We start from the raw sequence: 55,951 nt of genomic DNA on the forward strand, positions 1-55,951 counted from the left end.
ATGCCGTCGAAGGTGCGGGCGGCCTCCTCGGCGGCGGCCAGCAGGTCGCGGCCGTAGCCCTTGCCCTGGTGCCGGGGGTGCACCATCACCGTGTACAGCCACACCCAGTGCGTCATCAGCCGGTGCGTGTTGAACGTGAAGAAGGCCGTCGTGACCACGTCCCCCGCCTCGTCGTGCCCGACCAGCAGTCGGCTGCGCCCCTCGGCCATCGCCGCGAAGTGCCGCACCAGCTCCGGCCGGACCACCTCCCGGGTCACGGGCGGCACGAAGCCGACGGCTCCGCCCGCGTTGGAGACGTCGGTCCACAGGTCGAGGATGCCGTCGCGCAGGGCGGGGGTGACGGCGGGATCGAGGGTGAAAGTAAGGGACACCTGGCCATAGTAGCCATTACGCCAGCGCCCGCGCCGCCACCTTCAGATCGGCGACCAGCCCCTCGTACGCCGCCTCCCGGTCCGCGTCGTCGCGCGCCCGCAGCACCGAGGACGGATGCACCGTCGCCACCAGTCTCTCCTGCCGGCCGTGGACCTCCCGCTCCAGCACCGCCCCGCGCATCTCCCCGACCCGGAACGACGACCCCAGCAGCGCCTTCCCCGCGCTCGCGCCCAGCAGCACGATCAGCTCGGGCTTCACGACGGCCACCTCGGCGGCCAGCCAGGGACCGCACGCCGCCATCTCCCGGAGGGTCGGCGCCTTGTGGATACGGCGTTTACGGGGTTCGGCCCGGGTGAACTTGAAGTGCTTGACGGCGTTGGTGACGTAGGCGTCCGCCGGGTCGATGCCGGCCTCCGCGAGAGCCCGGTCCAGCAGCTTCCCCGCGGGGCCGACGAACGGTTTGCCCTGGCGGTCCTCCTGGTCGCCGGGCTGTTCGCCCACGAGCATGACGCGGGCGTCGGCGGTGCCCTCGCCGAACACGGTCCGGGTCGCGTCCCGGTGCAGGGGGCAGCCACGGCAGTCGGCGGCGGCGCGACGCAGGGAGGGCAGTCCGGCACGAGAAGGGACGAAGGGTTCCGCGGTGTAGGCGTCCTCGGGCGCTCGGGTGGTCACCATGGGGGCCGAGTACCCACCGTGGGCGCGGAGCCCCGGTCCCCATGCCGTCCTATGCGGTATCGCCCCGCGCCCTCAGGCGGCCGATGTGCTCACACGCGCATGGGCTGCGGGGACTCCCGACGCAGCGGGTCCGGGCCGTCGTAGTCCCGGATCACCTCGTACCGCGTGTTGCGCTCCACCGGCCGGAACCCGGCGTCCCGGATCAGGTCCAGCAGGTCCTCGCGGGTCAGCTTGTTCGGGGTGCCGTAGTTGTCCGCGTCGTGGGTGATCTTGTACTCGACGACCGAGCCGTCCATGTCGTCGGCGCCGTGCTGAAGGGCCAGCTGGGCGGTCTGGACGCCGTGCATGACCCAGAAGACCTTGACGTGCGGGACGTTGTCGAAGAGCAGACGGGAGACCGCGAAGGTCTTCAGGGCCTCGGCGCCGGTGGCCATCTGGGTACGGCCCTGGAGGCGGTTGCGTACCTTGCCGTCCTTCATGTCGACGAAGTCGTGCTGGTAGCGCAGCGGGATGAAGACCTGGAAGCCGCCGGTCTCGTCCTGGAGTTCACGCAGGCGCAGGACGTGGTCGACGCGGTGGCGCGGCTCCTCGATGTGGCCGTACAGCATGGTGCACGGGGTCTTCAGACCCTTCTCGTGCGCCAGGCGGTGGATCCGGGACCAGTCCTCCCAGTGGGTGCGGTGGTCCACGATGTGCTGACGGACCTCCCAGTCGAAGATCTCCGCGCCGCCGCCGGTCAGCGACTCCAGGCCCGCGTCGATCAGCTCGTCGAGGATCTCCGAGGCCGACAGCCCGGAGATCGTCTCGAAGTGGTGGATCTCCGTGGCCGTGAAGGCCTTCAGCGACACGTTCGGCAGGGCGGCCTTCAGCTCCCGCAGCGAGCGCGGGTAGTAGCGCCACGGGAGGTTCGGGTGCAGGCCGTTGACGATGTGGAGCTCGGTGAGGTTCTCGCCCTCCATCGCCTTGGCGAGCTTCACCGCCTCCTCGATGCGCATCGTGTACGCGTCCTTCTCGCCCGGCTTGCGCTGGAAGGAGCAGTACGCGCACGAGGCCGTGCACACGTTGGTCATGTTGAGGTGGCGGTTGACGTTGAAGTGGACCACGTCGCCGTTCTTGCGCGTACGCACCTCGTGCGCGAGGCCGCCCAGCCACGCCAGGTCGTCCGACTCGTACAGCGCGATGCCGTCCTCACGGGTCAGCCGCTCACCGGCCCTGACCTTCTCCTCCAGCTCGCGCTTGAGCCCGACGTCCATGCCCTCAACCTTTCTCCGACAGCCCTGCCAACCGTACTCCCCCACCCTTCGGGCGGGCGGTGCCCCCAGACGGCCCTGAAAGGGGCCTACGCCCTTACACCTCTTCGGGCAGCTCACCCACCCGGTTCTCCCACTTCGTGGAGAGCACGATCGTCGTACGGGTCCGGGACACGCCCTTCGTCCCGCTGAGTCGCCGGATGATCTTCTCCAGGCCGTCCACGTCCGCCGCCCGCACCTTGAGCATGTACGAGTCGTCGCCGGCGATGAACCAGCAGTCCTCGATCTCGGGCAGGTCCTTCAGCCGGCGGGCCACGTCCTCGTGGTCGACCGCGTCGGAGAGCGAGATTCCGATGAGCGCGGTGACGCCGAGGCCGAGCGAGGCGGCGTCGACGGTGGCGCGGTAACCGGTGATGACACCGGCCGCCTCCAGCCGGTTGATGCGGTCGGTGACGCTGGGTCCCGACAGGCCGACAAGGCGTCCCAGCTCCGCGTAGGAGGCCCGGCCGTTCTCCCTCAGGGCCTGGATGAGCTGCCTGTCCACCGCGTCCATGCGATTCGAAGCCTTCCGCTGAAGAGTTCCCGAAGTGAATGAGAGGTACTGCGACTTGCTCAGTTGGCGTTCATGTCGTGCGGGTTCCGCCGCCGAGTTCGCCCTTCCAGCGGCGGTAGAGTCGGTGTTCGACGCCCGCCGCGTCCAGTACGCGTCCGGCGACGAAGTCGACCAGGTCCTGGATGTGGGTGGCGCCCGCGTAGAAGGCGGGCGAGGCCGGTACGACGGTCGCTCCCGCGTCGTCCAGTGTCACGAGGTGGCGCAGCGTCTGCCCGCCCAGGGGGGTCTCCCGTACGGCGACGACGAGCTGCCGTCCCTCTTTCAGTGTCACGCTCGCCGCCCGCTGGAGCAGGTCCTTGGACAGCCCGAGGGCGACACCGGCGACGCAGGCGGTGGAGGCGGGCACGATCAGCATGCCCTTCGCGGGGTACGACCCGGAGGACGGCCCGGCGGCGAGGTCACCGGCCGCCCAGTACCGCACACCGCTGACGTCGGCGTCGAAGGTCCCGGGCTTGCCGTCGGCGCCCCGCGCGAGCCACTCCCGCAGGTCGTCCTGCCAGTGCGCGTCCCGGAACGGGATGCCCGTCTCGTCGAGCAGGGTGAGCCGCGAGGCCCGGCTGACGACCAGGTCGACGGTCTCCCCGGCGGCAAGGAGCGCGCGCAGCACGGCGGCGGCGTATGGAGTGCCGGAAGCGCCGGACACCCCTACGATCCAAGGCGTACGCGCCGTCTCTCCTGGCTTGGCTGGGTTCACGACTCCGAGCCTATCCGGCGTCGCGGGGTGGGAACCGACCAAGGGGGGCCAGGCGTTCCCGTTTGGGGATGAGTTGGACGGTGGGGTTGCCATGCGGGGTCTACGGGGTGCGGAGCGCGAAGGGTCGCGGGGTGAGCTTGCGCTGACGGCGGCCAAGCTGATGCTGGGCTGGGTGGCGCTGCTGTGGCTGCTGGAAGTGGCGGATGTGATCAGCGGGCACGCGCTGGACGGCTTCGGGATCGTCCCGCGCACCCCGTCCGAGCTGGTGGACGTGGTCCCGGCCGCCTTCATCCACTTCGGCTTCGCCCACGTGGCCGCGAACAGCGTGCCGCTGCTGGTCCTCGGCTTCCTGGCGGCGCTCGGCGGCATACGCCGGTTCGCCCTGGTCTGCGCCCTGATCGTCGTCGCCGACGGCCTGGGCGTGTGGCTGATGTCCCCGTCCGGCACCAACACCGCGGGCGCCTCCGGCCTGATCTTCGGCCTGTTCGGCTTCCTCCTGGTCACCGGCTTCGTGGAGCGCCGCCCGCTCGGCGTCCTGGTCGGCCTCCTGGTCGCCGCGATCTGGGGCGGCACCATGCTGGCAGGCCTAGCCCCGACCCAGTCCGGCATCAGCTGGCAGGGGCATCTGGTGGGGCTGGTGGCGGGGGTGACGGCGGCGTTCGTGTTCCGCCGCCGCGGGGCCGCGCCGGGTCAGGAGCTCATCGCCTAGCGGCCCGCGCCGTACCCGCCAGACCGTTCCGTACCCGTCAGAAGACCGTTCCGTACCCGTCAGACCGTCAGCCCGCGCACCAGCAGATCGAGCAGTGCGCACACGAACAGGGCGATCCCGATGAACCCGTTGACGCTGAAGAACGCCCTGTTCACACGGGACAGATCGTGCGGGCGGACGATCGAGTGCTCGTACACGAACGCGGCGGCCACGATCAGCAGGCCCAGCCAGAAGAAGGCGCCCGCGTCCGTGGCCAGGGCGTACCAGACGAACAGGGCCGTCGTGACCGTGTGGCAGACCCGCGCGCCCCAGATCGCCGCCGGGATGCCGAAGCGGGCCGGGACCGACATGACGCCGATCTCGCGGTCGGTGTCCACGTCCTGGCAGGCGTAGATCAGGTCGAAGCCGCCGATCCAGATGCCGACGGCGAGGCCGAGGATCACCGCGTCCCAGGACCAGGTGCCGGTGACGGCCAGCCAGCCGCCGACCGGGCCCATCGCCTGGGCGAGGCCCAGGATGGCCTGGGGGAAGTTCGTGAACCGTTTGCCGTAGGGGTAGACCACCATCGGGATCACGGCGATGGGGGCGAGGGCCAGGCACAGGGGGTTCAGCAGGGCCGCCGAGCCCAGGAAGATCACCAGGGCGATCAGGGCGCCCGTCCAGGCGTGCCGGACCGACATCGCGCCGGTGACCAGCTCGCGGTGCGCGGTCCGGGGGTTCCGTGCGTCGATCTCACGGTCGATGATCCGGTTGACCGCCATCGCGAAGGTGCGCAGGCCGACCATGCAGATCGTCACCAGCAGCAGCCGGCCCCAGTGGATGTTCCTGTCCCACTGGAACATCGCGGAGAGCGCGGCGATGTACGCGAAGGGCAGCGCGAACACCGAGTGCTCGATCATGACCAGGCGGAGGAACGCCTTCGTGCGTCCTGGCTGCGGAATCGCCGCGGAGGCGCTGCTCACAGGCCGTACTCCTTCCAGCGGCGGTCGACCTTCGCCGCCGTCTCGGGGTCGGACTCCACCATGTCGGGCCAGCCGCCGTCGCGGGTGTAGCCCTCCTCGGGCCACTTCTTCGTCGCGTCGATCCCGGCCTTGCCGCCCCAGAACTGCTGGTAGGAGGCGTGGTCGAGATGGTCGACGGGGCCTTCGACGACCGTGAGGTCACGGGCGTAGTCCGTGTTGCCCAGCGCCCGCCAGGAGACCTCGTGCAGATCGTGGACGTCGCAGTCGGAGTCGACGACCACGATCAGCTTGGTCAGGGACATCATGTGCGCGCCCCAGATCGCGTGCATCGTCTTCTGGGCGTGCTTGGGGTACTTCTTGTCGATCGAGACGATCGCGCAGTTGTGGAAACCGCCGGATTCCGGCAGGTGGTAGTCCACGATGTCCGGGACGATGATCTTCAGCAGGGGGAGGAAGAAGCGTTCCGTCGCACGACCCAGCGGCCCGTCCTCCGTCGGAGGCCGGCCTACGACGATCGACTGCAGCAGGGGTCGGCGGCGCATCGTCACGCAGTCGATCTTCAGCGCCGGGAACGGCTCCTGCGGCGTGTAGAAGCCGGTGTGGTCGCCGAACGGGCCCTCCGGCAGCATCTCGCCGGGCTCCAGCCAGCCCTCCAGCACGACCTCCGCCTGCGCCGGGACCTGAAGCGGAACGGTCTTGCAGTCGACCATCTCGATCCGCTTGCCCGCGACGAAGCCCGCGAACAGGTACTCGTCGATGTCACCGGGGAGCGGGGCGGTGGAGGCGTACGTCACGGCGGGCGGGCACCCGAAGGCGATCGCGACCGGCAGCCGCTCGCCCCTCCTCGCCGCCACCTGGTAGTGGTTCCGGCTGTCCTTGTGGATCTGCCAGTGCATGCCGATGGTGCGCTTGTCGTGCCGCTGGAGGCGGTACAGGCCCAGATTGCGTACGCCGCTCTCCGGGTCCTTGGTGTGGGTGAGCCCCAGGTTGAAGAAGGAGCCGCCGTCCTTGGGCCAGGTGAACAGGGCCGGCAGCCGGTCGAGGTCGACCTCGTCGCCCTGCAGCACGACCTCCTGCACCGGCGCGCTGTCCGACTTCACCTTCTTCGGCGGCACGTGCGTCATCGCGCCGAGCTTCCCGAAGGCCTCGCGGACACCGACGAAGCCGTGCGGCAGCTCGGGCCTGAGCAGCCCGCCGATCTTGTCGGAGATGTCGCCGTAGGACTTCAGGCCGAGGGCTTTCAGCAGCCGTCGGTCGGTCCCGAAGACGTTCATCGCGAGGGGCATCGAGGAGCCCTTCACGTTCTCGAAGAGCAGTGCCGGGCCGCCGGACTTCTGTACCCGGTCGACGATCTCCCCGACCTCCAGATACGGATCGACCTCAGCCTTGACGCGCTTGAGGTCGCCCTCGCGCTCCAGTGCCCTGAGCAGGGAACGAAGATCGTCGTAAGCCATGGGGTCAAGTATCCCCGAGCGGTTACCCTGGCCCTGAACCCGGGGGCCGTGCCCCCGGCACCGACGACCGTTTCGCTGGAGAGGGCCCATGCTCCGGGTGCTGATGTTCCTCGTGCCACTGGCGCTGAGCGTGTACGCGTTCATCGACTGCATCAGCACGAAGGAAGAGGACATCCGCCACATGCCCAAGCCGCTGTGGGCGATCCTCGTGCTGGTGTTCCCGCTCGTCGGCTCGATCTCCTGGCTGATCGCCGGCAAGAAGCGCAGCCCGGCCGCCGAGGGCTGGTCCGGCATACGGGACCGCCGGACCGACCGTCAGCAGTGGGTGGCCCCCGACGACAACCCCGACTTCCTGAAGTCGCTGGACGAGGACGACGACAAGAAGGACGACGGCAAGAAGTAGGGCCCGCCCCGGCTCCCCTCCTCCATCGGTCCTCAATCCGCCATCGCCCCTCCCCCACCGGCTCTCATCCCGTCGGCGGCCCCTCCGCCACCAGCTTCCCTCCCCCCGCTCCGCCCTCCGGCCCCAGGTCGATCAGCCAGTCCGAGGCGTGGGCGATGTCGAGGTTGTGTTCGATGGTGATGACCGAGTGGCCGGTGTCGACAAGGCGTTGGAGTACGGCGAGGAGGCGTGCGGTGTCGGCCGAGTGGAGGCCGGTGGTGGGCTCGTCCAGAAGGTAGAGGGTGCTGCCCGCGGCCTTGCGGCCCAGTTCCTTCGCCAGTTTCAGGCGTTGGGCCTCGCCGCCGGAGAGGGTCGGGGCCGGCTGGCCCAGCGGGAGGTAGCCGAGGCCGACGTCGGACAGGCGGCGCAGCCGGGCCGTGATCGACGGGACGCCGGTGAACATCGCCAGGGCCTCGTCCACCGTCGCGTCCAGCACCTCGGCGATGTCGTGCCCGTCGTGCCGCACCGCCAGCACCTCCGGCCTGAAGCGCCGGCCGCGGCAGCCCGGGCACCTCACCTCCACCGGAGGCAGGAAGTGCATGTGGACCGACAGCACACCGGCGCCCTCGCAGCGCTCGCAGCGGCCGCCGGGGACGTTGAAGGAGAAGGCGCCGGGAGTCAGCCGCCCTTTGGAACGGGCCGCGAACGCCTCCCTGATCGGCGTGAACACATCCGAGTAGGTCGCCGCGTTCGAGCGCGGCAGCCGGCTGATCGGCTCCTGGTCGATGGCCACCACCTTGCCCAGGTGCTCCCAGCCGTCGATCCCGTCGTGCTCGCCGGGCCGCTCCCCCGCACCGTGGAAGCGCCTGCGCGCGGCCCGGCCCAGGATGTCCAGGAGCAGGGTCGACTTGCCCGATCCGGACGGTCCGGTGACGGTGACCAGGCGGCCGAGCGGTATCCGTACGGTGAGGTCCTTGAGGTTGTGCTCGCGCGCCCCGCGGATCACCAGCGCCCGGTCGGCGTTCCCTCGCCGCTTCGACTCCGGCGCCGACAGCCGGCCCGACAGATACGCCCCCGTCACCGAGCCCACGGCACCCGTGACCGGCTCCGCGGCCCCCGCCCGCGCCACCTCCTCCGGCGTCCCCTGGGCCACGATCCGCCCGCCGGCCCGGCCCGCGCCCGGACCGACGTCCACCACATGGTCCGCCGCTCGCAGCACATCCAGGTCGTGCTCGATCACCAGCACCGTGTTGCCCAGGTCCCGCAGCCTGCGCAGCACGTCGACCAGGCGGGCGGTGTCGGTGGGGTGGAGCCCCATGGTCGGCTCGTCCAGGACGTACAGCACTCCTGTGAGGCCGGAGCCCAGCAGCGCGGCCAGCCGCAGCCGTTGCGACTCGCCCGCGGAGAGGCTCGGTGTGGGCTGGTCCAGGGTCAGATAGCCGACGCCGACGTCGACCAGCCGCCGTACCCGCTCCACCAGGTCGGCGACGACCGGCTCCACGAACGGCCACTCGTCCGGGGAGACCCGCTCGCGCAACCCGCCCAGCCAGGCGGCGAGTTCGTCGAGGGAGGTGTGGGCCGCCTCGACGATGGTCAGGCCGTGCACGGTGACCGCCCGGCTCTCCGCCCGCAGCCGGGCGCCCCCGCACTCCCCGCAGACCTCCTTCACCAGCGCCTGCTTCTCCGTGCGCTCCCGGTACTCGGTGTCCTCGATGCGCTCGGCGTAGCGCCGCAGCACCGCGGTGGCGACGCCCTCGAAGCGTCCGGCGGTGACGGTGGCGGGCGGCTCGGTGTCCGGGAAGTGGCGGCGGAACTCGGGGCTTTCGACGCCGTGGAGGAGCAAGTCTCGTTCCGGCGAGGTGAGTTGGTCCAGCGGGCGGTCCGTGTCGAAGGTGAAGCCGTAGTGCCGGGCCGCCGCCGCCAGCAACTGCACACTGCGTTCGACGGCCCTGGGGTGCCAGCCGAGTACGGCACCCTGCGCGACCGAGCGCGTTCCGTCGACCAGGCGGCTCACGTCCGCCTGGATCACCTCGCCCAGGCCGGTGCAGGCCGGGCAGGCACCGGCGGGCTTGTTGAAGGAGAAGGAGCCCATCACCAGCTCGGGGACGGGGGTGCCGCAGTGCGGGCAGGGGGCCTGTTCGCCCTCGGAGGCCTCGTCGTCATAGCCGTACTCGTACGTGTGGGACGGCGGGACGTCCTTCCCGCAGCCGGGACACTGCCGTACGCCGATCCTCGACCACAGCAGCCGCAGATAGGTGAAGACCTCGGTGACCGTGCCGACTGTGGAGCGGGGGCTGCGGTTGGTGAGGTGCTGGTCGACGCTGATGGACGGGGACAGACCGGTGATGGAGTCCACGGAGGGGCGGCTGACCAGGCCGGTGACCATGCCCAGCGACTCCATGTACTGCCGCTGGCCCTCCCGGTGGAGGGTGTCGAAGGCGAGGGTGGACTTGCCGGAACCGGAGAGGCCGGTCATGACGACCAGCTTGTTCTTGGGGATCGCGAGGGTGACGTTGTCGAGATTGTGCAGACGGGCGCCGGTGATGCGGATGAAGTCCTCCATGCCTTCAAGTTTTCCATTGAAGTCCTTATTGGGACTTTGGCTGCACTCTCCCCAGGTGACGTGAGAGCAGACACCGCGTAACCTTCAAGTCCCGTGAGGAACGACGACGAACGGCTGCGCCCCGTCGACCTGGCCCGCCTGGCCGGGATCTCGACGCAGCAGGTCCGCAACTACGAGGAGGCGGGCGTCCTGCCGCCGGCCGCGCGCACCGCCTCCGGGTACCGGGCCTTCACGGCCGTGCACCGGCGGGCGCTGCTGGCGTACCGCGCGCTGCTGCGCGGCTTCGGGCCGGTCACCGCGACCGGGGTCATGCGGGCCGTGCACGCCGGTGACGTCCCGGCCGCGCTCGCCCTCGTCGACGCCGCGCACGCCGCGCTGCACGAGGAGCGGACGGCGCTGGGTGCGACCAGCAAGGCCCTGGAGACGCTGACCGAGACGCCGCCGGACGAGTTGCCGCGCTCCGGGCTGCGGATCGGCGAGGTGGCGGCCCTGCTCGGGGTACGGACGTCGGCGCTGCGGGTCTGGGAGGCGGCCGGGCTGATCGCGCCGGAGCGGGAGCGCGTCACGGGGTACCGCGTGTACCGGCCCGTCGACGTCCGTGACGCGCGTCTGATCCACACCCTGCGCCGCAGCCACTACCTCCTGGACCAGATCCGCCCCGTCCTGGACGGGTTGCGCCGGGAGGGCAGCACCGAGGCCCTGCGGGCGGCGATCGTGGCACGTGGCGAGATGCTGACGGCCCGCAGCCGGGCGATGCTGTCCGGCGCGGGTCGCCTGGACGACTACCTGGAGTGCACCGGAGAGTGAGAGGCATGGAGCTCTTGGATCAGGAGACCGCGCGTGCCTGGCTCGGCACCGCCGTCGCCGAGGCACGGGCCGGGCTCGGCGAGGGCGGCATCCCGATCGGCGCCGCGCTGTACGGCCCCGACGGGACCCTCCTCGGCCGCGGGCACAACCGGCGCGTCCAGGACGGCGACCCGTCGACGCACGCGGAGACGGCGGCCTTCCGGGCGGCCGGGCGGCAGCGGTCGTACCGGGGTACGACCATGGTGACCACGCTCTCGCCGTGCTGGTACTGCTCCGGTCTGGTCCGGCAGTTCGGGATCTCCCGGGTGGTGATCGGGGAGGCGGTCACCTTTCACGGCGGGCACGACTGGCTGGCCGAACACGGTGTGCAGATCGTGCTCCTGGACGATCCCGAGTGCGTCGGGATGATGCGCGACTTCATCGAGAACAATCCGGCACTGTGGAACGAGGACATCGGTGAGTAAGCCACGAACGCCCCGCGGCCCCCGCGTCCCGACGATCGACCTGCGCCCCTGGCTCGACGGCGACGCCGAGGCCCGCCGGGCCATCGCCCGCACCGTCGACGAGGCGCTTCAGACCGCCGGATTCCTCCTGGTCACCGGGCACGGCGTGGACCCGTCCCTGCGGGCCCGCATCCGTACGGCCGCCCGCGCCTTCTTCCTGCTCCCCGTCGAGGTCAAGCAGGCGTACGAGGCGAAGGTCGGCGGTCGCGGCTGGCTCGGCCCCGGCGCCGAGGCCAACGGGTACGCGGAGGGCACCGAGACCCCGCCGGACCTGAAGGAGTCGCTGACCTTCGCGACACACGAGCCGTTCGAGGACCCGGCGATCAACGCCGAGTGGTACGCGCCGAACGTCTGGCCGGCGGAGACACCCGGACTCCGACCGCTGTGCGAGGAGTACCTCGCGCGGATGGGTGAGCTGGAGAACCTGCTGCTCTCCCTGCTCGGCGAGGCCCTCGGCCTCGAACCCGACTTCTTCTCACGGCACATGGACCATCCGACGTACGGCTTCAACATCAACTGGTATCCGGGGGCGGAGCTGATCGGCGAGCCGGAACCCGGGCAGTTCCGCATCGGTCCGCACACCGACTTCGGCACGGTGACGATCCTCGACCGGCAGGCGGGCAAGGGCGGGCTGCAGGTCTACACGGACGAGGGCGGGTGGGAGGACGCGCCCTTCGATCCGGCGGCGTTCACCATCAACATCGGGGATCTGATGGCCCGTTGGACGGGTGACCGGTGGCGGTCGGGGCGGCACCGGGTGCTGCCGCCGCCCGCGGACGCGCCGGCCGAGGAGCTGATGTCCCTCGTCTACTTCGGGGAGTGCACACCCGGCACGCGCGTGGAGTCCGTGCCGGCTCCGGTGGGGCGGGTGGCGTACGAGCCGGTCGACTCGCATGTGTATCTGCGTCAGAAGCTGGACTCGATCACCGTCGACTGACCGCCGTCGACGGTTCACCGTCACCCGGGCGCGGTCGGCCGCGCCCGGCGAACCGTTTCTGAGTAAGGGTTGCCTCGTTGGGCGGGATACCACCCGTTCGGGTGTGTCCCCCGCCGAATGGAGCCGCCCGTGCGAATCACCGACATCCAGCGCTGCGACGTCCGGCCCGGACGCCTCGTCGAGTGGACGCTCAGCCCGGCGACCGTCGCGACGGCAGCCGGCCTGCCGGAGGACTCCCGGCCGCCGGCGTACAACCAGGAGTCGCATTTCAGGACCGCCCGGTCCATGCGTGAGGACGGCGTGTCCGCACCGACCTGGATCGGCACCGCCTTCGACATCCCGGGCCGGGCCGACCTCGACGCGCTGGAGGAGGCGTTGCGCGGCTGGACGCTGCGGCACGAGACGCTGCGCAGCGGATTCCGCTGGTCCGGCGAGCCGGGCGACGAAATGCGCCGGTTCACGCTCGACCCCGACGCCGTGTCCCTGCATCGCGTCGAGGTCGGCGACTTCACCGACCGGGCGGACCTGGTCCGGCACCTCCAGGACCGCTTCGACACCACGGCGGACGCCCTGCGCTGGCCCAACCTCATCTACACGGCCGTCGTCCGTGACGACTCGACCAGCGTGTACCTGGCCTTCGACCACAGCAACGTCGACGCCCACTCCATCTACCGCATCCCCGCCGAGATCCACGAGCTCTACGCGGCGGGTGTCGCGGGCCGGACCATGGAGCTCACGCCGACCGGAAGTTACGTCGACTTCTGTGAGATCGAGCGGACGGACGCCGACCGGATCGACGAGAGCCACGACATCGTCGCCCACTGGCGGGAGTTCATCCGCCGCTGCGACGGCAGGATGCCGGCCTTCCCTCTCGACCTCGGCCTGGATCCCGACGGCCCGCTGCCCACCCAGAAGCTCATGCGCGAGCAACTCACGGCCCCGGACACCGCCGCCGCGTTCGAGACGTACTGCCGTCCCTACGGCGGCAGCGCGGTCGGCGTCCTGGCCGCAACCGCCCTCATCGTCCACGAGATCGGCGGAGCGCCCGTCTACCGCACCGTCGTGCCCCTCCACACCCGGGTGAAGTCCCGCTGGTCGGACTCCGTGGGCTGGTACGTGGGCGGTGCCCCCGTCGAGATCCCCATGACCGAGGTCCACGACCTCCCCAGCGCCCTGCGCACGGTGCGCGCCGCGCTGCACGCCAACCGGCACATGGCCCGCATGCCGCTTCCCCGGGTGCTCCGCCTGCTCGGCGCGGACTTCCGCCCGACGTCACCCGACCTGTACTCGACCGTCTCGTATGTCGACACCCGGAGCGTCCCCGGCTCCGAGCACTGGGCCGAGCAGAAGGCGTACGGACTGATCAGAGTGTCGTACGGCGACCAGGTGTGCGCCTGGGTCACCCGGCTCCACGAGGGCCTGTGGTTCGCGGGCCGCTACCCGGACACCGACGTCGCGTACAAGAACATGCGGCTGTACGTCGAACGGCTGCGGGACATCATCGTCTCGACCGTTTCGTAGAGCACCAACCGTGTCGTAAGAGCACCGACCGTTTCGTAAGCACACCGACAGTTTCGTAACCCAACGGACACCACGCGATCTAGTCCGAACCAAGTCCCCCTCCTTACCCTTGAGTTGAGAGCCTGTTGAGAGCCTTTGGGGGGAGGTGCGGGTGGGCACACGGTTGCACGGGCGTGGAGCCCTCTTCGACGCGGACCCCGCCGGCCTCGCCCCACGGCTCGTGGGACTGCGTCCGCACCAGCACCGGACCGCCAAGGTCGAGCATCCGCAGGAACTGCCCCTCGTCGTGCTGACCGGCGCGCGCGGACTCGGCAAGTCGGCGGTGCTGCGGGAGCTGCGGGACGCCTACAAGGGGCACACCCCGGTCGCGCTGATCGACTGTGAGCAGGGCGAGTTCGCGGCCCCGCCGTCCGGGCGGCCCGCCGAGGCATGGTCGCCGGTGTCACAGGCGCTGCTGGTGATCGCCGAGCAGCTCGCCGAGCCGGTGACCGGGGCCGGGCGGATCCAGTTCCCGAGGCTGATGTCGGGGCTGGTCGCGGTGGCCGCGGGCGGCTGGCGGGACGCCGACTCCGAGCGCATACGGCGTGAGGTGGAGCGGATCCTGCTGCTGAACGAGAGCGGGTCGTGGGTCACCGGGTTCGCGGGGCGGTGGGCCGGGCGGGTCGCCGCCAAGGTGGCCGCGGCGGCGACCGGCGGCGGGCCCCTGCTGTCGTCCGCCGTGGAGGCCACGCTGGAGGCGATCTCCGACAGCGTGGTGCACCGGCGCCGGCAGCGGGCGTCCACCTGGTACCGCGACTACCCGAACGCGGGCGGCAACGCGCGGCGCGGACTGATGCTGCTGTCCGACCACTTCCGGGCCGGCGGCACCTCCCGCGAGCACGCCGAGCGGTATCTCGTACGGGCCCTGCTGGCCGACCTCGGCGAGGCGTACGCCGGGATGCTGCCGCGGATGCAGCGGATCGGGCGGCCGCTCGTCCTGCTGGACAACGCGCAGTCCCCGCCCGGCCCTGGGCTCGTCGAGGCCGTGCTGCGGGACCGCGCCGAGGGCCTCGGTGACCAGGTCGTCCTCATCGGCGGCCTGCGCGGTGACCGCCGCCCCGCGCTGCGCAACGCCGTCCACCGCGCCCTGCCCGAGGTCGCCCGGCGCAGCGACTGGACGCCGGATCCGGCCGCCCCCTCCTCGCGGGCGCTGCTCGTCTCGCTGCCGCCGCTCAGCCCCGACGACACCCTGCACATCATCGGCGCGGTATGCGCCGAGGTCGCGGTGCCGCCCCAACTCCCGCACGCCACACACCGGTTGACCGGCGGCAACCCGCTTGGTATCGCCCTGCTCGCCGAGTCCGCCGCCCAGCACCTGCCCGCCGTGGCCTCCCTGGGCGAGCTGCTCACCGCACCCGTACGGCTGCACGAGGACCACGACGGCGAGCCGGCGTACCTCGCGCTCCTGGACCGGCTCGTCCCGGCCGACCGCCTCGACGAGCTGACCGTGCTGGCCGCCGCGCACGACCACGACTCGGCCTGCGCCCTCGCCGACGAGCTCCTGCCGGACGACTTCGGCCCGGCGGACGTACGCGCGCTGCAGACCCGGCTCGTGACGGAGGGGCTGCCCGAGGTGCCTGGGCAGTTCGTCGGGGACCTGTTCGTGCGGACGCTGCTGCTGCTCCGGCTGCATCACGGCGACGCTGACCACGGGCAGTGGCGCAAGGCGCACGAGACGCTGATCGCGTACTACGCCGACGACGGCGACGGCGGTGGCCCCGAGGCCGCGGCCCGCCGGGTCCCGTACCGGCTGCATCATGAACTCGCCCTGGGGGCGGGTGAGCCGGCGGTCGCGTATCTGCGGGACGCCTTCCACACGCAGGACACCCGCGCGTGGCTGCGCTCGCTGCGCTTCATCGCCTCCGCGCCCTACTTCCACGCCCATGACGCCGAAGGCCACGACGCCGACGGCCACGGCTTCACCGGCCACGACGACCGGCGCACCGCGGTCGCCCTCGGCCGCACCGACGCCGGCCACGAGCCGCCCCGGGGCGTGGACGCCGCGCTGCACCTTCGGATACGGCGGCTGCTGCACGCCGTATGGCAGCTGACCGATCCGCTGACGCTGCCCGACGCGAAGGTGTGCGACCGGCTGCGGTTCGAGCTGGAGCAGCTGTCCAATCTGCGGCCCGCGGGCAACGCGCTGCTGTGGCGGGCCTCGCGGGACTGGCCGGAGGACGCGCTCGCCGGGCGGCCCCTGCGGGTGCCGGACGACGACGAGGACGGGGAGGCGTGATGGCCGCAGGTGTCGGGGCGTGGCTGCGGGAGCACGTCTGGGAGATCCCGCTGCGCCGGTACGTCGCCCTGCTGGTCGGCGCCGCGCTGGTGACCGGGTGCGTCCTCGGCGCACGGGTGCTGCTGCACGACGACCGCTCGTGCGCGCCCGGGGTGGTCATGCCCGAGGACGACGACGAGTGCGTGGGCGTGTCGACGTCCGACTACCACTTCGACCGGGACCGGTTCCGCGACACCGTGCGGGCGATCGACCGGGAGAACCGCTCCATCAAGGGCGCCTACGTCACCGTCGCCCTGTTCGAACCCTTCACCGCGTCCGACCCCGACAACCTCAACGACACCCTGCACGAGCTCCAGGGCGCCTACCTCGCGCAGTACCAGGCCAACCACGGCTCCAACGGCGAGTCCCCGGCGATCCGGCTGGTGCTCGCCAACCCGGGCGCGACCGGGAAGCACTGGAAGTACACCGTCGAGGCTCTGGAGCGGATGGCCAAGGGACCGGACCGGCTGCGGGCGGTCACCGGGATAGGGCTGTCCACCGCGAACAACAAGCGGGCCGTCGAGGAGCTGACGCGGCGTGGGATCCCGGTGGTCGGCACCTCCATCACCGCCGACAACCTCGCCAACGGACAGGACGGCGAGGACCCCTACCCCGGGCTCGCCCGCGTCGCCCCCACCAACACCGACGAGGCCCGCGCGCTCACCTTCTTCGCCAAGGTGCGGGCGGGTGAGGCGGTGCTGGTGTACGACAAGCCGGGCGACCCGTACACGACGACGCTGCAGAAGTCGTTCGAGAAGCTGCTGAAGGGGTCGCCGTACCAGCCGTGGGCGTTCACGCCGCCCGCCGACCGCAGCGAGGAGGGCTCCACCGCGAACGACTTCCGGCAGATCACCCACCTCGTCTGCGACACGGCCGAGGAGACCGACACGATCCTGTTCGCCGGACGCCACACCCAGCTGCGCCAGTTCATCAACGCGCTCGGCGAACGCGGCTGCCAGGACCGGGCGTTCACCCTGCTCACCGGCGACGAGGGCTCGTATCTCACCGGCGACAAGGACCTCGACCGGGACGCCCTGAAGCACCAGCTGTCCGTCCGCTACACCGCCCTCGCCCATCCGGACGCCTGGCTGACGAAGAACCCGCCCGCGACCGGCGGCTCCACCGAGGACGCGCGCGTGCTGGCCGAGCTGGTGCGCACGGCGCAGGAGAAGCCGGCGCGGGGCTCGGCGGCGCAGGGCGCGCGGCGGGCCGGGCCCATCGGTCCGGCCGCCCTGGAGGACGGCCAGCTGATCATCGCCTACGACGCCATGACGCTGACCTACCAGGGCATCCGCGAGGCCAAGCCGGACGGCGAGGACGCCCCGACCCTCGCCGACGTCCACGACCAGTGGGAGCTGATGACGGGCTCGCAGCGGGTGAACGGCGCGAGCGGCTGGATCTGCCTGGACAAGCACGGCAACCCCTACGACAAGGCCGTACCGATCGTCGAGGTCACCGCCGAGGGCCGCGCCCGGTTCGTCACCCTGGCGTGGCCGACGGGGAAGCCGCCGGCCAAGGAGTGCCTGCCGCCGGCGTCGTCGTAGCGGTCGCGGGCGGGCTACGGGCGGGCGTCGACCGTCTCGACGAGCTTCTCGAACCGGGCCCGCCAGCGCTGCTCGGAGTGCGCCTCTCCCCGGTACTCGTGGGTGAAGCGCAGAGCGCTGCCCCGGTCCCCGTCCCGCTCCAGATGGAACCGGATCCGGCCGGCGCCCTCCAGCGTGTACTCGGCGACCCGCTCCACGTCCCACGCGGTGACCCGCCCCGCTCCGACATCACGCAGCGTGACCGCACCGCCGAGTCGGGGCTCCAGCACATCGGCGACGGTGAACCAGCCCGCGAGCCCCTCCGGGGTGCTGAACGCCGGCCAGACCGACTCCATCACCCCGGGAAGCCGCACCAGAAAATGCAGGATGTGCGTGTTCCCATGGGTCTGGCTGGCGCCCTGCTCGACGGAACCGGTCATGACACCAGCGTGACCCCGCCGGGGGTGAAACGCACCCCTTGCCTACACCCCGGCGTACGAGTGCTTGCCGGAGACGAAGATGTTGACGCCGTAGTAGTTGAAGAGCCAGCAGCCGAAGGCGATGAGGGCCAGGTAGGCGGCCTTGCGGCCCTTCCAGCCGGCCGTGGCGCGGGCGTGCAGGTAGCAGGCGTAGGCGACCCAGGTGATGAAGGACCAGGTCTCCTTGGGGTCCCAGCCCCAGTAGCGGCCCCAGGCGTCGCCCGCCCAGATGGCGCCCGCGATGATCGTGAAGGTCCACAGCGGGAAGACGGCGGCGTTGACCCGGTAGGAGAACTTGTCGAGGGACGCCGATGCGGGCAGCCGGTCCAGGACGGAGTTCGCGAAACGGCCGGGGGTGCCGCCGTTCGCCAGCTTGTTCTCGTACGAGTCCTTGAACAGGTAGAGCAGCGTGGAGACGGCGCCGACGTAGAACACCGCGCCGCAGAAGATCGCGGTGGAGACGTGGATGTACAGCCAGTACGAGTGAAGGGCGGGAACCAACTGGTCACTGGCGGTGTACAAGACAGTGACGGCGAGGCCGAGATCGAGGAGGACCGTGGTGATCAGGAACAGCCCGAGCCAGCGCACGTTCTTCTTCAGCGCCAGCAGCGCCAGGTACACACCGACGGCGACCGTGGAGAAGGTGATGTTGAACTCGTACATGTTTCCCCACGGCGCCCGCTGCACCGACAGGGCCCGCGTGAGCACACCGCCGAACTCGACCAGGAAGGCGAGGACGGTGAGGGAGATGGCGATACGCCCGTAGAGGTCGCCCTGCTCGTCCCCACCGTGCGCCCCGGGCCCGTCCGGCACGTCCCGCTGCCCGGCCGTGGCCCGCACGACGACCTTCGGCCGCTCCAGTACGGCGGTGGAGCCGCCCTTCTTCACGGTGACGGCGGGCGCCGCGGCCTTGGCTGCCTTCGCCGGGGTGAGCGCGGCGGCCGTGCGGCCGACCTTGCTGCGGCTGCCGAGGAGCCATTCGGCGATGTACGCGAAGAAGGCCAGGGTGTAGACGGCCATCGACGAGTAGATCAGCGTGTTGCTGATGCTCGCGAGGTTTTCGTTGGTGGCGGCGGCCAGCTCGGTCGCGGCGGCGAGAGTCACTTGGTGTCAGCCCCTTCGGCGGGTGCGACTTGGGGGTCGGGGGAAGCTTCGGAATCTGCGGGGTCGTCGTCGGCGTCGGGCGCGCCGGGCGCCTGGTCGTAGAGGATTCCGGCGAGGTCACCCAGTTCCTCGGGCACCTTGGCGGACTCGCTGCGGCCGAGGCCGGCCATCTCGACGACCGTGACACCGTCGTCGCCCTTGACCGCCCGCACCCAGACGCGGCGGCGCTGGATGAACAGGGAGGCGGCAAGGCCGAAGATCGCGGTGAGGGAGCCGGCGAGGGCCCAGCCGCTGGCGGGCTGGCGGGCGACCTGGAAGCCGGCCCACTCCTTGATCTCCTTCTCGAAGGTGACCGTGCCCGCGCCGTTGGGGAGCTTCATGGTCTCGCCGGGCTTCAGGTTCTCCCTGAGCTGCGCGCCCTTGGCGTCCTTGAACCCCTTCAGGTTCTTCTTGTTCAGCTGGTACACGCTCTGCGGGATGCCCGCGTTGACACCGAGTTCGCCGTGGTACGCCTCCAGGTTCAGCACCGGGTTCAGCAGCGCCGGGAACTGCGAAGCGAGCTCGTTGCCCTTGACGTAGGAGGGCAGGAAGAAGGCCTGGAAACCGAGCTGATCCCACTTGCCCTTGGCGTCGCGGTAGCCGTCCATGACCTTGATCGCGCCGGTGGAGGTGACGTTGCCGTCGAGCGGAAGGAGGGGCACGGCGTCCCGGAAGACGACCTCGCCCCTGCCGTCGCGAACCGTGATGACGGGGGCGTAGCCGTGGCTGACGAGGTAGACCTTCGAGCCGCCGATCTCCAGCGGCTCGTTGACCTTGACGGTGGTCTTCTTGTCCTTGCCGTCGGCTCCCACGCTGTAGGTGAGGTCGGCCTCATAGGTGCGCGGGGTGCCCCGGTTGGGACCGCTGACCTCGTAGGTGCCCCTGAAGTTCTTCAGGTTGAAGCTGAACGGGTCCAGGTCGTCCTGGGTGAAGAGGCTGCCGGACTTGAAGTCGTCGTACTGGGTGAGGGTGTTGGAGAACCCGTCGCCCTCGACGACCAGCTTGTTGCCCTCGGATTTGAACAGCTGGCCCCAGGCGAAGGCGACCAGCATCACGATCAGCGCGATGTGGAAGGCGAGGTTGCCGACCTCGCGCAGATACCCCTTCTCGGCGGCGACGGCGTCACCGGAGAGATGGGCGCGGAAGCGGCGCTTCGTCAGCAGGGTGAGCGCGGCCTCGCGGACCTGCTCGGGCTCGGCCTCGGTGCGCCAGGTGGTGTAGGCGGGCAGCCGGGTCAGTCGCCTCGGGGCGCCCGGCGGACGGCCGCGCAGCTGGCCGACGAACTGCCAGGTGCGCGGGACGATGCAGCCGATGAGGGAGACGAACAGCAGGATGTAGATCGCGGAGAACCACACCGAGCTGTAGACGTTGAAGAGGCCGAGCTTGTCGTAGATCGGCGCGAGGGTCTCGTGCGTCTTGCGGAAGTCGGCGACCTTGGTCTCGTCGATGCCGGTCTGCGGGATGAGCGAGCCGGGGATCGCGCCGAGCGACAGCAGCAGGAGCAGCAGCAGCGCGACCCGCATCGAGGTGAGCTGCCGCCAGAACCAGCGGGCCCAGCCGATGACGCCGAGGGACGGCAGGTTGGCGATCTCCTCGGCGGGGGCGGTGGAGAGCTGGGAGCCGGCGGCGTCCAGTTCCTCCTCACCGGTGGCCGGGGCGGCCTTGTCGGTCGTGTTGCTCATCGATCAGATCCCCACAGTGAAGCCGTTGGACCAGACCTGCATCTCCTGCACGATGCGGTCCCAGGCGCCGGTGAGCAGCAGCACACCGGTCGCGATCATCATCGTGCCGCCGATGCGCATCACCCAGACGTAGTGGCGCTTGACCCAGGCGAAGGCGCCGAGGGCCTTGCGGAAGGCTACGGCAGCGAGCACGAAGGGGACGCCGAGGCCCAGGCAGTAGGCGACGGTGAGTATGGCGCCGCGGCCCGCGCTCGCCTCGTTGTAGGACAGCGCGATCACCGAGGTCAGCGTCGGGCCGAGGCAGGGCGTCCAGCCGATGCCGAACAGCGCGCCGAGGAAGGGCGCGCCGATCAGCCCGGTCACGGGCCGCTTGTGGAAGCGGAACTCGCGCTGGGTCATCCAGGGCATCAGGCCCATGAAGAAGACGCCCATGAGGATCATGAGGACGCCCAGCACCTTGGACAGGACGTCCTTGTGGTCCTGCAGCGAGTCGCCGAAGTAGCCGAACAGCGCTCCGCTGGAGACGAACACCGCGGTGAAGCCGAGCACGAACAGGGAGGCACCCGCGACCATCCGTCCGCGCCGGGCCTCGGCCAGATCCGTACCGGTGACCCCGGTGACGTAGGAGAGATAGCCGGGGACCAGCGGCAGTACGCAGGGGGAGAAGAAGGAGACGAGGCCGCCGAGCAGCGCGATGGGCAGGGCGAGCAGCAGAGCGCCGCTCATCACCGTCTGGTTGGGGCCGGCGGCCTCGGCCAGCGTGGACAGTGCGCTCACGTCACTTCTCCGCGAGGACGGGCTTGATCATGCTGCGCAGTGTCTCCTCGCTGAGGGGCGCCAGCGCACGCGCGGCGATCTTTCCCTTCCGGTCGATGACCAGCGTGGAGGGGATCGCCTGCGGGTTGAGCGTGCCCTTGCCGAAGCGGAGCATCTGCTTGCCCGTGGGGTCGTACAGGCTCGGGTAGGTGACCCCGAACTCCTTCTCGAAGGCCTTCGCGGGGGTGGTGCTGGTGTCCCGGGTGTTGATGCCGACGAACTCGACACCCTGGCCCTTGACGTCGTCGTAGACGGTCTGGAAGTTCTTCGCCTCGGCCCGGCACGGTGGGCACCAGGATCCCCATACGTTGATGACGAGGATCTTGCCCTTGTAGTCGGCGGTGTCGAGCTGCTTGCCGTCGATGGTCTCGCCGGACAGGGCCGGCGCCACGGAGCGCTTGCCCTGGGCCGCGGTGTCGATGCCGTTGCTGCCGGGGACGAAGTTGGTGTCGCCGCCACCGCCCGACATACCGCCGGAACTGCACGCGGAGAGGGTCAGCGCGGCGACGGCGGCGCTGGTGATGGCCAGGACGGCGACACGACTTCGGACGCTACGGGCACTCATGTGAAAAGTTTCGCATGCCCGTTCTGGGGATCTTGCCCACCCCCCTCGCGGACGTGAACCCGCATTTCAGGCGGCGTTCTGCGTACCCATGGAGGAGCCGCTGGAGGAACCGGTGGAGGTGCTCGCGGAGCCGCCCTTCATGAACGTCTTCCAGCCGCCGGCCGGCTGCTGCCCGACCTCCAGGGTCCGCAGCTTGGCGAGCACCTCGGGCTTCTGTACGTCCATCCAGTCAACGAACTGCCGGAAGGAGACGAGCCGGATGTCGGCCCCCTTCTCCTTCTCCTGCGCGATGTGCTTGAGGGCGGCCTCGACGGCGTCCATGTAGATGCCGCCGTTCCACTGCTCGAAGTGGTTGCCTATGAAGAAGGGTGCGCGGTTTGTCTCGTATGCCCGCTTGAATCCCTGGATGTACGCCTGCGACGACTGCTCACGCCAGCCCGGGTAGTTGTGGGCGGGCGCCTTCGTCGAGTTGATCGACTGGTTGGCCAGCATGTTGTAGTCCATGGAGAGGACCTCGAAGGAGCGCCCGGGGAAAGGTATCTGCTGCAACGGCAGATCCCACAGCCCCTGCTTCTTCTGCGGCCACACCTGACGGCCGCCGGGCGAGGAGGCGTCGTAACGCCAGCCGAGCTCCTTGGCGGTGGGCAGCAGGTTGTCCTGGCCGAGGAGGCAGGGCGTGCGGCCGCCGACGAGCTCCTTGTCGTAGTCGAAGGGCAGGGACGGCAGGTCGGTCCAGCCGGTGTTGGTCCGCCACTTCTTCACGAAGTCCTTGGCCTGCTGGATCTCGCTGCGCCACTGCTTGGGCGTCCAGTTGCCGACGGTGCCGTTGCCGCCGCAGAAGTGGCCGTTGAAGTGGGTGCCTATCTCGTGCCCTTCGAGCCAGGCGCGCCGGACGTTCGTCAGTGTCGCCTTGACGTGCTCGTCGGTGAGGTAGCCGATGTCGGAGGCGCCGACCGGGTTGTTCGGCGGGTTGTAGAGCCGCTTCTTCGACTCGGGGAGCAGATACAGCCCCGAGAGGAAGAAGGTCATGTGCGCGTCGTTCTCCTTGGCGAGGTCGAGGAAGCGCGGGAAGAGGCCGTTGCCCACCTCACCGGCGCCGTCCCACGAGAAGACCACGAACTGCGGCGGCTCCTGACCGGGCTCCAGAGGCTGGGGCTTGGCCGGCTGCCTGGGCTGCTTGCCGGTGTAGGAGGTGGAGCCGTCACCGATGGGGCGGGCGCGGTTGGTCTGGGTCCCGGGCTTGTTGCCTTCGCCGCCTTCGGAACCTTCGGACCCCTTCGACCCCTCTGACGAGGTGAGGGTTCCGCAGCCGGCCAGCCCGACGGCGGCGGCCGTGCCGACACCGAGTCCTATAAGTCCCCTCCGGGTGACATTGCGCATTCCTGCCCCATCCGTCGTGCTCTCTCGTGGTCACCCAGTCAGAGGGCACGACGAACAGGGAGGTTCCTCCGGATCTCGGAGGATTCGAAACAAATGTCACAAACGCGTCTTAAAAGCCCATGTGGGGCAACCCGCCCAGGACAACGGGATCAGGCACCGCCATAACGGGATCAGGCACTGCCATCAGGCACCGTCACGAGACCCTGCCATCAGGCGCCGAAGGCCTTGTCCTTCCCCTTCACCGGCTTGGCACCGGCGCGGAGATGGGCGGGCACCAGATCGATGGCGGGCTCGGTGTACCCGACGGAAACGATCCTGTCGCCCTGGAACGTGAAGGTCGTCAGGGACGCGAGCGTGCACTGCCGCTTGCGCGGGTCGTGCCACAGCCGCCGCTTCTCGACGTAGCTGCGCACGATCCAGATCGGCAGCTGATGACTGACCAGCACGGCCTCGTGCCCACGCGCGGCGTCCTTGGCGGCACTCAGCGCACCCATCATCCGGATGACCTGGTCGACGTACGGCTCGCCCCAGGACGGCTTGAAGGGGTTGACGAGATGCTTCCAGTTCTCCGGCTTCTTCAGCGCCCCGTCGCCCACGCCGAAGGTCTTGCCCTGGAAGACGTTGTCGGCCTCGATGAGCCGCCCGTCGGTCGCGAGGTCCAGCCCGTGCGCCTTGGCGATCGGGGTCGCGGTCTCCTGCGCACGCTCCAGCGGGGAGGCGCAGACGTGGGTGACATCGCGGGAGGCGAGGTGCTCGGCGACCCGGTCGGCCATCTGCCGCCCGAGCTCGGAGAGGTGGTAGCCGGCGAGACGGCCGTAGAGGATCCCGTCCGGGTTGGCGACCTCGCCGTGCCGCATGAGGTGGACGACGGTGATGTCGCTGTCGCTCGTGTGGATGTCGCCGTGGATGTCGCTGTGGATGTCGTTGCTCATGCCGCCGTGGCCTCCGCCGCCGCTCGGGCCGCCGCCGGGAGGGCGTCGGCGATCCGCTGGACGGCCTGCTCGTCGTGTGCCGTGGAAACGAACCAGGACTCGAAGGACGAGGGCGGCAGATAGACGCCCTGCGCCAGCATCGAGTGGAAGAAGGCGGTGAAGCGGAAGGAATCCTGCCGCTTGGCGTCCTCGTAGTTGCGGACCTCACGGTCCGTGAAGAACACGGAGAACATGTTGGAGGCGTTCTGCAGCCGGTGCGCGACGCCTTCCTTGGTGAGGGCCTCGGTGACGAGGGACTGGATCTGCGCGGAGACGGCGTCGACGGCGTCGTACGCGGCCTCGTCGAGGAGCCGCAGCTGAGCGAGGCCGGCCGCGGTGGCGACCGGGTTCCCGGAGAGGGTGCCGGCCTGGTAGACGGGCCCGGCGGGTGCGAGGTGGGCCATCACATCGGCGCGCCCACCGAAGGCGGCGGCGGGGAACCCGCCCCCCATGACCTTGCCGAAGGTCATGAGGTCGGGCTTGACTCCGTCGACCCCGTACCACCCGGCACGGCTGGTACGGAACCCGGTCATGACCTCGTCGGAGATGAAGAGGGCGCCGTTCTTGCGGCAGGCGTCCTTCAGTCCCTCGTTGAAACCGGGCTGCGGCGGGACGACGCCCATGTTGCCGGGCGAGGCCTCGGTGATCACGCAGGCGATCTCACCGGGGTAGCGGTGGAAGGCCTCGTGCACGGACTCCAGGTCGTTGTAGGGCAGGACGATGGTGTCGCCGGCCTGGGCACCGGTGACGCCCGGGGTGTCGGGCAGCGCGAAGGTGGCGACGCCGGACCCGGCCGCGGCGAGCAGCGAGTCGACATGCCCGTGATAGCACCCGGCGAACTTGATCACCTTGGACCGCCGGGTGAACCCGCGGGCGAGCCGGATGGCGGACATGGTGGCCTCGGTGCCGCTGGAGACGAGCCGCACCTGGTCGACGGGCTCGATCCGGCCGACGATCTCCTCGGCGAGTGCGACCTCGCCCTCCCCCGGCGTACCGAAGGAAGTGCCGCGGGAGACGGCGTCCTGGACGGCGGCGATGACCTCGGGGTGGGAGTGCCCGAGGATCATGGGTCCCCAGGAGCAGACGAGGTCGACGTACTCGCGCCCGTCGGCGTCGGTCAGGTACGGACCGGTGCCGGACACCATGAACCGGGGCGTCCCGCCCACGGCCCGGAAGGCGCGCACCGGGGAGTTCACGCCGCCGGGCGTGACGGCGGCCGCACGGTCGAACAGAGCCTGCGAGGCAGGCGCATCGTATGGATAGGGCGTTCCTGAAGAGGGCGCTTCACTCATGACCTGCGACTACTCCGACCTTCTCTGACCTTCTCCGATGATCTCGGACTCCGGTTCCCAGTGACCTCCTCAGGGTAGGCCAGGGGGCGGCGGGGGCAGGGGGCGGCGGGGGTGCGCCGGGCAGGGCCGAGGGGGACTGACGGCTGACCGCTGACCGCTGACGGCTGACCGCTGACCGCTGACCGCTGACCGCTGACCGCTGACGGCTGACGGCTGACGGCTGACGGCTGACGGCTGACGGCTGACGGCTGACGGCTGACGGCTGACGAGAGTATGTGCCCGGCCGGGCCGGCGGCCGGCCGGTGCTGATCGGGGCCGGGCCTCCCGAGCGCCCCGCTCCCCCGCCCGCCCCGTCCGTCCTACCGTGCGCCACCCTCCTCCCTCCCCTCGCCCGCGCCCCCCACTCCCCTTCGCCCCCGTTCCCTGCCGGGGATCTGCGAGACTGGACGTGATACACACAGCTCATGCGGGGTGTGTTGGTCAGGGACTGAAAAGATCCCGCGGACAGGTGTTTCAGCGCACGTTTCGGCGGGCGGCCGCGGGGGAGGTCACTGACACGATGATCGGGTTGCGCGGCGGGGGCCACGCGTCCTAGAAAAGCAGTCGGGTGGAGATATGCATCGCGGTGGCGGACTGGGCGAGGGGACTGATGACCTGGGTCCTCGACGTGCCCGGCGGGGAAGGCACCGGCGAGACGCGGAGGATTCGAACGAAGCACGGCAGGGACACGTAGTACCGGATATGCCGGGTGTACCGAATGAGTCAGAGCGGGCGGCCGATCGACGTGTCGATCGGCTGAGGTCGAGCAGGAATGGTGGTCGGGTGGGGGTGACGTACAAGTACTTCGGCGCGCCCGACGGCGCAACCGCGGCCCGCGTCCCGATCTCGATGCGCCCCGAAGAACTCGGCGGCGACGAGCTCGGCATGAACGGCATGTTCACCAAGATCAAGCCGGAGACGATGGCCGCGATGGTCCTCACCGGCATCGAGGGCGTCCCCCTGCACAAGGTCCCCCCGCTGGAACTGGTCGTCCTTCACCCCGACTACGCGGTGGTCAAGCTGCCGATGACGGTGGTGGACCCGCTGCGGGGCATAGGAGAGGAAGCGGTGGGCGCGGCCGCTTTCATCTGGTCGACGGTGCCGGACCGGGGTGGGCCCCGGGATGCGTTCAACGTGTACCAGTTGCTGCACGAGTGGCAGGACTTCAGCCACCGCCTTCATGAGGCGGGGCATCAGCCGTATTGCCTTGTGTGGCCCTGATTCGAGGTTTCGCCGGTAGCGGTCGCAGGCCGTTCAGCCGGTAGCGGGCGGGGGTTTTCGGGCCCCGCCCTTGTCATGTGTCGAGGGCTGACAGTGGCTGTCTCAAGCGCAATTACGAGACAAGGCGGCTGTCGAACCCTGCCCGCACAAGTCGCTCGTAGGCGCCGTACACGACCGCCGGCACCTCCTGCTCGACGGCGAAGCCAAGCCTCGGGTACTCGATCACCCGTTGCAGATCGCCCACGAGCATGTCCACGACGAGCCGCTCGTCACCGATGGACCTGATGTACGCGTCCAACTCCAGCGGCTCGGAGGCACAGACGACCTCCACCTCGGGCCACAACCGGCGGCAGGTCGCGTACGAGCGGCGCTCCATGTACGGCTTCGAGACCAGCAGCAGCGACTCGACCGCGATGCCGGCCTCGGCCAGCAGCTCGCGGGAGAACGTGATGTTCTGGCCGGTGTTGGCCGCCTTCGGCTCGACCAGGATCGCCTCGTCCGGCACCCCCAGGCTCAGGGCGTGCTCGCGGTAGTGCACGGCCTCGCCGCGCGGGAAGCGGGCAAGCGTAGTGGGGCTGTTGCCGCCGCTGAAGACCATGACCGGGAAAAGGCCCTCGCGGTACAGGTCTGCGGCCGTGGTGGCCACTCCCAGGTCGTGGCTGCCCAGTCCGATCGCCGCCGAGCAGGGCCGCTGTTCGTGGTCCATCTGGTGGTAGTTCCAGATCAGCGTCGCGTCGTGGAACTGCTCGTCGGTCATGGGACGCTGCTCGTAGTGCGGCACTGACACTCCCTGGCTGATCCCTGCCGGCCCTTTCGGATGCCCTCGATGCTGCGCGGCCGGTGGCTCGGCCCGTGCTGCCGGGCCACCTGTGCCGCCTGGCCGAGGACGAGCAGCCCATCATTCCGGGTCGCCGTATCGAACGCGGCGAGTGGCGTCTGCCCCGTCGGCTACCGTCCCCCCATGGCTGACGTGCGGTTGACGACCTCCTCCTATCTCGTGCTCGGGATCATCGACAAGCTGGGCGAGGCGAGTGCGTACGACGTGAAGGTGGAGGCGGCTCGGACGGTGGCGCCCTTCTGGTCGGTGCCGCACGCGCAGGTGTACGCGCAGTGCGACCGGCTGCTGGACGGGGGGCTGTTGGCGCAGGTGCGGCGGGAGAGCGGGCGTAATCGGAGAGTGCTGGCGCTCACGGAGCGGGGGCGGGACGCCCTGCACGAGTGGCTCAGCGACCCGGCGTTCGTGCCGGTGGAGGCCAGGGAGCGCGGCATCCTCAAGCTGTGGTTCGGGGGGCGGCCGGAGGTGCTGGCCCCGGTGCAGGTGGACGAGCACCGGCAGACGCTGCGGTCGTACGAGGAACTCGCCGAGGAGGTCGGGGAGTTGCTGACGTCCGGGCAGCGCGAGGCGCTGGAGTTCGGGATCCGTTACGAGCGGATGATGGTCGATTTCTGGGACTGGGTGCGGCACCGGGAGGAACGCACGACCACCGATTCCTGACGACCCCCGACCAGACCGCTTCCCTGACGACCCCCGACAAGACCGCTTCCCTGACGATCCCCGACCACACCGGTTCCCGACCACGACCGCACCGATTCCCGACCACACAGATTCCTGACGAATCCCGACCGCGATGAACCGTTGACCTCTGCGGCGACCCTCTCTACCGTCTCGATAGTCCAGTCTGGACTATCGGTCGGCCGTGCAGCGGCCAGGAGCAGGAGGTCGCCGTGCGTCGTCCGACGAGCAGCGCCTGGCGCCGTGGCGCGGCGATCGCGGTGACCGTGATGTGCGTCGCCTACGCGCCGGTCGCGATGACCGAGCTGTGGCCGTACGCCAGCCCGGGCGCCCCGGCGTTCGGCGAGTGGCTGCTGGCCCGCACCGTCTCGCCGCGCTATGTCGCCGACGCCCTGGCCACCCGCGTCGAGCCCTACCGGAACAGCCTGCTGCCGATGATCGTGCACTCGGTGCTCGGCGGGCTGCTCATGCTGCTCGGCCCCGCGCAGCTGCTGACGGCGGCGCGGCGGCGTACGCGGCTGCATCGCGTGCTCGGTGTGGTCTTCGCCGTCACCGTGTACGCCTCGATGGCGGGCGCCGGACTCTATCTCGCCCGTACCGCTCCCGAGGACGCCTTCAGCGGGGCGGCCTTCTGGATCGTGCTCGCCACGATCCTGGTCGGCACCGTGCTGAGCGTGACCTTCGGAATCCTCGCCGCCGTCGGCGGGTTCCCGGACCTGCACCAGCGGTGGATGCTGCTCTGCTACGGCTTTCTGCTGACCGCGCCCCTGCTGCGCCTGGAGTGGGGCGGGCTGCCGTTGCTGCTGCCGGGGCTGTCCATGGCCGAGATCAACCAGGTGGCGATCATGCACCTGGGGTCGGTGGTGGCGTTCGGCGCGCTCATCGCCTCGCGCACCCTCGACCGGCGTACGGCGGTCGACGGGGTGTCCGGGTCCTGGGCGCCGCTGCCGGTGCTGGCCGCGGCCCACCTCGCCGGCGCCGCCGCACTGGCCTGGATCGTGCGTTCGTACCTGGACTTCGGGCCGGTGGGGCGGCGACTGCTGGTGGCCTACCTGGTGCCGTACGCCGTCACCTACGCCGTCATGGCCGTCGGCGCCCGGCGTGCGGGACGGCAGGGCCGCACCTGGGCCCGGGAGGAGTGGCGGCTGCATCTGACGGCACTGTGCCTGGCCCCGGTGCTGTCGGTCGGAGCGGTCCCGGTCTTCGAGCGCACTCTTCACCTCGACCACCACACGGCACTGTCCGCCGGCCTCGCCATCGGCTGCGGCATCCTCGCCACCGCGGCGACATCAGTGGTGAGCCTGCGCGTCATGTACGCCCGTGAGCTGCGCAAACGGACCGCCTCAGCCCCTGCTGTCGCCCCGCCGTCCCCTGTCTCTTCCGTCTCTTCCGTCTCCTCCCCTGTCCAGTGACCTCGGCCGCGAACGGAGACCTCATGACCCGGGCATTCGACGCCCCCACTCGCACAGCCTCTGGCGGGCGCCCGTTGACCGCGGGCGTGGCCATGCTGGCCACCGCGGTGGCGGTGACCGGTCTGCTCGTCGGCGGGCTCCTGACGGCCGTCGGTCTCACCGGCCATGTCTTCGGCCCCTGGCCGTCACCCGAGTCGCTGAACCCGGGCCTGGTCGGCGCCGCCATGCTGGGCACCTCGCCGGGCCTGTTCGCCGTCGGCAGGGCCAAGCACTGGGAGGAGGCGCGCACGCTGCTCCATCCCTTGGCGGTGGTCCTCCTCGGACTGTTCACCGTGACCCTGCTGAACGCCCGCCATCTGTACGTCGCCGAGGGCGGACCCGTCCTCTCCGTACTGTTCAGCCTGGGCTGGATCTTCGTGCTGGGGCTGCTGTGCGTATGGGCGGTGATCGCGCTGTCGCTTCAACACCTCGTGCGCGCCGAGCCGTTCACCGCATCCACCGAGCCCGAGCCCGCGTCCGCGTGCGTTCCCGCATCCGCCGGGCCCAAGCCCACGCCCGCGGCCATTCCCGAGCCCTCGTCCATTCCCGAGCCCGCGTCCATTCCCGAGCCCTCGTCCGCGCCCCTGCCCGGCTGGTCCAAACCGCCCCTGGCCGTCCTCGGCTCCTCCTGGCTGGGCATCGGTACCGGCCTGCTGATCCGCCCGGACTTCTGGGCCGACTTCGTCCCCTGGCACACCGGCCGCCTCGACGCGCAGGCACTCGGCGTATGGGCCCTCGCGCTCGGCGTCGGCGTCCTCGGCGCGCTCGCCGAGGACGACCTGACCCGAACCCGCCCGGCCCTGCTCGCCCTGCCCGGCACCGCGGCCGCGATGACCGTCGTGCTCGCCTGCCGCGCCGCCCACGTCGAGTGGAGCTCCGGCCCGGCGCTCAGCCTCATCGCCATGGTGGCGGGCCTGCTGTGCGCGGGCGCCGGTGGACGGGTCCTGCTGACGAGGTTCCCGGCACCGCACAACTGACGGGGCGGAAGCGGCAGTTCGAAGCGGGTCAGGCCAGTTTCTTGAGCATCTCGGCCGCGGCCGGTCCGGCGGAGGCGGGGTTCTGCCCGGTGATCAGGTTGCGGTCGACCACCACGTGCGGGGCCCACGCCTCACCCTCGTCGTAGTCCGCGCCGATCTCGACCAGCCGGTCCTGCAGCAGCCACTTGGCGCCCGCCGCGAAGCCCGCCTGGGTCTCCTCGGCGTTGCTGAAGCCGGTGAGCCGGTAACCGGCGAAGGCGTTGCCGCCGTCGGCCAGGGTGGCGGCCAGCAGCGCGGCCGGGGCGTGGCAGACCACGCCGAGCGGCCGCCCGGAGGCGAGGGCGTCGACGAGGAGCTTGCCGGACGTGGCGTCCACGGCCAGGTCCTCCATCGGGCCATGGCCACCGGGGTAGTAGACGGCCGCGTAGTCGGCGAGGTCGATGTCCTCCAGGCTGATGGGCCGCTGGAACTCGGCGATCGAGGCGACGGCGTCCGCCATCCTCTTCGCGCCCTCCTCACCGCCGTTGAACTGCGGCGCCAGACTGCCCTGGTCCAGCGGCGGTACGACACCGCCCGGCGTCGCGACGACGACCTCGTGGCCGGCCGCCGTGAACGCCTCGTACGGGACGACGGCCTCCTCGGCCCAGAAGCCGGTCGGGTGCTTGGTGCCGTCGGCCAGGGTCCAGTGGTCGGCGCCGGTCAGCACGAAAAGGATCTTCGACATGGTGGGGGTCTCCTAGAGAAAGCAGGGGTTGGTCGGGCGGCGCCCCGCAGAAACGGCGCCAGATTTCCGTACCGGTCGTGGAATCGGATGGAACGGCCGTGCTCCCGCTCTCGAACCTAGTGCCGGTGGCGCAGCCACGCCAATGAAGCCCCCGATACCAGGTATCGGTGAACCGATGCCCCCGTCGTGGGCGGTCGGCGCACACAGGCCGCCCCGCGCACCTCGTAGGCTCGAAGCCGTGAGCGATCAGGACACCCATGGGTTCGGACCAGTCGACCTGAACCTGCTGCGCACCTTCCTCGCCGTGCACCGCCTGGGCTCCTTCACCGCCGCCGCGCGTCGGCTGAGCCTGTCGCAGTCCACCGTCACCACACAGATCCGGGCGCTGGAGAAGCGTCTGGGCCGCGAACTGTTCGAGCGCCGGGCGCACGGCGTCGCGCCGCTGCCCCCTGCGGACGAACTCGCCACGCAGCTGTCGGCGCCCCTCGACCGGTTGGCCGCCATCACCGGCGAGGAGCCGAGCGACACGGTGGCGCCGGTGTATCTGGCGGGGCCCGCGGAGTTCCTGAGCGAGGTCGGCCTCAAGGTGCTGGCCCCGCTGGTCGAGCAGGGCGTCCGGCTGCGGGTGGCCGTGGGACTGACCGAACCGCTGCTGGAGGAGCTGCGGGCCGGGCGCCACGACCTCGTCGTCGCCACCCGGCGGCCGCGTGGCCGGACGCTGCACGCGGAGCTCCTCGGGGACGAGGAGTTCGTCCTGGTCGCCGCACCTGTGTGGGCCGAACGGCTCAAGGGGCAGGAACTGCACACCACGCTGGAGGGCCTCCCGCTGATCACCTACGCCGAGGACCTGCCCATCGTCCGCCGCTACTGGCGCCATGTCTTCGACCGCCGACTGCACGCCGAGGCCGCGATCACCTTCCCCGACCTGCGCGGTGTCCTCACGGCGGTGCTCGCGGGGGCCGGCTGGAGCGTCCTGCCCAGCTATCTGTGCCGCACCGCCCTCGCCTCCGGCGCGCTCCGGCTGCTGCACCGGCCCGAGGACCCGCCGATCAACCCCTCCTTCCTCGTCCAGCGCCCGGGCAGCTCCCTCAACCCGCACGTGACGATCGTCCGTGAGCGTCTGCTGGCCGCCGCGAAGAACTGGTGAGCCGGCCCGCCTCGGGTTCCGCGCCGAGACGCGGGGCGGCACGGGGCGCCCGCCACGGAGTCAGTCGGTGATGACCGGGCTGCGGTGGATCCACTCGCCGCCGTGCGCCGCCCGGTGCATGAAGGCGGCGACGTCCGCCCGGCTGATCGACGGGTTGCCCTTCATCGGCAGCCGGTCGTCCGCGAGGAAGGCGCCATTGGCGGGGCCGTGCGTCAGCTTGGTCGGCAGGACCACGGTCCAGTCCAGCCCGCTGACGCGGATGCGCTCGTCCGCGATCGCCTTGTCGGCGTAGAGCGACCGGAGCAGGGTGCTGTAGATCAGCTTCTGGGCGGTGCTGGACCACTCGAAGGTGTGCCCGACACCGAACGACGACAGCCACACGAGGCGCGATACGCCGGTGTCGCGCGCCGCACCGATCACCGCCTCCGAGGCTCGTGTGAAGAGGCCGTCGGCACGGATCGAGTTGCCCCGGCCCAGCGCGGAGACGATCACGTCGTGTCCGGCAGCGGCGGCGGAGACGTCGCGGGGCGAGGTGGCGTCACCGGTGACGGCCGTGACCCGGTCGGCGAGGTCGCCCAGACCGGCCGGATTGCGTACCAGGGCCGTGACGGAGTCACCGGATCGCACGGCCAGGTCGACGAGGTGGCGACCGGTGGGACCGGTCGCGCCGAGGACGAGGAGTTTCATGGCGGGGACCTCCGAAACGGGGTGGGGTGGGGGGGCGAGCAAGCTAAACGGACAACTGTCCATTACGAGAGCAACGTAACGGACAGCTGTCCGCTTAGCAACCGCCCCAGCCCTGTAGGGCCCGGGCAACCGCCCCGGCCCTGAAGGGCCCGACTCACAAGGGCCGGCCGTCGGGCCCCGGCCCGGAAGGCCCCGTCACGCCCGCCCGGGAGCCCCCGCACGCAAGCCGTCCATGACGATGTCCAACAACCTGGTCGACTGCGTCCGCCAGTCCCCCTCGGGGTCGATCTGCCAGATGCCGGCGATGGCGAGGATGAAGTCGTCGGCGGTGACGCCGGGCCGGATGGTGCCGGCCTCGTGGTTGGCGTCCAGCAGGGTTCCGATCGCGGCGACGACCAGCGAATAGCCCGGCCGTGCCGGACCACCCGTCGCACTCGTCGCCTGCCGCAGGGCTTCGGCAAGACCGGACTTGGCCATGGCGAAGTACGCGAGGCCGTCCATCCACTCGCGCAGCGCCCGATCGGGCTCCCGCGTCCGCACCAATTCCTCGGCGCTGTCGGTGAGTTGCCGCACCTCATGTCGATGAACCTCAAGGACGAGCGCCTCACGGTTGGGGAAGTTGCGATAGAACGTGCCCTGCCCGACCCCGGCCTTCTTGGCGATCACGCTCAACGGAACGTCCGGGGAGTGCGACAACTCGGCCAGCGCGACCTCCAGAATGCGCTCGCGATTGCGCTGCGCGTCCGAGCGCTGAGGGGCGTCACTCCTGGATCCCACCGGCACTCCTCCCCCATTCCGCCTAGGCACTCTCCAGTACCGGACTACTGTCCGCTTGAGTCCACCATAGCGACGATCCCGAGCGTTCGGCCGTCACGCCCTGGTCGCACGACAGCCGTAACCTGCGGCAGACTCAGCGCCCCGCCGGCCAGTCGGCCAGTCGGCCAGTCGGACCATGCGCCAGGGGCCGTCCTCGCAGCGGGCGCGGATCGTCACCGCGTTTCCGCTGCGGCCGGTCCGCACCGTCACCTTGCGCCTGCCACTCGGGAACGGTCCGTGTGCCCTTCCCGCCCCCCGGAGTTCAGATGTCCCGGCCACCATCGCCCGGCGGGGCGGGCGGCGGGGCCGTGGTCTCTCGTGGGATCAGGTGGGTGGGCAGGACGACGTGCCGGACGTGATCCTCGTCGGAGTCGTGGATGAGGGCGAGGGCGAGTTCGCCGGCCTCGCGGCCGATGTCCGCGGGCGACTGGGCCACGGTGGACAGGTCGAACCAGTCGGCGAGGGGCTGGTCGTCGAAGCCGAGGACAGAGATGTGTCCGGGCACCGGGATCTGCGTCCTGCGCAGGGTCCAGACGGCGGCGACGGCGACCTCGTCCTGTTCGGCGAAGACGGCGGTGGGCGGCTCGCGCAGGCTCAGCAGCTTGCCCACCGCCTCGGCGGTACCGCGCTTGTCGCCGACCTCGGTGGTGACCACCAGGTCGTCGTCGAGGGGAAGCCCCGCCTCGGTGAGCGCCTGCTGGTAGCCGAGCAGCCGTTCCTGGGAGCTGAAGGAGAAGCCGCTGGCGCCGATCGTCTGGAGGAAGGCGATCCGCCGGTGGCCGAGGTTGAGCAGGTGCCGGGTGCCGTGCACGGCGGCGGCCACGTCGTCGACGTAGACGCTCGGCCGTCCCTCGACGTGCTGGCTGACGTAGATGACCGGCATGCCGAGGTTGTCCAGGCTCGCGGTCTCCTCGTCGTTGAGGTCGAAGCAGAACACCAGCAGCGCGTCGGCGTTGCGCCGGGCCGGCAGGTGCTCGAAGAACGAGGTGCGCGCGGCCATGTCGGGGATCACGTAGACGTTCAGTTCCAGGCCCGCGGCCCGCAGCAGCGGGGCGAGGCTGGACAGGGCGGCGCCCATGAACCACGACTGGAGGGTGGGCACCATCACGGCCACGTTCCCGGTCCTGCCCGTGACAAGGCTTGCAGCCTGTCTGGACACGGCGAAGTTCAGCTCGCGCGCGGCCTGCTCGACCCGGGCACGGACCTCCGGGGAGACGGTGGACATGCCGCGCAGAGTGCGCGAGACGGTCGATGTGGAGACCCCGGCCCGTTCGGCTACGTCAGCCATCGTGGGGTGCCGCTGAGCTGGTGGCATGAGCGGACGGTAGCACAGGCGGCACGTTCCGCGGGGTGTTTGGTGACAGCGCTTTCATGCACTGGAAACCATCTCTGCCATCTCATTACCGCGTAGTAACGCATTGACTTCCGGCAAATGAGCCCCCTAGCTTGCAAGCGTTGTCACAGCAGGTGCATACATCCCCCCGCCGAACCGCTCATGAGTGAGTTGACCTGCAATTTTGATCTCATGAAAGCCGTGACAACGCAGTCTGACAACAGGGACAGATGGCCACGTACGACCAGGAGACACCGTGAACACCACAACCACCAGAGCGTTTCAGTCCGTGGGCATACTCGCCGCCGGCGCGCTCCTCCTCAGCGCCTGCGGCTCGTCCGACGGCGACGGCTCCGGGCAGGCCGCCGGGGCGACGACGTTCGAGGGCCGCGGCCCCATCACGTACGTGGCGGGCAAGGACACCACCGGCTCTGTGCAGCCGATGCTCGACCGCTGGAACAAGCTGCACCCGAAGGAGAAGGTCACCTTCATCCAGCTGCCGACGGACGCGGACGCGCAGCGCCAGCAGATGATCCAGAACGCGGAGACGAAGTCCGACGCCTATACGGTGCTCTCGCTCGACGTCGTGTGGACGTCGGAGTTCGCCGCCCACCAGTGGATCGACAGGCTGCCCGAGAAGCAGTTCCCGCTCGGCAAAATGCTGAAGCCGGTCGTGGAGACGGCCAAGTACCGCGACGGCCTGTACGCGGTCCCGGCCAGTTCCGACGGCGGCATGCTGTACTACCGCACCGACCTGCTGAAGAAGGCGGGCATCGCCCAACCCCCCACCACCTGGGCCGAGTTGAAGGCCGCCTGCGCCAAGGTGAAGAAGCTGCCCGAGGGCAAGGGCATGTCGTGCTACGGCGGGCAGTTCCAGAAGTACGAGGGCCTGACCGTCAACTTCTCCGAGGCCGTGAACTCCGCGGGCGGCGTCGTCACCGACGCAGGCGGCAAGCCGAACGTCGACACCGCGGAGGCGAGGAAGGGCCTGGACTTCCTCGTCGACTCCTTCAAGGACGGGACGATCCCCAAGGAGGGCATCACCTACCTGGAGGAGGACGGCCGCCAGGCGTTCCAGTCCGGCAAGCTGCTCTTCCTGCGCAACTGGCCGTACGTGTACTCCCTGGCCGGCAAGAGCGACATCAAGGGCGAGTACGCCGTCGCCCCGCTGCCCGGTCTGGACGGCCCCGGCTCCTCCAGCCTCGGCGGCCACAACCTGGCCCTGTCGTCCACCGCGAAGAACAAGGCCACGGCCCTGGACTTCATGAAGTTCTTCAGCAACGAGGAGAACACGGCCACGTTCCTCAAGGAGGCTTCCCTGGCCCCGCCGTACGCCTCCCTGTACGACGACAAGGCGCTGGTCGGGCAGTACCCGTATCTGCCGGTGCTCAAGGAGTCCATCCTGCGCGCCGTGCCCCGCCCGCGCGTCGTGCAGTACGGCGACGTGACCTCGGCGGTCCAGCAGGAGGCGTACGCCGCGCTGACCGGGAGCAAGAGCAGCGCGCAGGCGCTGAAGGACCTGCAGGGGGCGCTGCAGAAGTCCACCGGGCAGTGAGGGGCAGGTCCATGGCCGACACCAAGACTCCGCCCGAAGCCGCCGCCGATGACGACCACGCGGTTCCCGTCCCCTCCGGGCCGGTGAAGCACCCGCGGAAGCAGACCCGCGCGACCGCCGGCTCGGCGCGCATGGCCGCGCTGCTGGTCTCCCCGACGCTGCTGGTGCTGACGATCGTCGTGCTCTACCCGACCCTGATGGCGCTCAACGAGTCGCTGTACGGGGCGAAGGGCCTGGACCCGGCGACGGGGTTCATCAGCGCGACCGAGCCGTTCGTCGGGCTGCGCAACTACGCCGACATCTTCGGCGAGGCCGGGGAGCGGTTCTGGAACGCCTTCTGGAACACCACCTTCTTCACCGTCGTCACGGTCGCCCTGGAGACGCTGGTCGGGGTGGCGATGGCCCTGATCATGCACAAGGCGTTCCGGGGCCGCGGTCTGATCCGGGCGGGCATCCTCATCCCCTGGGCGGTGCCCACCGCGATCTCCGGCCTGCTGTGGCGGTGGATCTTCAACAGCGACGGCATCGCCAACGCGCTGATCGGCCATCAGGTCCTGTGGACCACCGAGGGCTTCCACGCCAAGGTCGCCGTCATCGTCGCCGAGGTGTGGAAGACGGCGCCCTTCATCGGGCTGCTGGTACTGGCCGGGCTCCAGGTCATCCCCAAGGAGGTCTACGAGGCCGCCCGCATGGACGGGGCGAGCCCGCCGCGCCAGTTCTGGCACATCACGCTGCCCCTGGTGAAACCGGCGCTGCTGGTGGCGATGCTGTTCCGCTGCATGGACGCGCTGCGCATGTTCGACCTGCCGTACATCCTGGTCGGCGCCCAGAAGCGCTCGGTGGAGACCCTGTCGATGCTCGCGCAGAACGAGGCGTCCAACGTCCGCTTCGGACCGGCGTCCGCGTACTCCGTGCTCCTCTTCCTCTACGTCTTCCTGGTCGCGCTGGCCTTCGTACGGCTGCTCGGCGCCGACCTGATCGGCGACGTGGGCGACGGCACCCGCGGACGGAAGGGCAGGCGCCCGCGCATCCCGGCACTGCGCCGCCGTACGGAGGTGACGGCATGACGACCACCCTCACGGCGAAGTGGCGCACCGGGCTGCTGTACGCCGGTGTCATCGGGGTCGTGGCCTACTGTCTGGCGCCCTTCTACTGGATGCTGGTCTCCAGCCTGCGCCGCACGACGGACATCTTCGACACCTCGCTCCTGCCCACCACGCTCTCCTTCGAGAACTACCGTGCGGTGTTCGACCCCGCGCAGGGCTTCGGCCGCGCGCTGCTCAACAGCCTGGTCGTGGCGGGCATCACGACCGTCCTGGCCCTGCTGCTCGCGACGTTCACGGCGTACGCGATGGCCCGGCTCGACTTCCGTTTCAAGCGGCTGATCCTGACCCTGATCATCGCCACCTCGATGTTCCCGGTGGTGTCGATCGTGGTGCCGCTGCTGAAGCTGTTCACGGACATGGGCTGGATCAACACCTACCAGGCCATGATCGTGCCGAGCATGTCCTTCGCGCTGCCGCTGGCGGTGTGGAACCTGACCACGTTCTTCCGGCAGATGCCGGACGAGCTGGAGCACGCCGCCATGGTCGACGGCTGCACCCGCGGCCAGGCGTTCCGCAAGGTCATCATCCCGCTCGCGGCGCCGGGCATCTTCACCACCGCGATCATCACGTTCATCGCGGCCTGGAACGAGTTCCTCATCGCCCTGTCGATGACCAACAAGCCCGGCATGCAGACCGCACCGGTCGCCATCTCGAAGTTCACCGGCGCGACGACGTACGAGACCCCGTTCGGCAGCCAGATGGCGGCCGGCGTCCTCGTCACGGTCCCGCTGGTGGTCATGGTGCTGGTCTTCCAGCGCCGTATCGTCGCCGGGCTCACGGCCGGCGCGGCGAAGTAGACACGCCTCCCTTCAACCACTGAGGAGCACCACACCTGTGTCCCCCACCGCACCCTGGTGGCGCAGCGCCGTCATCTACCAGGTCTACATCCGCAGTTTCGCCGACGGCAACGGCGACGGTGTCGGCGACATCGCCGGCCTGCGCTCCCGGCTGCCGTATCTCAAGTCCCTCGGCGTGGACGCCATCTGGATCAACCCCTGGTACAAGTCACCGATGGCCGACCACGGTTACGACGTGGCCGACTTCCGCGAGATCGACCCGCTGTTCGGCTCGGTGGCCGAGGCGGAGCGGCTCATCGAGGAGGCGCACGAGCACGGGATCCGCGTCATCCCCGACATCGTGCCCAACCACACCTCCGACCGGCACGCCTGGTTCCGGGCGGCGCTGGCGGCGGGCCCCGGCAGCCCGGAGCGCGAGCGCTACGTCTTCCGCCCCGGCCGCGGCCCGGACGGCGCCGAGCCGCCCAACGACTGGGTCTCCTGCTTCGGCGGTCCCGCCTGGACCCGGCTGCCCGACGGCGACTGGTACCTGCACCTGTTCGCCCCCGAGCAGCCCGACCTCAACTGGCAGCACCCGGACGTCGGCGCGGAGTTCGAGTCGGTCCTGCGCTTCTGGTTCGGCCGGGGCGTGGACGGCTTCCGGATCGATGTCGCCCACGGCCTGATCAAGCACCCGGAACTCCCCGACCTGCCGCCCCGCCGGGCGCCGGAGGACGGGCAGCCGGTCCGGCACACCGACCATCCGCACTGGGACCGCGACGAGGTCCACGCCGTCTACCGGGCCTGGCGCAAGGTTGCCGACGAGTTCCCCGGCGACCGCTGCTTCGTGGCCGAGGCATGGGCGGACACCCCCGAGCGTCTGGCCGCGTACGTCCGCCGGGACGGCCTGCACACCGCGTTCAACTTCGACTTCCTGATGGCCACCTGGGACCCCAAGGACCTGCGCACGGTCATCGACGACTCGCTCGCCATGCTCGGCTCGGTGGGCGCCCCGGCCACCTGGGTCCTGTCCAACCACGACGTCGTACGCCACCCCAGCCGCTACGGCCGTCCGAGCCCCACCCGGCGCTGGGTGGCCAACGAGACGTACCGCCCCGAGGGCCCCCTGGACCTCGCCCTGGGCACCCGCCGAGCCCGCGCCGCGGCCCTGCTGATGCTGGCCCTGCCCGGTGGCGCCTACGTCTACCAGGGCGAGGAACTCGGCCTGCCCGAGGTCGAGGACCTGCCCGAGTCGGTCCTCCAGGACCCCGTCTGGGAACGCTCCGGCCACACCGAGCGCGGCCGCGACGGCTGCCGGGTCCCGATCCCGTGGTCCGGACGCAGTGCGCCGTATGGCTTCAGCCCCGACGGCACGAACGCCGAACCGTGGCTGCCCCAGCCGTCCCGCTGGGCCGAGTACAGCGTGGCCGCCCAGAGCGGCGACCCGGCGTCGATGCTGGAGCTGTACCGCGCCGCGCTGCGCCTGCGCCGTGCGCACCCGGCTCTCGGCGACGGGACTCTGACCTGGCTGGACGCCCCCGAGAGGGTGCTTGCCTTCCGCCGCGAGCCCGGCTTCGTGTGCGTGGTGAATCTGTCGCCGGAGGCGTGTGCGCTGCCGGATCACACGGCCGTTCTGCTGGCCAGTGGGCCCGTCGAGGGCGGGACGCTGGCGCCGGATCAGGCGGTGTGGCTGGCGGTCTAGCGAGCACACGTCCCCTTCGGTCCACCAGGGCCTGTCCGGTGTTCACTCCCCGCCGACCGGACAGGCCCTGGTTCAGGTGCGGGACCGCATGTCAGCTGCGGGCCGCCCTCAGGACCGTTTCACCGGCCCGGCCGCCAGCAGGCCGTTGACCACCAGTGCCGCCAATGTCTCGGCCGTGGCCGTGAGTTGTTGCGGCGACTCGGGCGCGGGCCGGCCCAGGCGGCGGGCCAGCGGTACCTCCACCATTCCCGAGACCGGCGGGACGACGGCGAAGAACAGCACGTCCATCGGGACGGGCGCCATGCGTCCGGCCGCCACGAGCCGCTCGATGCTGGGCATGAAGGTCTGCAGGGTCGGCGCGATGTAGTGCTCGTACAGATAGTCCAGCCGCTCGGTGTCCCGGTTCATCTCCTCGACGAAGAGCCGTCCGACCAGGGGTGAGTCCACCGCAGTGCGGTAGAAGCCGGTGATCAGCAGCCGCAGCCGCTCGGCGTCGTCGACCGAGGGGTCCACCTCGGGCATGCGGGCCAGCTGCCCGCCCATCGCGAAGTCGACCACCGCGCGCCAGAAGTCCGCCTTGGACCCGTAGCGATCGTTGATGAAGTTGTGGCTGACGCCCAGGCGACGGGCCAGCTCGCGGGCGGAGGCATGGTCGTATCCCAGCTCCGCGAACGCTTCGAGCCCGCGCTGCAGGATGCTCTGCTCGTCCGGCACCGCGGGGGTCCCCGCGCCCGGACGCCCCGGCCTCCGTGCGGATTCCGCTCGTGCACCCACCTTTACCTCCTTCGCTGCCCGGCCCTCCGCCAGAAGTTTACTTGACACCTGTCAGACGGAAGCTAATCTGACACTCGTCAGGCAAATCTGACAGCCGTCAGGACCAGCCGGCCCAAGCCCCCCCCGAACGCCCCGCCGATCACCTCACCCGGAGTCCCGTCATGCCCCAGACCTCCACCGACACCCCCGTCGACAAGTCCTCTCCCTCCCCCGCCCCCGCCCGACCGCCCGCCGAGGCGCCACCCCGACATCGCTGGTGGATCCTCACGGTCGTCGGTCTGGCCCAGCTGATGGTCGTGCTGGACGGCACGATCGTGAACATCGCCCTGCCGTCGGCGCAGCAGGACCTGGGCTTCTCCGACGGGGACCGGCAATGGGTCGTCACCGCCTACGCGCTCGCCTTCGGCAGTCTGCTGCTGCTCGGCGGCCGGACAGCGGACCTGTTCGGCCGGAAGATGACCTTCCTGGTCGGCCTGGTCGGCTTCGCCGGGGCCTCCGCCATCGGTGGCGCCGCCGGAAGCTTCGAGATGCTCATCGCCGCGCGGGCCGCGCAGGGCGTGTTCGGTGCGCTGCTGGCCCCCGCCGCGTTGTCGTTGCTGACGACGACGTTCACCGACGCCAAGGAACGCGCCAAGGCGTTCGGCGTCTACGGCGCGATCGCCGGCGCCGGCGGTGCTGTGGGCCTCCTCCTCGGCGGCGTCCTGACCGAACACCTCGACTGGCGCTGGACCCTCTACGTCAACCTGGCCTTCGCCGCGGTCGCCTTCGTCGGCGGCGTGATCCTGCTCCGGCGCACCACCCGCGACAAGTCCGCCACGATCGACGTCCCGGGCGCCCTGCTCGTCTCCTCCGGCCTGTTCTGCCTGGTCTACGGCTTCTCCAACGCCGAGAGCCACGACTGGAGCTCCCCCGCCACCTGGGGCTTCCTGGTCGCCGGAGCCGTACTGCTGGCCGCGTTCACCTGGTGGCAGACCCGCTCCTCGCACCCGCTGCTGCCCCTGCGGGTGCTGCTCGACCGCAACCGCGGCGCGTCGTTCGTCTCCGTGCTGCTGATCGGCGCGGGCATGTTCGGGGTCTTCCTCTTCCTCACCTACTACCTCCAGCAGAGCCTCGGCTACACGCCCATCGAGACCGGGCTGGCGTTCCTGCCCATGGTCGTCGGGCTGATGCTGGCCTCCACCCTCGCCTCGACGGTGCTGGTCCCCCGTATCGGCCCCAAGCCGGTCGTGCCGCTGGGCATGGGCCTGGCCGCGGCGGCCATGGTCTGGCTGACCGGTCTCGACCTGAACAGCGCGTACGCCACCGACATCCTGCCGCCGCTGATCGTCGCGGGCCTCGGCTTCGGTCTGATCATGGCTCCGGCTATGGCCCTGGCCACGGACGGGGTGCGGGCCGAGGACTCGGGCGTCGCCTCCGCCGCGGTCAACACGATGCAGCAGGTCGGCGGCTCGCTCGGCACGGCCCTGCTCAACACGCTCTCCACCAGCGCCGCCACCGAGTACCTCTCCGGCCGCAACCCCAAGGACCCGGCGGTCCTCGCCCAGGCCGGCCTGGAGGCGTACTCCACCGCGTACGGGTGGTCGGCGGTGTTCTTCGTCGCCGGACTGGTCATCAGCTTCGTCCTCTACCGGCGCGGCGCACCCACGGCCGACCCCGACGCGGCACCCGTGGTCCACATGTGAGGTGCCGGGGCCGCCTCTCGGGACCCGGTACGACAGACCCTGGTCGCGCCGGGTTCTTACCATGGGGCCATGAAGGAGACCGTCATGGGGACCGTGCCGGAGACCGCCGAGGCTCCGATCCCGCCCGCGCCGGGGGCGGAGCAGTACCCGTCGCTGGCCCTCGTCAACAGCGTGATCGCGCTGCCGGGCGGGCAGTTCGTCGATCTCCTGGGCACTCCGGCCGCGGCGAACCAATGGCTCGTCGAGCGGGACCTCGCCCCGGTCGACGCCGGGATGCGGGAGATGTGCGCCGCCCAGCTGCGTTCGCTGCGCGAGCAGGTCCGGTCCCTGTTCGACTCCCGGGTGGCGGCACTGCCCGCCCTCCCCGCCGCGCTGGCCGCCGTGAACGACGCGATGACCAGGGTGCCCACCGCCCCGCTCCTGCGGTGGGACGACAAGGACGGCCCCTACCGCGCGGCCCCGCACCCCACCACCGAGATCGTCGACCACGCCCTGGCGACCCTCGCCGCCGACGCCGCCGACCTGCTCACCTCACCCGACGCCGACCGTCTCACGGCCTGCGGCTCCGCCCCCTGCAACCGCTACCTGCTCCGGCACGGCCGCCGCCACTGGTGCTCCACCCGCTGCGGCGACCGCGCCCGAGCGGCACGCGCGTATGCCCGCCGCACACGGGCCACGACGGACGACGCACCGGCAGGCTGACGGGCCGGCGGACTCCCTTACCGCCGGGCTGACGGACCACCCGGCCCACCGAACTGCCGGCGCCCACCGAACCACCGGCCGCACGACCCACCGGACTAGAACCTCACCCGCCGCTCACAGTCCGGCGTGATCACGTCCCGGAGGTTGCCGACCACCGCGTCGTTGCCGCCGCCGTCGCAGGCGGCCGCGTCGTTGCCGATCACGCCGTCGCGGAGGTTGATCGTGTCGTTGCCGGAGCCGGTGCGGATGAAGTCACCGCCGGTGCCCGCGTTGATGTTGGTGTTGACGGGTGCGGTGGAGAAGAAGCTGTCCCCGAAGTTGCCCAGCGCGGCGTTGATCCCGGTGACCCCGCCCGATCCGGTGGCGGGACCGCAGTCGGCGGCGGTGTTGTCGGTGCCGGGCATGATCGTGCAGCCCTGGCCCGCCTGGATGTGCGTGTCGTCCTCGACGATCAGGTGCCCGTTGCCGGACAGGCCGACCCTCATGCGGTTCGCCACGTCGGCGCGGGCGAGAATCCGGACGGTGCCGCCGACCCGGTCCACCACGGAGCCGGGCGTCCCCTGCGCGAAGGCGGGGGTCGCGGGCACGGCGAACGCGGCCAGGGACACACCCACGACCAGGACCGGGGCGACGGTACGCGTCAGGGAACTCTTCGCGATCTTCATGCTGCGCATCTCTCCTTGCTTCGGGAGAGGGACCCATGGACGGCACCCCTCACCGCCACCCAAACACCCCGTAATTGATCATGCACGGTGAGCAACGCGCGCGAGTGTCGCCGACGGCTAAACCGGTTGCCTGCGGGCGGCGGCGGTGGATGCAATGACCGGCATGGTCATCCAGATGGTCCCCGTTCGGATCGGTGTGCTCGTCCCGCTGAGTCGGCCTGGCTGGGCCGAGGCGGGCCGGCACCTGCTCGCCGGTCTTGAGCTGGCCGTCGGTGACGTCAACGACGCCGGCGGGATCGGCGGAAGGCCGCTGGAGCTGGTGGTCCGGGACACCGCGGCCGATCCACAGCGGGCCGCGGCGGCCGTGGACGAGCTGGCCCGCCTGGGCGTGGCCGCCGTGGCGGGCGAGTATCACAGCGTTGTCGCTCGCGCCGCCGCCACCAGGGCCGACGCCCTCGGCCTGCCGTTCCTGTGCTCGTCAGCGGTTCTCGACGCGCTCACCGAACAGCCGACGCGATGGGTCGCGCGTCTCTCCCCGCCGCAGTCCCGCGGCTGGCAGGTCTACGCGGACTTCCTCCTCGGCGCGGGCCACAGCCGGATCGCCGTGGCAACCCAGCCGAGTGTCTACTGGGCGTCCGGGGTCCGCATCCTGCGGGACCACCTCGCCGCACGCGGCGGCACCGTCATCGAACTCGACACGCGCGCGCTCACCCCCGCGGCCGTGTGCGACGAACTCGCCGACCGTCGCGCCACAGCCCTCCTTCTTCTGGTCGGCCACCCGGAGCCGGCCGTGCCGATCGTCAGGTCCGTCCGCCGCGACCGGCGCCTCGCCCAGGTCATGATCGGTGCTCCGGCCGGGCAGCCGGAGTTCGCCGAATGGGCGACGCTGCTGGGCGCCGACGGCGCCGCGATCCCGTTCCTGCGCTACCTGCCCGAGCGCCTGAGCCCACTCGGTGCACGAGTGGAGACGGCCCTGCGCGAGCGGCTGGGCGGAGCGCCCTCCTTCGTCGCGTTCGAGGGCTACGACACGGTCGCCGTCCTCGCCGAGGTGCTGCGGTCTCACGGCGCGGACCGGGCGCGTACCGCCGAGTCCTGGCCGCACGTCGCAGTCGAGGGCACCCGTGGACTGGTCGAGTTCTCGTGCACACCGGGCATCAGCGTGTGGCAATGGGCTCGGGCGCCGATCCAAGTCGTCGACCGGGATCCGGCGGAGCCCGATCGCTTCCGGATCCTGCACGCCGTTTGAGTTTCGGGGCGAGGCCCCGTCACGCTCCGATGAAGCTCACGGTTTCCGTGATGTCTGCCCGCCCGGTGCGCAGCCGCGGCACGCCCGGCTTCTCGAATCCCACCGCGACACCGCAGAACAGTGCGAGACCGTCATCGGCGCCGACCGTCCGACCGACGGTCTTGCGGTACATCGTCCACATCACCTGCGGGCAGCTGTGCAGCCCCTCCGCCCTCAGCAGCAGCATGACCGTCTGCAGGTACATCCCCGCGTCCCCCCACTGTCCGGGCCCCATCGTCCGGTCGAGATAGCAGAACAGCACGACCGGAGCCCCGAACGCCTCCGTGTTCAGGGCGGCGATCTTCCTGGGCCGGTCGACGTCGTCGCGCTCGATACCCAGCGCCGCGTATCGCTGGGCGGCCGCGGCGGAGAAACGGTCCAGGTACGGCGAGGTCAGTTCGGCCGGGTACATCGGGTACTCCCGCTCATCGCCGGGGTCCCCCTCCAGCGCCCTGGCCGTCGCGCGCTTCTTCAGTTCGGCCAAGGGCTCGCCGCTCACGACGTACACATGCCACGGCTGGAGGTTCCCGCTCGACGGAGCCCGCGTCGCCGCGGCCAGCACTCGGTGCAGCACCTCTCTGGGCACCGGCTCGTCGCTGAACGCCCGCACGGCCCGGCGGCTGTCAACGGCCTCGTACACGTCCACGTCTTCTCGTCCTCTGCCAGGTCGGGCTGTGGTCGGCGGACCTCAGCTCTGGACGGCCTCCACGATCCGCCGGGCGGCCTGGTCGGGCGTGAGGTGCGTGGTGTCGACCACCTCGGCCTCGGCGTGCAGCCAGGTGCGGGCGGCCTCGGCGTAGGGCTTCAGGTACTGGAGACGGAACGGGGAGTCGGGGCCGAGAACAGTGTCCCCCGCGATGCGCCCACGGAGGGTGTCCTGGTCGGCGTGCAGGACGAAGTGCCGTACCGGAATGCCATGTTGGGCGAGGCCCGAGCTGATCTCGCGCCAGTACTCCTCGACCAGGACGGTCATGGGCACCACCAGGGTGCCGCCGGTGTAGTCGAGTACGCGCCGGGCGGTCTCGACGACGAGCGGCCGCCACGGCGGCCAGTGCTGGAAGTTGTCCGTCGCGGGCAGTCCCGGCTTGATGTCCATGAGCGTCTCGCCGACCTTCTCGGCGTCGAACACCCGTGAATCCGGGATCAGCTGCTGCACGAGTGAACTGGTCGTCGTCTTGCCCGCGCCGTGGGTGCCGTTGAGCCATACGATCATGGCATCCGAGGCTAGCGCCAAAGGGCTATCCCAAGTAGCGGCGCCTGCGTACGGCGCCGACGCTGGGAATCATGGCCAGCGCGCAGCCGATCGTGATCTACCCGCCTGCCGAGGACGGCGGTCGGCGTGTCCGTGTCGACGACCGGTTCGTGGGGATGGCGTACGGGCTGCTCGACGTCGTCGAGTTCCTGCGCCTGGCGGGCCTGGAGGACGTGGACGACGACTGGGTGCGGGCGTCCGCACTGATCGAGTGGCGGAGCGGCGGGCCGGACGTGTGGGAGGGCTGAGGGCGGACCGGTGCCGCCAGGTCAGGGGCTGTGGGCGGGGTTCGTGCAGCAGGTAGCGGCCGCCGAGGGCGACCGCTTCGCGGCCTGCCCGCCGTCCGGCCGCGCGCACTTGACCGCGACGGTCCGCCGCAGCGTCTCGTCCCAGGCCTGCCACACGACGCCCATCCCGCCTCGGCCGATGGGTTCCTGGAGGAGGTGGCGGCCGGCGACTTCGTGCCCGGCCCGTAGCGTCGGCACGGTCACGGAGTGTACGGAGCGGTGGCCCAACGGTGACCGTTTTCACGGGACTTCATACGGACGGACACAGGCCCCTTTCAGTGCTCGGCCGCCACGATGCGCTCGACCGCCGCCGTCACCAGTTGTTCGCGCTCCGCCTCCGTGAAGACGTCCGGCAGGGTGAGCTGCTCGACGATCAGCCAGTTCAGGGTGAGGATGAGCAGCTTGACGGCCATGGCGTCGCCGGGGAGGCCGGAGGCCTCGTGGTAGGCGACGTTGGCGTCGACATCGGCCCGGACCCGCTCGGTGAGGACCTTGCGCAGTTCGGGGCGGCGGGTGGCCTCCAGGCGCAGTTCGAGCAGCGCGAGGTACCCGGTGCGGAAGGCGGCCACCCGGCCGACGAGCTCCCGCATCAGCTGCGCGTACGTCTCCCGGTCGCGGCCGGCCGTCCGCTGACGGGCGATGGTGGCCTCGTCGGGCTGGAGCCGCTCGTAGACCCGGGCGCCGGCCTGGGTGAACAGGTCGTCCCGGTTGGCGAAGTAGTTGGATGCGGTACCGGCGGGCACGGCGGCCTCGGCGTCCACCGCCCGGAACGTCAGGCCCCGTGCACCTTCCCTGGCCAGCACCTCGATCGCCGCGTCGACGAGGGCGGCACGCCGCTGGTCGTTCCGTCGCACCATTGACACCACTCCAGTTGTAGTACTACTTTCAAACCACTACAGAGAGAGTACTACGAACGGGGTTACCAGAGATGCGAAAGCTCACTTACTACGTCGCCGTCTCGCTCGACGGCCGCATCGCCGGCCCCGGCGGCGAGTACGACTTCTTCCCCGCCGGCGACGAACAGCAGAGCGCCGCCTACAGCGCCTGGGCCAACACGCTGTACCCGGAGACCGTCCCGACCGCCTACCGGGCCGCCGTCGGCCTCACCGACGTACCCAACCGGCACTTCGACACCGTCATGATGGGCCTCGGCACCTACCGTCCCGCCTTCGACAACGGCATCACCAGCCCGTACGCACACCTGCGCCAGTACGTGGTCTCCAGCACCCTCAAGCCCGACGTCGACCCGGCCGTCACCGTCGTCCCCGGCAACCCGCTCGCCGTCGTCCGCGAGCTCAAGCGGGAGGAGGGCACCGGCCTGGGCATCTGGCTCTGCGGCGGCGGCAAGCTCGCCGGCGCCCTCCTGCCCGAGATCGACGAACTGGTGATCAAGCACTATCCGGTGGTCGCCGGCGCCGGGATCCCGGCCTTCGACGGCGCCTTCGACCCCACCGCCTTCGAGGTCGCCGAGCGCACCGCCTTCCCCAACGGCGTCACCCTCACCCGCCTCACCCGCAGCTAGGCACACCTGGGATCACACGCACGGCCCGCTCACCTGGTGCCGGCCGTCCGCGGAACCGCGACCGCCGGCGCCCGCGCCACGCCACCACCTCCACGACCGACACTCGCTCCCGCTCCCGCTCCCGCACACATACTCGGCGGGATACGAGAGGCCGGCGGGGGGAAGCGGGTCAGGCAGAGCCCCCGACCGTGAACCCGATCACCGTCCCGCCCCCGTCCCGCCGGAAGGCGAACGGCGCACCCCCGTGCGACAACGCCACCTCCCGCACGATCGACAGCCCCAGCCCCGACCCGGGCAGCGAGCGCGCGTCGGCGGCCCGGTAGAAGCGGTCGAAGACGCGGATCAGGTCGTCCTCGGCGATGCCCGGCCCACGGTCGAGTACCTCCACCCGGACCGTGCCGGGCCGCGCCGGGCCCGCGACGCTGATCTCGATCGGCGCGGTGCCGTCGCGGTCGAACTTGGCCGCGTTCTCCACGAGGTTGGTCACCGCGCGCTGGAGCATCCCCGGCCGGCCCTCCGCCGTCGTTTCGCCGCTCGCGCGGACCTGGATCCGCCGTCCGGTGCGCCGTCGGGCGAGGCCCGCCACCTCCTCGGCGATGTCGGCGACGTCCACCTTCTGGACCGGCTCGGTGTCGGACTGCCCGGCCGCCAGGTCGACCAGCTCGTTGACGAGATCGGTGAGCTCGCGTGCCTCCTGGCCCAGGTCGGCCACGAGTTCGTCGCGGGTGACGGGCGGGAGTTCGTCCATGCGGCGCAGCAGGGAGATGTTCGTGCGCAGGGACGTCAGAGGCGTACGCAGTTCATGGCCGGCGTCCTGCACCAGCCGCCGCTGGTCCTCCTCCGACTGCGCCAGCCGCCCCAGCATGCGGTCGAAGGCGCGGCCCAGGCGGCCGACCTCGTCGTAGCCGGTGACCGGCACCTGGATGCCGAGCCGGCGGGTGCGGGCGACGTCCTCGGCGGCGGCGGTGAGGACGACCAGACGGCGGGTGATGCGCCGGGCCAGCCACCAGCCGAAGAGTCCCGCGAGCGTCACCACCGCGGCCATCAGCAACAGGGTCCGCTGCTGGAGCGCCCGCAGCAGGTCCTCCGTGTCGCTGAACTCCTGGGCCACCTGCACGGCGCCCCGCCCGCCGCCGAGCGCGACGGTCGCGACGCGGTAGACGTCGCTGTCGACACCGACGTCCTTGTGCTGGACCATCCGCCCGGCCGTCGCGTCGGCCGCGATCCGCCGGTCCTCGGACGTGACCGGCAGCCCCGGGCTGCCCGGGTCGACGACCGCACCGTCCGGGCCCAGCACCTGGACGTCGGTACGGGCGGGCCGTACGAGATCGTGGCCGGGCGCGGAGGAGGAGAAGTCCTCCGGGTTCATCGACCGCTGCCGCACCTCGCCTCGCAGATCCTGCACGACCTCGTCGAACACGGACTCCTGGTCCACCCGCACCAGCCGGGCGGCGGCGGTGTACGACAGCAGGCCCACCAGGACGGTGACCGCGGCGGTCACGGCCGCGAAGGACACGGCGAAGGTGGTGCCGAGGCCGCTGCGGCGGCGTCCGGTCAGCAGGCGGCCGAGCCTGCGGCGGGCCGGGCGCACTCAGTCCTCCCGCAGCACGTAACCCACCCCGCGCACCGTGTGGATCAGCTGCGGCGCGTCGGGCTGGTCGAGCTTGCGGCGCAGGTAGCCGACGTAGACGGCGAGATTCTTGGAGCCGGGGCCGAAGTCGTAGCCCCAGATGCGGTCGTAGATGGTGGAGTGGTCGAGGACGATGCCGGCGTTGCGCACCAGCAGTTCCAGCAGCTCGAACTCGGTCCTGGTCAGCTCCAGCTCCCGCACTCCCCGCCAGGCCCGCCGCGCCTGCGGGTCCATCCGCAGCCCGGCCGCCTCGATCAGCCGGGCGGACGGCCCGGGGGCATCGGGGGCGGCCTGCCTCGGTGCGTCGGCGGGGGCAGGGGCGGCGGCGCCCGCCTCGCTGGTGCGGCGCAGCAGGGCGCGCAACCGGGCGAAGACCTCCTCGACGTCGAAGGGCTTCACCACGTAGTCGTCGGCGCCCGCGTCCAGGCCGGCGATCCGGTCCTGGGTCTCCACGAGCGCCGTCAGCATCAGGATCGGCGTACGGTCGCCCTCGGCGCGCAGCACCCGGCAGACCTGGAGCCCGTCGATACCGGGCATCATCACGTCCAGCACGAGCACGTCAGGCGGCGTGCGATGGGCCTGGGCCAGCGCCTCGACACCGTCGGCGACCGCGGTGACCTGGTAGCCCTCCAGGGTCAGCGCGCGCTCCAGCGCGTTGCGGATGGCGCGGTCGTCTTCGGCGAGGAGAACAGTCTGGGACACGAGGTCAGTGTGCCAAGGCCTCCGGCGGTTGAGCCGTGATGAGGCACATACGATCACCCTTCTTACTGGGCTCTCACCGTCACGGGACCGCCGGAAACGAGCCTCGTACGGAGGTCACCTGCTACGCGGCCCTGAGGGAGGCGTGGGTGGGGGCGTCGGGGACACCGGCCGGACGGCCGTTCGCGAACTCCTTGCGCAGCACCGGCACGACCTCCTCGCCGAGCATGTCGATCTGCTCCAGGACGGTCTTCAGCGGCAGCCCGGCGTGGTCCATCAGGAACAGCTGGCGCTGGTAGTCACCGGCGTACTCGCGGAAGCTCAGCGTCTTCTCGATGACCTGCTGCGGGGAGCCGACCGTCAGCGGCGTCTGCTCCATGAAGTCCTCCAGCGACGGGCCGTGCCCGTACACCGGCGCGACGTCGAAGTACGGGCGGAACTCGCGGATCGCGTCCTGCGAGTTGCGCCGCATGAAGACCTGCCCGCCCAGACCGACGATCGCCTGCTCCGGCGTGCCGTGCCCGTAGTGGGCGTACCGCTTCCGGTACAGCTCGACCATCCGCCTGGTGTGCTCGGCCGGCCAGAAGATGTTGTTGTGGAAGAAGCCGTCGCCGTAGTAGGCCGCCTGCTCGGCGATCTCCGGCGAGCGGATGGAGCCGTGCCAGACGAACGGCGGTACGCCGTCCAGCGGGCGGGGGGTGGAGGTGAAGCCCTCCAGCGGCGTACGGAACTTCCCCTCCCAGTTCACGACGTCCTCGCGCCACAGGCGGTGGAGCAGGGCGTAGTTCTCGACGGCGAGGTTGATGCCCTGGCGGATGTCCTGGCCGAACCAGGGGTAGACCGGGCCGGTGTTGCCGCGCCCCATCATCAGGTCGACCCTTCCGTCGGCCAGATGCTGGAGCATCGCGAAGTCCTCGGCGATCTTCACCGGGTCGTTGGTGGTGATGAGGGTGGTGGCGGTGGACAGCACCAGCCGCTCGGTCCGCGCCGCGATGTAGCCGAGCATCGTCGTCGGCGACGACGGCACGAAGGGTGGGTTGTGGTGCTCCCCGGTCGCGAAGACGTCGAGCCCGACCTCCTCGGCCTTCAGCGCGATGGCGACCATGGCCTTGATGCGGTCGCGCTCGGTCGGCGCACGGCCCGTGGTGGGGTCCGGCGTGACGTCGCCGACGCTGAAGATCCCGAACTGCATGGTCGCTCATCCTCCAGGTGGTTGACCATTCAACGATACCTGGGGAGGGAACGGGGGGTGAGCGGGGGCTATTCCCGGGCGGGCGGGAGTGTGGCCGGCCGGGCGGGTGGCGCATCGGCTCGGCCGGAATGACACCGGCCCACCGGGTGGCGCATCGGCTCGGCCGGAGTGACACCGGCCCACCGCGAGGCGCACCGACTCGGCCGGACTAACACCGGCCCACCGCGAGGCGCACCGACTCGGCCGGACTAACACCGGCCCACCGGACGTGACGCCGGTCCATCCGGACCTCCCGGTCCGCTGGAAATGACGCCGCCGGCCGGGATCGCTGCCGCCCCGCCGGAAGTGACGTCGGCCCGCCTGGGCCCTTGCCGACCAGCCGGAAGCGGGGTCGCTCGTCCGGTCCCGTCGCCGCCCCACCGGGCCACCCGGCCACCCGGCCACCCGGCCACCGACCCACCGGGCTACCGGGCCACCGGGCCACCGGGCTACCGGGCTACCGCCAGTGCGGATCCCTGCCGGTCAGTGCGAGTAGTCGTTCGAACTGTGACGCGCCCTCCGGCTCCGGCACCGGCTCCCCGAACACGCCCATCTTCCGGGCCGTCGGCGCCAGCTCGGCCACCGCGCCGGCCAGCTCCGTCACGACCGCCTCGTCGGCGCCCGGGTAGTCCTGTCCCGTAGCCCGCGCGAGGTCCCACACATGCACGGTCAGATCGAGCAGCGCCATCGAGCCGACCAGCCGCGCCGGCATGTTCATCCCGCCGGTCGTCCCGTCCTCGGCCCCGGGCGCGGACCAGGCCGCCACCAGCCGCTCCGCCTCGTCCGCGAGCCGCTCACGCCACCCGGGGCTCTCACCGACCCGGTCGGGCGTCTCACCGAAGTCCGACGCCTCCTTCGCGGCCAGCCGCTGGAACTGCACGATCACCTGGAAGAGGTGATTGACCAGGGCCTTCACGTCGTACTCGGCGCAGGGCGTGGGCGCGTCGAGCGCCGTGTCGGGAATGCCCCGCACCACCGGAACGGCCCGCTCGCGCGCCATGGCGAGCAGCTCACCGATGCCGTACGTCTTCACGTCGTTCGTGTCCATGCCCCGACGGTAGGGACGTCCACAGCCGCTCTTCTTGAAGAAACGCGACGCCCCGCCCGGCCGATCCCGACGTACGATCCGCTCATGGAGGCACCCCGCCACGACACCCGCGGGATAGTCGACCCGCCCGGGCTGCTCAGCCGCGTCCGCTTCCGCCGCCACGAGCCCGCCGAACCGCTGCGCCGCCATGTCGAGTGGTACTGGTTCATCGACTGGGACCTGCCCGAGCCCTACGCCTCCCACATCGTCCCGCATCCGTCCGTCAACCTCACCTTCCAGTGGGACGGGGTCGACGAGGAAGCAGCGCCGCCCTACGGCGAGGTCACCGGCGTCGCCCTCGGCCTCTACACCAGGAAGCTGACCGGACGGGGCCGGGTCTGCGGGGCGAAGTTCCGCCCCGGCGGCTTCCGCCCGTACGCCCCCGAGGCACCGGTATCCCGCTGGACGGGCGCGGCCCTGCCCGCCGAGGAGGTCTTCCCGCAGGCCACCCCCGACACCGCCCGCTCGGTGGTCACCCCCGACACCGACGCCGCCCGCGCAGCCGCCCTGGACGCCTTCCTGCTCGCCGTCCCCTGCGCCCCGGACCCCCAGGCCGACCTCGCCATGGCCCTCGTCCAGCGCATCCGGGCCGACCGCACGGTGCGCCGCGTCAGCGACTTCGCCCACGCGGAGGGCCTGTCCGTACGGTCCCTGCAACGCCTCTTCTCGGCCTACGTCGGCGTCAGCCCCAAGTGGGTCCTCCTCCGCTACCGCATCCACGAGGCCCTGGAACAGGCCGGCACCCGCACCGACATCGACTGGGCCGCCCTCGCCACCGACCTCGGCTACGCCGATCAGGCCCACCTGATCCGTGACTTCACACGGACGGTGGGCGTACCACCGACGGCGTATGCACAGGGTGTGCGCTGAGGCACCGGGACACCCTGCCCAGCGCGGGCAAGGCGCCCCACCCACCGGTCACGCCCCCTGCGTACCACCGACGGCGTATGCACAGGGTGTGCGCTGAGGCACCGGGACACCCTGCCCAGCGCGGGCAAGGCGCCCCACCCACCAGTCACGCCCCCACCTCCGGCCCCACCCCTCAAGGCACCAGCACCAGCCGCCCCCGCACCCCGCCCTCCGCGAGCCGCGCATGGGCCTTGGCGGCGTCGTCGAGCGCGAAGGTCTCGGCCACCCGCGTCGTCAGCACGCCTTCGTCCACCAACCGCACCAGCTCAGCCAGCCGCCGCCCATCGGCGCTCACCTCGACCGCCCCGGTCCGCACCCCCCGCACAGAGCCGGGCTGTGCCTGCGGAATGACGCCGATGTACGCGCCGCCGTCCCGCACCCATGCGAGCGCCGGCTCGTCGAGCACCGCCGCGTCAAGCACCGCGTCGAAGCTCCCCGCCCCGACGGCACCGTTCACGGCCGGCGTCGCCCCCAGCGACCGTACGAGCTCCTCGTCCGCCTCCCGGGCCAGCCCGGTCACCGGTATCCCCCGGTGCGCGGCCAGCTGGACGGCGTACCCGCCGACGGCCCCGGCCGCGCCCGTCACCAGCAGCGACTGGCCGGGCGTCAACTCCAGCCGGTCCAGGGCCTGTTCCGCGGTGAGCGCGTTCAGCGGCAGCGTCGCCGCGTGCACGGTGTCGACGGTCGCCGGCGCCTTGGCCGCGGCGTCCGTGTCCACGACGACGTACTCGGCGTGTGTGCCCAGCGGCTTGACCATGCCGTAGTCGAGCGCGACCACCTCGTCCCCGACGCTCCAGGCGCTGCCCACCCCCACGGCGTCCACGACCCCGGCCACGTCCCATCCGAGCCCGATCGGCTTCCCCGCACCCCCGAAGACCCCGGCTCGCACCCCCGCATCCACCGGATTCAACGTCGCCGCCGCGACCTTGATCCGCACCTGCCTCGCACCGGGCTCCGGCACCTCGGCCTCCACGACCTCGACCACCTCGGGCCCACCGAACACGTTCACGACAGCAGCACGCACAGCAACTCTCCCTTGCTTCCCAGGCGTTCCTTGCAGCGCCTGTGTTCCTTGCTTCTCTCTGCTGCCGCAACCCTAGGAAGAGTTACTATCTATCAGTAAGTAGTTACCTCAGAGTGCGTACCTACCCCAGAGGTGAGCCATGGCGACCATGACGGCGGCCCAGCGGCGCGAGCAGGCCCGCGTCGAGTACGACGCGTTCCTCCGCAGCTGCCCCACCAACCAGCTCCTGGACCGCATCAGCGACAAGTGGGTCAGCCTCGTCGTCTCCGCCCTCGCCGCCGGCCCGATGCGCTACAGCGACCTCGGCCGCAAGATCGCGGGCGTCAGCCCCAAGATGCTGACCCAGACCCTGCGTTCACTGGAACGCGACGGTCTCCTCACCCGCACCGTCACCCCGTCCGTCCCGGTCCGCGTCGACTACGAGCTCACCGTCCTGGGCCACAGCCTGGCCCAGCTGCTCACCGCGGTGAAGGACTGGGCGGAGAACCACTTCGACGAGGTCCGGGAGTCCCGCGACCGCTATGACACCGAGAGCCTCGACGACTAGA

Annotated in this window: 56 protein-coding genes (1 of these 56 only partly in view); 24 read left to right on the forward strand and 32 right to left on the reverse strand. The window is 70.7% G+C overall.

Features of this window, described 5'->3' with window-relative positions; all coding sequences use genetic code 11:
* The 5 genes from POF73_RS10630 to POF73_RS10650 all read right to left on the reverse strand — a co-directional run.
* Positions 1-371 carry the 5' portion of a GNAT family N-acetyltransferase gene (locus POF73_RS10630; protein ID WP_272114327.1) on the reverse strand. The gene continues 154 nt to the left of window position 1, outside the view, so the window shows 371 of its 525 coding nt (coding positions 1-371); it begins with the start codon at positions 369-371; its stop codon lies off the left edge, out of view.
* Between the two features lie 16 nt (positions 372-387).
* A complete protein-coding gene (locus POF73_RS10635) occupies positions 388-1,047 on the reverse strand; it encodes a UdgX family uracil-DNA binding protein (RefSeq protein WP_272114328.1) in 660 nt (219 codons plus the stop codon).
* A gap of 89 nt (positions 1,048-1,136) precedes the next feature.
* The gene (gene mqnE / locus POF73_RS10640) at positions 1,137-2,300 is read right to left on the reverse strand and encodes an aminofutalosine synthase MqnE (RefSeq protein ID WP_272114329.1); all 1,164 of its coding nucleotides are present in this window, start codon (positions 2,298-2,300) and stop codon (positions 1,137-1,139) included.
* Between the two features lie 94 nt (positions 2,301-2,394).
* The gene (locus POF73_RS10645) at positions 2,395-2,850 is read right to left on the reverse strand and encodes an Lrp/AsnC family transcriptional regulator (protein ID WP_272114330.1); all 456 of its coding nucleotides are present in this window, start codon (positions 2,848-2,850) and stop codon (positions 2,395-2,397) included.
* Between the two features lie 70 nt (positions 2,851-2,920).
* Positions 2,921-3,604, reverse strand: a complete 684-nt coding sequence (locus tag POF73_RS10650; RefSeq protein WP_272114331.1) for a UbiX family flavin prenyltransferase — start codon at positions 3,602-3,604, stop codon at positions 2,921-2,923.
* 91 nt (positions 3,605-3,695) lie between these two features.
* Here POF73_RS10650 and POF73_RS10655 point away from each other — a divergent pair, with 91 nt between their 5' ends.
* Positions 3,696-4,313 carry a rhomboid family intramembrane serine protease gene (locus tag POF73_RS10655; protein WP_272114332.1) on the forward strand — a complete coding sequence of 206 codons (618 nt, stop codon included), beginning with the start codon at positions 3,696-3,698 and terminating at the stop codon, positions 4,311-4,313.
* 59 nt (positions 4,314-4,372) lie between these two features.
* Here POF73_RS10655 and mqnP read toward each other — a convergent pair whose 3' ends face one another.
* Both mqnP and POF73_RS10665 read right to left on the reverse strand, forming a co-directional pair.
* Positions 4,373-5,275: a menaquinone biosynthesis prenyltransferase MqnP gene (gene mqnP, locus POF73_RS10660; RefSeq protein WP_272114333.1), complete on the reverse strand. Its 903-nt coding sequence runs from the start codon at positions 5,273-5,275 to the stop codon at positions 4,373-4,375.
* Positions 5,272-6,729 (reverse strand): menaquinone biosynthesis decarboxylase, encoded by a 1,458-nt coding sequence (locus tag POF73_RS10665; RefSeq protein ID WP_272114334.1) that lies wholly within the window; start codon positions 6,727-6,729, stop codon positions 5,272-5,274. The genes mqnP and POF73_RS10665 overlap by 4 nt, the downstream gene beginning before the upstream one ends.
* Positions 6,730-6,817: 88 nt before the next feature.
* On the opposite strand from POF73_RS10665, the gene POF73_RS10670 reads away from it, so the two are divergent.
* Positions 6,818-7,132: a PLD nuclease N-terminal domain-containing protein gene (locus tag POF73_RS10670; RefSeq protein WP_272114335.1), complete on the forward strand. Its 315-nt coding sequence runs from the start codon at positions 6,818-6,820 to the stop codon at positions 7,130-7,132.
* Positions 7,133-7,196: 64 nt separating this feature from the next.
* Here the strand turns inward: POF73_RS10670 and uvrA are convergent, their stop codons facing one another.
* Positions 7,197-9,674, reverse strand: a complete 2,478-nt coding sequence (gene uvrA, locus POF73_RS10675; RefSeq protein ID WP_272114336.1) for an excinuclease ABC subunit UvrA — start codon at positions 9,672-9,674, stop codon at positions 7,197-7,199.
* Positions 9,675-9,767: 93 nt separating this feature from the next.
* Between uvrA and POF73_RS10680 the strand changes: the two genes are divergently transcribed.
* The 6 genes from POF73_RS10680 (at position 9,768) to POF73_RS10705 (ending at position 17,300) form a co-directional block, all read left to right on the forward strand.
* Complete coding sequence (locus tag POF73_RS10680) at positions 9,768-10,481, forward strand: MerR family transcriptional regulator (protein ID WP_272114337.1); 714 nt, start codon at positions 9,768-9,770, stop codon at positions 10,479-10,481.
* A gap of 5 nt (positions 10,482-10,486) precedes the next feature.
* Complete coding sequence (locus POF73_RS10685; protein WP_272114338.1) at positions 10,487-10,945, forward strand: nucleoside deaminase; 459 nt, start codon at positions 10,487-10,489, stop codon at positions 10,943-10,945.
* The gene (locus POF73_RS10690) at positions 10,938-11,921 is read left to right on the forward strand and encodes an isopenicillin N synthase family dioxygenase (RefSeq protein ID WP_272114339.1); all 984 of its coding nucleotides are present in this window, start codon (positions 10,938-10,940) and stop codon (positions 11,919-11,921) included. The genes POF73_RS10685 and POF73_RS10690 overlap by 8 nt, the downstream gene beginning before the upstream one ends.
* Before the next feature lie 129 nt (positions 11,922-12,050).
* Positions 12,051-13,442, forward strand: a complete 1,392-nt coding sequence (locus POF73_RS10695) for a condensation domain-containing protein (RefSeq protein ID WP_272114340.1) — start codon at positions 12,051-12,053, stop codon at positions 13,440-13,442.
* Between the two features lie 145 nt (positions 13,443-13,587).
* Positions 13,588-15,717, forward strand: a complete 2,130-nt coding sequence (locus POF73_RS10700; RefSeq protein WP_443049476.1) for a hypothetical protein — start codon at positions 13,588-13,590, stop codon at positions 15,715-15,717.
* Complete coding sequence (locus POF73_RS10705) at positions 15,717-17,300, forward strand: hypothetical protein (protein WP_272114342.1); 1,584 nt, start codon at positions 15,717-15,719, stop codon at positions 17,298-17,300. Before POF73_RS10700 ends, POF73_RS10705 begins: the two co-directional genes overlap by 1 nt.
* Positions 17,301-17,314: 14 nt before the next feature.
* Here POF73_RS10705 and POF73_RS10710 read toward each other — a convergent pair whose 3' ends face one another.
* The 8 genes from POF73_RS10710 to hemL form a co-directional block, all read right to left on the reverse strand.
* On the reverse strand, positions 17,315-17,719 hold the full coding sequence (locus POF73_RS10710; protein ID WP_272114343.1) for an SRPBCC domain-containing protein: 405 nt from the start codon (positions 17,717-17,719) through the stop codon (positions 17,315-17,317).
* A 42-nt stretch (positions 17,720-17,761) separates the two neighbouring features.
* On the reverse strand, positions 17,762-18,862 hold the full coding sequence (gene ccsB, locus POF73_RS10715; protein ID WP_272114344.1) for a c-type cytochrome biogenesis protein CcsB: 1,101 nt from the start codon (positions 18,860-18,862) through the stop codon (positions 17,762-17,764).
* On the reverse strand, positions 18,859-20,583 hold the full coding sequence (gene resB / locus POF73_RS10720) for a cytochrome c biogenesis protein ResB (RefSeq protein ID WP_272114345.1): 1,725 nt from the start codon (positions 20,581-20,583) through the stop codon (positions 18,859-18,861). Before resB ends, ccsB begins: the two co-directional genes overlap by 4 nt.
* A gap of 3 nt (positions 20,584-20,586) precedes the next feature.
* Complete coding sequence (locus POF73_RS10725) at positions 20,587-21,360, reverse strand: cytochrome c biogenesis CcdA family protein (protein WP_384761587.1); 774 nt, start codon at positions 21,358-21,360, stop codon at positions 20,587-20,589.
* A 1-nt stretch (position 21,361) separates the two neighbouring features.
* Positions 21,362-21,964, reverse strand: coding sequence for a TlpA family protein disulfide reductase (locus tag POF73_RS10730; protein WP_272114346.1), 603 nt, complete (start codon positions 21,962-21,964; stop codon positions 21,362-21,364).
* Positions 21,965-22,030: 66 nt separating this feature from the next.
* Positions 22,031-23,344 (reverse strand): hypothetical protein, encoded by a 1,314-nt coding sequence (locus POF73_RS10735; RefSeq protein WP_272114347.1) that lies wholly within the window; start codon positions 23,342-23,344, stop codon positions 22,031-22,033.
* Positions 23,345-23,553: 209 nt separating this feature from the next.
* Positions 23,554-24,276, reverse strand: a complete 723-nt coding sequence (locus POF73_RS10740; protein WP_272114348.1) for a histidine phosphatase family protein — start codon at positions 24,274-24,276, stop codon at positions 23,554-23,556.
* Complete coding sequence (gene hemL / locus POF73_RS10745; protein ID WP_272114349.1) at positions 24,273-25,607, reverse strand: glutamate-1-semialdehyde 2,1-aminomutase; 1,335 nt, start codon at positions 25,605-25,607, stop codon at positions 24,273-24,275. The genes POF73_RS10740 and hemL overlap by 4 nt, the downstream gene beginning before the upstream one ends.
* A gap of 822 nt (positions 25,608-26,429) precedes the next feature.
* On the opposite strand from hemL, the gene POF73_RS10750 reads away from it, so the two are divergent.
* A complete protein-coding gene (locus POF73_RS10750) occupies positions 26,430-26,867 on the forward strand; it encodes a hypothetical protein (protein WP_003974483.1) in 438 nt (145 codons plus the stop codon).
* A gap of 112 nt (positions 26,868-26,979) precedes the next feature.
* Here POF73_RS10750 and POF73_RS10755 read toward each other — a convergent pair whose 3' ends face one another.
* Positions 26,980-27,624, reverse strand: a complete 645-nt coding sequence (locus tag POF73_RS10755) for a YdcF family protein (RefSeq protein ID WP_272114351.1) — start codon at positions 27,622-27,624, stop codon at positions 26,980-26,982.
* Positions 27,625-27,828: 204 nt separating this feature from the next.
* On the opposite strand from POF73_RS10755, the gene POF73_RS10760 reads away from it, so the two are divergent.
* From POF73_RS10760 to POF73_RS10770, 3 genes are all read left to right on the forward strand, one after another.
* Complete coding sequence (locus tag POF73_RS10760) at positions 27,829-28,362, forward strand: PadR family transcriptional regulator (protein ID WP_272114353.1); 534 nt, start codon at positions 27,829-27,831, stop codon at positions 28,360-28,362.
* Between the two features lie 230 nt (positions 28,363-28,592).
* Positions 28,593-29,792: a DUF2306 domain-containing protein gene (locus POF73_RS10765; RefSeq protein ID WP_272114354.1), complete on the forward strand. Its 1,200-nt coding sequence runs from the start codon at positions 28,593-28,595 to the stop codon at positions 29,790-29,792.
* A 23-nt stretch (positions 29,793-29,815) separates the two neighbouring features.
* Positions 29,816-30,808 (forward strand): hypothetical protein, encoded by a 993-nt coding sequence (locus tag POF73_RS10770; RefSeq protein ID WP_272114355.1) that lies wholly within the window; start codon positions 29,816-29,818, stop codon positions 30,806-30,808.
* 28 nt (positions 30,809-30,836) lie between these two features.
* Here POF73_RS10770 and POF73_RS10775 read toward each other — a convergent pair whose 3' ends face one another.
* Complete coding sequence (locus tag POF73_RS10775; RefSeq protein WP_272114356.1) at positions 30,837-31,532, reverse strand: type 1 glutamine amidotransferase domain-containing protein; 696 nt, start codon at positions 31,530-31,532, stop codon at positions 30,837-30,839.
* A gap of 238 nt (positions 31,533-31,770) precedes the next feature.
* Here POF73_RS10775 and POF73_RS10780 point away from each other — a divergent pair, with 238 nt between their 5' ends.
* On the forward strand, positions 31,771-32,679 hold the full coding sequence (locus POF73_RS10780; protein WP_272114357.1) for a LysR family transcriptional regulator: 909 nt from the start codon (positions 31,771-31,773) through the stop codon (positions 32,677-32,679).
* 60 nt (positions 32,680-32,739) lie between these two features.
* Here the strand turns inward: POF73_RS10780 and POF73_RS10785 are convergent, their stop codons facing one another.
* The 3 genes from POF73_RS10785 to POF73_RS10795 all read right to left on the reverse strand — a co-directional run bounded on the left by POF73_RS10785 (position 32,740) and on the right by POF73_RS10795 (position 35,497).
* Positions 32,740-33,366: an NAD(P)-dependent oxidoreductase gene (locus tag POF73_RS10785; RefSeq protein WP_272114358.1), complete on the reverse strand. Its 627-nt coding sequence runs from the start codon at positions 33,364-33,366 to the stop codon at positions 32,740-32,742.
* Between the two features lie 195 nt (positions 33,367-33,561).
* On the reverse strand, positions 33,562-34,143 hold the full coding sequence (locus POF73_RS10790) for a TetR/AcrR family transcriptional regulator (protein WP_272114359.1): 582 nt from the start codon (positions 34,141-34,143) through the stop codon (positions 33,562-33,564).
* Between the two features lie 301 nt (positions 34,144-34,444).
* A complete protein-coding gene (locus POF73_RS10795) occupies positions 34,445-35,497 on the reverse strand; it encodes a LacI family DNA-binding transcriptional regulator (protein WP_334313586.1) in 1,053 nt (350 codons plus the stop codon).
* A gap of 274 nt (positions 35,498-35,771) precedes the next feature.
* Here POF73_RS10795 and POF73_RS10800 point away from each other — a divergent pair, with 274 nt between their 5' ends.
* Genes POF73_RS10800 through POF73_RS10815 form a run of 4 tightly spaced genes read left to right on the forward strand, consistent with a single transcriptional unit; the run spans position 35,772 to position 40,654 of the window.
* Entirely contained in the window at positions 35,772-37,070 is a 1,299-nt protein-coding gene (locus POF73_RS10800) for an ABC transporter substrate-binding protein (RefSeq protein ID WP_272114360.1), read from the forward strand.
* A gap of 11 nt (positions 37,071-37,081) precedes the next feature.
* Positions 37,082-38,137 (forward strand): carbohydrate ABC transporter permease, encoded by a 1,056-nt coding sequence (locus tag POF73_RS10805; protein ID WP_272114361.1) that lies wholly within the window; start codon positions 37,082-37,084, stop codon positions 38,135-38,137.
* Positions 38,134-38,973, forward strand: coding sequence for a carbohydrate ABC transporter permease (locus POF73_RS10810; protein WP_272114362.1), 840 nt, complete (start codon positions 38,134-38,136; stop codon positions 38,971-38,973). Before POF73_RS10805 ends, POF73_RS10810 begins: the two co-directional genes overlap by 4 nt.
* Before the next feature lie 37 nt (positions 38,974-39,010).
* On the forward strand, positions 39,011-40,654 hold the full coding sequence (locus POF73_RS10815; protein ID WP_272114363.1) for a glycoside hydrolase family 13 protein: 1,644 nt from the start codon (positions 39,011-39,013) through the stop codon (positions 40,652-40,654).
* Between the two features lie 108 nt (positions 40,655-40,762).
* Here the strand turns inward: POF73_RS10815 and POF73_RS10820 are convergent, their stop codons facing one another.
* Positions 40,763-41,428 carry a TetR/AcrR family transcriptional regulator gene (locus POF73_RS10820; protein ID WP_272114364.1) on the reverse strand — a complete coding sequence of 222 codons (666 nt, stop codon included), beginning with the start codon at positions 41,426-41,428 and terminating at the stop codon, positions 40,763-40,765.
* A gap of 161 nt (positions 41,429-41,589) precedes the next feature.
* On the opposite strand from POF73_RS10820, the gene POF73_RS10825 reads away from it, so the two are divergent.
* On the forward strand, positions 41,590-43,110 hold the full coding sequence (locus POF73_RS10825; protein WP_272114365.1) for an MFS transporter: 1,521 nt from the start codon (positions 41,590-41,592) through the stop codon (positions 43,108-43,110).
* A 69-nt stretch (positions 43,111-43,179) separates the two neighbouring features.
* A complete protein-coding gene (locus tag POF73_RS10830) occupies positions 43,180-43,812 on the forward strand; it encodes an ABATE domain-containing protein (protein ID WP_272114366.1) in 633 nt (210 codons plus the stop codon).
* A gap of 95 nt (positions 43,813-43,907) precedes the next feature.
* Here the strand turns inward: POF73_RS10830 and POF73_RS10835 are convergent, their stop codons facing one another.
* Complete coding sequence (locus POF73_RS10835; RefSeq protein WP_272114367.1) at positions 43,908-44,477, reverse strand: hypothetical protein; 570 nt, start codon at positions 44,475-44,477, stop codon at positions 43,908-43,910.
* Between the two features lie 154 nt (positions 44,478-44,631).
* On the opposite strand from POF73_RS10835, the gene POF73_RS10840 reads away from it, so the two are divergent.
* Positions 44,632-45,723, forward strand: a complete 1,092-nt coding sequence (locus tag POF73_RS10840) for an ABC transporter substrate-binding protein (protein WP_272114368.1) — start codon at positions 44,632-44,634, stop codon at positions 45,721-45,723.
* Positions 45,724-45,742: 19 nt separating this feature from the next.
* On the opposite strand, the gene POF73_RS10845 is transcribed toward POF73_RS10840, so the two are convergent.
* Together POF73_RS10845 and POF73_RS10850 are read right to left on the reverse strand one after the other, a co-directional pair.
* Positions 45,743-46,408, reverse strand: a complete 666-nt coding sequence (locus POF73_RS10845) for a nitroreductase (protein ID WP_272114369.1) — start codon at positions 46,406-46,408, stop codon at positions 45,743-45,745.
* Between the two features lie 42 nt (positions 46,409-46,450).
* A complete protein-coding gene (locus tag POF73_RS10850) occupies positions 46,451-46,975 on the reverse strand; it encodes an AAA family ATPase (RefSeq protein ID WP_272114370.1) in 525 nt (174 codons plus the stop codon).
* 71 nt (positions 46,976-47,046) lie between these two features.
* Between POF73_RS10850 and POF73_RS10855 the strand changes: the two genes are divergently transcribed.
* Entirely contained in the window at positions 47,047-47,262 is a 216-nt protein-coding gene (locus POF73_RS10855; protein ID WP_272114371.1) for a hypothetical protein, read from the forward strand.
* 21 nt (positions 47,263-47,283) lie between these two features.
* Here the strand turns inward: POF73_RS10855 and POF73_RS10860 are convergent, their stop codons facing one another.
* A complete protein-coding gene (locus tag POF73_RS10860) occupies positions 47,284-47,499 on the reverse strand; it encodes a hypothetical protein (protein WP_272114429.1) in 216 nt (71 codons plus the stop codon).
* Between the two features lie 77 nt (positions 47,500-47,576).
* Positions 47,577-48,158, reverse strand: a complete 582-nt coding sequence (locus POF73_RS10865; protein ID WP_272114372.1) for a TetR/AcrR family transcriptional regulator — start codon at positions 48,156-48,158, stop codon at positions 47,577-47,579.
* A 71-nt stretch (positions 48,159-48,229) separates the two neighbouring features.
* Between POF73_RS10865 and POF73_RS10870 the strand changes: the two genes are divergently transcribed.
* The gene (locus POF73_RS10870) at positions 48,230-48,823 is read left to right on the forward strand and encodes a dihydrofolate reductase family protein (RefSeq protein WP_272114373.1); all 594 of its coding nucleotides are present in this window, start codon (positions 48,230-48,232) and stop codon (positions 48,821-48,823) included.
* 169 nt (positions 48,824-48,992) lie between these two features.
* Here the strand turns inward: POF73_RS10870 and POF73_RS10875 are convergent, their stop codons facing one another.
* From POF73_RS10875 to POF73_RS10890, 4 genes are all read right to left on the reverse strand, one after another.
* Positions 48,993-50,414 (reverse strand): ATP-binding protein, encoded by a 1,422-nt coding sequence (locus POF73_RS10875; protein WP_443049478.1) that lies wholly within the window; start codon positions 50,412-50,414, stop codon positions 48,993-48,995.
* Positions 50,415-51,155: a response regulator transcription factor gene (locus tag POF73_RS10880; RefSeq protein WP_272114375.1), complete on the reverse strand. Its 741-nt coding sequence runs from the start codon at positions 51,153-51,155 to the stop codon at positions 50,415-50,417. It abuts the gene before it with no gap.
* 121 nt (positions 51,156-51,276) lie between these two features.
* Positions 51,277-52,344, reverse strand: coding sequence for an LLM class flavin-dependent oxidoreductase (locus POF73_RS10885; protein WP_272114376.1), 1,068 nt, complete (start codon positions 52,342-52,344; stop codon positions 51,277-51,279).
* A 496-nt stretch (positions 52,345-52,840) separates the two neighbouring features.
* On the reverse strand, positions 52,841-53,431 hold the full coding sequence (locus POF73_RS10890; protein WP_272114377.1) for a TIGR03086 family metal-binding protein: 591 nt from the start codon (positions 53,429-53,431) through the stop codon (positions 52,841-52,843).
* An 84-nt stretch (positions 53,432-53,515) separates the two neighbouring features.
* Here POF73_RS10890 and POF73_RS10895 point away from each other — a divergent pair, with 84 nt between their 5' ends.
* Positions 53,516-54,340 carry a helix-turn-helix domain-containing protein gene (locus POF73_RS10895; RefSeq protein WP_272114378.1) on the forward strand — a complete coding sequence of 275 codons (825 nt, stop codon included), beginning with the start codon at positions 53,516-53,518 and terminating at the stop codon, positions 54,338-54,340.
* A 172-nt stretch (positions 54,341-54,512) separates the two neighbouring features.
* On the opposite strand, the gene POF73_RS10900 is transcribed toward POF73_RS10895, so the two are convergent.
* Positions 54,513-55,403, reverse strand: a complete 891-nt coding sequence (locus tag POF73_RS10900) for an NADP-dependent oxidoreductase (protein ID WP_272114379.1) — start codon at positions 55,401-55,403, stop codon at positions 54,513-54,515.
* Positions 55,404-55,542: 139 nt separating this feature from the next.
* Between POF73_RS10900 and POF73_RS10905 the strand changes: the two genes are divergently transcribed.
* Positions 55,543-55,950, forward strand: coding sequence for a winged helix-turn-helix transcriptional regulator (locus POF73_RS10905; protein ID WP_272114380.1), 408 nt, complete (start codon positions 55,543-55,545; stop codon positions 55,948-55,950).
* The last annotated feature ends 1 nt before the right edge of the window (position 55,951 follow it).

Origin of the sequence: Streptomyces sp. HD (genome assembly GCF_028369295.1) — a bacterium.
Taxonomy (GTDB): domain Bacteria; phylum Actinomycetota; class Actinomycetes; order Streptomycetales; family Streptomycetaceae; genus Streptomyces.

Excerpts from the sequence above, each read along its gene's own strand:
- POF73_RS10635 (WP_272114328.1), bottom strand. The coding sequence starts at position 1,047 with ATGGTGACCACCCGAGCGCCCGAGGACGCCTACACCGCGGAACCCTTC.
- mqnE (WP_272114329.1), bottom strand. The coding sequence starts at position 2,300 with ATGGACGTCGGGCTCAAGCGCGAGCTGGAGGAGAAGGTCAGGGCCGGT.
- POF73_RS10645 (WP_272114330.1), bottom strand. The coding sequence starts at position 2,850 with ATGGACGCGGTGGACAGGCAGCTCATCCAGGCCCTGAGGGAGAACGGC.
- POF73_RS10655 (WP_272114332.1), top strand. The coding sequence starts at position 3,696 with ATGCGGGGTCTACGGGGTGCGGAGCGCGAAGGGTCGCGGGGTGAGCTT.
- POF73_RS10665 (WP_272114334.1), bottom strand. The coding sequence starts at position 6,729 with ATGGCTTACGACGATCTTCGTTCCCTGCTCAGGGCACTGGAGCGCGAG.
- POF73_RS10670 (WP_272114335.1), top strand. The coding sequence starts at position 6,818 with ATGCTCCGGGTGCTGATGTTCCTCGTGCCACTGGCGCTGAGCGTGTAC.
- uvrA (WP_272114336.1), bottom strand. The coding sequence starts at position 9,674 with ATGGAGGACTTCATCCGCATCACCGGCGCCCGTCTGCACAATCTCGAC.
- POF73_RS10685 (WP_272114338.1), top strand. The coding sequence starts at position 10,487 with ATGGAGCTCTTGGATCAGGAGACCGCGCGTGCCTGGCTCGGCACCGCC.
- POF73_RS10705 (WP_272114342.1), top strand. The coding sequence starts at position 15,717 with ATGGCCGCAGGTGTCGGGGCGTGGCTGCGGGAGCACGTCTGGGAGATC.
- POF73_RS10710 (WP_272114343.1), bottom strand. The coding sequence starts at position 17,719 with ATGACCGGTTCCGTCGAGCAGGGCGCCAGCCAGACCCATGGGAACACG.
- resB (WP_272114345.1), bottom strand. The coding sequence starts at position 20,583 with ATGAGCAACACGACCGACAAGGCCGCCCCGGCCACCGGTGAGGAGGAA.
- POF73_RS10730 (WP_272114346.1), bottom strand. The coding sequence starts at position 21,964 with ATGAGTGCCCGTAGCGTCCGAAGTCGTGTCGCCGTCCTGGCCATCACC.
- POF73_RS10735 (WP_272114347.1), bottom strand. The coding sequence starts at position 23,344 with ATGCGCAATGTCACCCGGAGGGGACTTATAGGACTCGGTGTCGGCACG.
- POF73_RS10740 (WP_272114348.1), bottom strand. The coding sequence starts at position 24,276 with ATGAGCAACGACATCCACAGCGACATCCACGGCGACATCCACACGAGC.
- hemL (WP_272114349.1), bottom strand. The coding sequence starts at position 25,607 with ATGAGTGAAGCGCCCTCTTCAGGAACGCCCTATCCATACGATGCGCCT.
- POF73_RS10755 (WP_272114351.1), bottom strand. The coding sequence starts at position 27,624 with ATGACCGACGAGCAGTTCCACGACGCGACGCTGATCTGGAACTACCAC.
- POF73_RS10760 (WP_272114353.1), top strand. The coding sequence starts at position 27,829 with ATGGCTGACGTGCGGTTGACGACCTCCTCCTATCTCGTGCTCGGGATC.
- POF73_RS10770 (WP_272114355.1), top strand. The coding sequence starts at position 29,816 with ATGACCCGGGCATTCGACGCCCCCACTCGCACAGCCTCTGGCGGGCGC.
- POF73_RS10775 (WP_272114356.1), bottom strand. The coding sequence starts at position 31,532 with ATGTCGAAGATCCTTTTCGTGCTGACCGGCGCCGACCACTGGACCCTG.
- POF73_RS10785 (WP_272114358.1), bottom strand. The coding sequence starts at position 33,366 with ATGAAACTCCTCGTCCTCGGCGCGACCGGTCCCACCGGTCGCCACCTC.
- POF73_RS10795 (WP_334313586.1), bottom strand. The coding sequence starts at position 35,497 with ATGCCACCAGCTCAGCGGCACCCCACGATGGCTGACGTAGCCGAACGG.
- POF73_RS10805 (WP_272114361.1), top strand. The coding sequence starts at position 37,082 with ATGGCCGACACCAAGACTCCGCCCGAAGCCGCCGCCGATGACGACCAC.
- POF73_RS10810 (WP_272114362.1), top strand. The coding sequence starts at position 38,134 with ATGACGACCACCCTCACGGCGAAGTGGCGCACCGGGCTGCTGTACGCC.
- POF73_RS10825 (WP_272114365.1), top strand. The coding sequence starts at position 41,590 with ATGCCCCAGACCTCCACCGACACCCCCGTCGACAAGTCCTCTCCCTCC.
- POF73_RS10830 (WP_272114366.1), top strand. The coding sequence starts at position 43,180 with ATGAAGGAGACCGTCATGGGGACCGTGCCGGAGACCGCCGAGGCTCCG.
- POF73_RS10835 (WP_272114367.1), bottom strand. The coding sequence starts at position 44,477 with ATGAAGATCGCGAAGAGTTCCCTGACGCGTACCGTCGCCCCGGTCCTG.
- POF73_RS10840 (WP_272114368.1), top strand. The coding sequence starts at position 44,632 with ATGACCGGCATGGTCATCCAGATGGTCCCCGTTCGGATCGGTGTGCTC.
- POF73_RS10850 (WP_272114370.1), bottom strand. The coding sequence starts at position 46,975 with ATGATCGTATGGCTCAACGGCACCCACGGCGCGGGCAAGACGACGACC.
- POF73_RS10855 (WP_272114371.1), top strand. The coding sequence starts at position 47,047 with ATGGCCAGCGCGCAGCCGATCGTGATCTACCCGCCTGCCGAGGACGGC.
- POF73_RS10865 (WP_272114372.1), bottom strand. The coding sequence starts at position 48,158 with ATGGTGCGACGGAACGACCAGCGGCGTGCCGCCCTCGTCGACGCGGCG.
- POF73_RS10870 (WP_272114373.1), top strand. The coding sequence starts at position 48,230 with ATGCGAAAGCTCACTTACTACGTCGCCGTCTCGCTCGACGGCCGCATC.
- POF73_RS10885 (WP_272114376.1), bottom strand. The coding sequence starts at position 52,344 with ATGCAGTTCGGGATCTTCAGCGTCGGCGACGTCACGCCGGACCCCACC.
- POF73_RS10890 (WP_272114377.1), bottom strand. The coding sequence starts at position 53,431 with ATGGACACGAACGACGTGAAGACGTACGGCATCGGTGAGCTGCTCGCC.
- POF73_RS10895 (WP_272114378.1), top strand. The coding sequence starts at position 53,516 with ATGGAGGCACCCCGCCACGACACCCGCGGGATAGTCGACCCGCCCGGG.
- POF73_RS10905 (WP_272114380.1), top strand. The coding sequence starts at position 55,543 with ATGGCGACCATGACGGCGGCCCAGCGGCGCGAGCAGGCCCGCGTCGAG.